The sequence below is a fragment of the Superficieibacter sp. HKU1 genome, assembly GCF_029319185.1.
Lineage (GTDB): Bacteria > Pseudomonadota > Gammaproteobacteria > Enterobacterales > Enterobacteriaceae > Superficieibacter.
The window spans coordinates 4489197-4546867 of the sequence record NZ_CP119754.1; the positions used below are offsets into that span (position 1 = coordinate 4489197).

Sequence of the window (57671 nt, forward strand, 5' to 3'; positions counted from 1 at the left end):
CGCACAACAGGCAACCGGCCAGGTTCAGTCCCTGACGCGCGGTTTAAAGCTGCTGGAGTGGATTGCTGAATCTAACGGCAGCGTCGCGCTGACCGAGCTGGCGCAGCAGGCCGGTTTACCCAACTCCACGACGCACCGCTTATTGACCACCATGCAGCAGCTTGGTTTTGTCCGCCAGGTGGGTGAACTGGGGCACTGGTCAGTGGGCGCACATGCTTTTATGGTCGGCAGCAGCTTTTTGCAGAGTCGTAATCTGCTGGCGATTGTCCACCCTATCCTGCGCTCGCTGATGGAAGAGTCCGGCGAGACGGTGAACCTGGCGGTACTCGACCAAAGCGATCATCAGGCGATTATTATCGATCAGGTACAGTGTACGCAGCTGATGCGTATGTCGGCCCCTATTGGCGGTAAACTGCCGATGCACGCCTCCGGTGCGGGAAAAGCGTTTCTTTCGCAATTAAGCGAAGAGCAGGTGACCGGGCTGCTGCATCGTCAGGGACTGCATGCGTATACGCACGCCACGCTGGTGTCGCCGCTGCATCTGAAGGACGATCTCGCCCAGACGCGTAAGCGCGGCTATTCGTTCGATGATGAGGAGCACGCGCTCGGCCTGCGCTGCGTGGCGTCCTGCATTTATGATGAACATCGCGAGCCGTTTGCGGCCATTTCTATTTCGGGGCCGATATCGCGTATTACCGATGACCGGGTGACCGAGTTTGGCGCGATGGTGATTAAGGCGGCGAAAGAGGTAACGCTGGCGTATGGTGGAGTGCGGTGATTTTTACATCCCTGATAAAACGTTACAGAGAATGATGTGGATCCTGCTTTTCATGCAATATCGCCAGAACGAGAATGCCTGTCGAGACTTCTCGATAATAAATAATATGGCTTTCTACAGGAAAGCTGCGGATACCTGGAAAAAGATCGACGCTGCGGTCACGTCCGGGAAAGGGACGTCTGTCGAGAACGTCTGTCATCGTCGTGCGAATGACGGAGGAATAGACTTCTGCCACTTCCTTCCCCCAACGACGCGTTGAATAAATTCTGATTGCGCGAATATGCTCTTTAGCTTTAGTCGTAAATTTTACGCTCATCCCTTAGCTTTGCCCTCAATGATCGTTTAGTTCATCCTGAGTTAAGGGGCCAAATACATCGTCAATATTGTGTAGCTTCCCTTTATCGGCCTGCGCCAGCGATTCAGCCAGAATGGCTTTCAGACTCTGTAATTTGAGTTCAGTAAAACGATCATATTCTTCAGGGGAAATAACCACGGCCACTCGCTTACCGTGTTTGCTGATCTCTACAGGTTCATGCTGGACTTTCATTAATAAATCTCCAAACTGGTTCTTCGCGTGCTGTGCGGGCATAACATGCATAGCCTCTTCTCCCGTCTAAAATGGCTCGAATGTCCAATACAGACATAATAGAAAGAAGAGGTTGACGACTCCAGTGAAATCGTCGTTAACCCGCCTGCACTACATGTCGTTGTTAGCATATCAAATACCTGCGCCACGATGTGTAAACGACAGTACAGTACCGGAGGGTAGACCGCCAGCCGCCCATTTCATTACTGGAAAGCGGCTCGCAAAAGCGCAGGCTCCGTCGCGCCGTAGCGCACGCTAAACCGCTGCCGACGGCGATAGGCGTACACATCCTCTACATGACCTTCGCGGATACGCGCCTGTAACGACCGCCAGTAGTCGGCGCGAAAAAGGTCGGCGTGCATCTCTTCAAACAGCGGACCGATACGCGGATCGGCACACAGCCAGTGGCGAAATTCTTCCGGGAAGACATCCCCTGGCGCAACGCTATACCAGGGTTCGCTGGACAGTTCATCTTCCGGGTAACGCGGTGGCGGGATATCGCGAAAATTTACTTCCGTCATATAGCAAATTTCATCGTAATCGTAGAACACCACGCGACCGTGACGGGTGACGCCGAAGTTTTTGAACAGCATGTCGCCGGGGAATATGTTGGCGGCGGCAAGCTGCCGAATAGCATTGCCGTACTCTTCAATCACATCGCGCAGCTGCTGGCCCTCCACCCGCTCCAGCCAAATGTTTAGCGGCACCATGCGGCGTTCGATATAAAGATGGCGAATGACGATGCGATCGCCGAGATCGGCAATTTTTTCTGGCACTTCAGCCTGTAAAAGCGCCATCAGTGCCGGAGAGATCTGCCTTTTCTCCAGCACAAAGTTTTCAAATTCCTGGGTATCCGCCATGCGCCCGACGCGATCGTGTTCTTTAACCAGTTGATAGCAGGCGCGTACGTGCGCCGCAGACATCTCCTTTTGCGGAGCAAATTTATCTTTGATGATTTTAAATACCCGGTCGAAGCCCGGCAGGGTAAACACCAGCATCACCATGCCGCGAATTCCTGGCGCTTCGATGAACTGCTCATCGGTGCCGGTGAGGTAAGCCAGATATTCCCGGTAGCTTTCGGTTTTTGCATGCTTCTGGCAACCGATCGCCATGTACAGTTCGGCAGTGGTCTTGCCCGGCAGGATCTCCCGTAGCCATTCGACCAGTGCAGCAGGCAGCGGGGCATAAACCATGAAATAGGAACGGGCAAAACCAAACACGATGCTGGCTTCGTCAATACCCGTCAGACAGGCATCAACAAAGAGTTCGCCGTCATCCGAGCGGTGAATCGGCAATAAAAAGGGCAGCGTGCCCACCGGAGTGACTATTTTACCCACCAGCCACGCGGCTTTATTACGGTAAAAAAGTTCATTGGCAATATGCAGATGCGCCTGGCGTAGCAGCACATCGCCGAACGTTTCTGTCAGTTGCGCAATGATATAACCCACATCGCGCAGCCGATCCTGCCAGGGTAAACGCAGCGGTAAATCGCTTAACATTTTACCCAGCAGCGTTTCCCAGCCGTGTTCAGGGGAAAACGTTTTCGCCAGCGGGCGGGGAATGGTGCGAAAGCGGTGTTCTGGCTGGGAGCTGAAAATAAAAAGCCGCTCGGGTGTTAACGAGCGGTGGTCAAATAACCGGCAATAGACGGAGTTAAAAAAGCTTTCCGCTATCTCAAAGCGAGGGTAATCCGGAAGTAAGGCGGTATAGTGCTGTTTTACGCGCAGCAGGAATTCCGCATCGGTATTTTTGCCATCGGTGATGCAACGCAGCTGCTCGACCACCAGGCCGACATGATGGTCGTAGAGATGAATACGATTTTTCATCGCCTGCTGAACGGCGTGCCAGTCCGCCTGTTCGAATCGCTGTTGCGCGCCGGAGGTGACCTCCAGAAATCGACCGTACTGCGCGTCGAAGCCTTGCAGGATGGTTTGCGCTATGAGTAATTCCAGGCTTCGCGTCATCTTTTGCCCTCATCCGGGATTGGCCGGATGGCGCATTCGCCTATCCGACCTGCGTACTACGGTGAGCCAGTGAACATCGCACTACCGGACATAAGGACAATCAGAACTGTGACTCTTCTGTCGACCCCGTCAGCGCGGTCACAGAAGACGCCCCACCCTGAATAATGGTCGTCACCTTATCAAAGTAGCCGGTGCCCACTTCCTGCTGATGCGAAGCAAAGGTGTAGCCTTCTTTGCTGGCAGCAAACTCCGGCTGCTGTACTTTCTCGACGTAATGTTTCATCCCCTCGCCCTGAGCGTAGGCATGCGCCAGGTCAAACATGTTGAACCACATGCTGTGAATGCCTGCCAGGGTGATGAACTGATACTTGTAGCCCATCTCTGACAGTTGCTGCTGGAAGCTGGCGATGGTTTTATCGTCCAGATTCTTCTGCCAGTTAAACGACGGCGAGCAGTTATAGGCCAGCAGTTTACCGGGGTATTTCGCGTGGATGGCGTCAGCAAAACGTCTGGCAAGCTCAAGGTCCGGCGTGGAGGTTTCACACCACACGAGATCGGCATACGGCGCATAGGCCAGACCGCGGCTGATCGCCTGTTCAATACCCGCACGAGTGCGGTAGAAGCCTTCGCTGGTGCGCTCGCCGGTGATAAATTCACTGTCGTAAGCGTCACAGTCGGAGGTAATTAAATCCGCCGCATCGGCATCGGTACGGGCAATCAGCACCGTCGGAACGCCCATCACGTCAGCCGCCAGACGCGCGGCGACCAGTTTCTGAATCGCTTCCTGCGTCGGGACCAGCACCTTACCGCCCATGTGTCCGCATTTCTTCACGGAGGCGAGCTGATCTTCAAAATGCACCGCCGCTGCACCGGCGGTAATCATCGATTTCATCAGTTCGAAAGCGTTCAGCACGCCGCCAAAACCGGCTTCCGCATCGGCGACGATCGGCAGGAAGTAATCCACGTGACGCGGATCGTTTGGTTCAATACCGGACGACCACTGGATCTGATCCGCGCGGCGGAAGGTATTGTTGATCCGATCCACTACCGCCGGCACCGAGTTTGCCGGATACAGCGATTGATCCGGGTACATGCTGGCGGCAAGGTTCGCGTCTGCCGCCACCTGCCAGCCAGAAAGATAGATCGCTTCGATCCCGGCTTTCGCCTGCTGCAACGCCTGACCGCCAGTCAGCGCGCCGAGGCTGTTGATATACCCTTTTTTCGATTCACCATTCAGCAAGCGCCACATTTTGGCCGCACCAAGCTGCGCCAGCGTGCACTCCGGGTTAACCGATCCGCGTAATTTCACCACTTCCTCCGCACTGTACGGGCGGTTAATGCCCTCCCAGCGCGGATGTGTCCATTCTTTTTGTAATGCTTCGATTTGTTGGGTACGCGTTTTCATATGCAGATGCTCCATTTTGTAGGGTGGATTACGCTAACAGGCGGTAGCCGGGTAAGGTCAGGAAATCGATTAAGTCATCTGAAGTGGTGATCTGCTCCATCAGCCGTGCGGCGTCAGTAAAGCGCCCGCTGCTGAAGCGATGCTCGCCGAGCTCTTCCTGAATCACCTGCATCTCTTCCGCCAGCATCTGACGAAACAGGGATTTGGTGACGGGTTTACCGTTGCTCAGCGTTTTCTCATGGTGGATCCACTGCCAAATGGAGGTACGGGAAATTTCTGCCGTCGCAGCATCTTCCATCAGACCGTAAATCGGCACGCAGCCGTTGCCAGAGATCCACGCTTCGATGTACTGCACCGCCACGCGAATATTGGCGCGCATGCCTTCTTCGGTGCGCTCGCCCTCACACGGGGCCAGCAACTCTTCGGCAGTAATTGGCGCATCGTCGTCACGGGTAACGAACAGCTGGTTTTTGTTCTCACCTAACACATCGTTGAAAATGGTCATCGCCGTATCTGCCAGACCGGGGTGAGCTACCCAGGTGCCATCGTGACCGTTATTCGCCTCCAGCGCTTTGTCCGCTTTCACTTTGTTAAGCACCTGCGCATTACGCGCGGCATCTTTGCTGGGAATAAACGCCGCCATGCCACCCATCGCAAATGCACCACGCTTATGGCAGGTTTTAATCAGCAGACGCGAATAAGCGCTGAGGAACGGCTTGTCCATGGTGACCACCTGGCGGTCAGGCAGCACGCGGTCCGGGTAATTTTTCAACGTTTTGATATAGCTGAAGATATAATCCCAGCGGCCGCAGTTCAGGCCAACGATATGATCGCGCAGGGCATGCAGGATCTCGTCCATCTGGAAGACGGCAGGCAAGGTTTCAATCAATAACGTGGCTTTGATGGTGCCGCGCGGCAGGTTAAAACGATCTTCGGTATAGCTGAAGACTTCGCTCCACCATGCCGCCTCCTGCCAGGCCTGTGTTTTAGGCAGGTAGAAATAGGGACCACTGCCTTTGGCCAGCAACGCGTTGTAGTTGTGGAAAAAGTACAGCGCAAAGTCGAACAGGCTGCCGGGAATCGCGTCGCCACGCCAGGTAACATGTTTTTCCGGCAGATGCAGACCGCGAACGCGACAAACCAGCACGGCCGGATCGGGCTTGAGCTGATAAATTTTTCCGGCTTCGTTGGTATAGCTGATGGTGCCATTAACCGCATCGCGCAGATTAATTTGCCCGTCGATCACTTTGTTCCAGTCGGGAGCCAGCGAATCTTCGAAATCCGCCATAAATACTTTCACGTTAGCATTAAGAGCGTTAATCACCATCTTGCGCTCAACCGGGCCGGTGATCTCAACCCGACGATCCTGCAAATCATCCGGAACACCACGGATAGTCCAGTCACCATTTCTAATGGAATCGGTTTCCGAAATAAAACCAGGCAACGTACCGTTATCAATATTCTGCTGCTGCTGAACGCGTGCGGCGAGAAGTTGATTGCGTTTTGGCGTAAACCTGGACACCAGTTCGCTGAGAAACTCTGTGGCTTCCGGCGTCAGGATTTGCTTTTCCTGCTCGCCGTAAGGCTGGTTGAAGGCCAGTTCATCTGCAGTTGCTGCCTGTTGTGTCATTGCGCTGCTCCTCGTCGTCATTGATCCAGGATCGTCTACAGTGCGAACGAAAGATCGTTGTCGGTTTTTCGTTCAGCACGATCAAGACTACGCAAATAAATCATAAAATCAAAAACTATTTCCATTTTTAATTTAAATAACATTCAAAATATTGATAACAAAGAAGTTAAATTTATTACAAAGAGTGAAGTGGTTTTCGGAAATGAAAAAGGCACCCAAAGGTGCCTTAAATAGCGTGCTGAAACGCTTTAGGATCATAAAAAGTGGAGGATTATTCCAGGGTAGGATTCATATGGCGCAGATCGTATGGTGTGATCTGGTAGACGTAGTAGTTGAGCCAGTTAGTAAATAACAGATTGCCGTGGCTTCGCCATGTGGCGCGCGGTTTGTTCTGCGGATCGTTTTTCGGGAAATAGTTGTACGGAACGTCCGGACTTAGACCGGCTTCTACATCGCGGAAGTATTCACCAGCGAGCGTGTTGGCATCATATTCAGGGTGACCGGTGACAAAGGCAATACGTTTATCCCTGCTGGCAAACAAATAAGCATCTCCGCTGTCCGTTTCAGCAAAGATCTCCAGGTCGGTGTAATCACGAATCAGCGCTGCCGGGAAATCCGCGAAGCGTGAATGCGGCGCAAGAAAGGTGTCGTCAAAACCTCGGGTCAGCAGCGCATGCGGGTGTAAAATATGATGTTCGTAGACGCCGGAGAGTTTGTCGTTGCGGGTTTGCTTCGGGATACCGTAGAGAATGTTGAGCGCGGCCTGTACCGCCCAACAGACAAACAGCGTTGAGGTCACATGATCTTTGGCCCATTCCAGCACCTGTTTGATCTGCGGCCAGTAGGTAACGTCATTAAATTCTACCAGGCCCAGCGGTGCCCCGGTGACGATCAGACCGTCAAAGTTCTCATGACAAATCTCATCAAAGTTACAGTAGAAATTGTTCAGATGCTCAGTCGGCGTATTACGTGATTCACGTGCGTCAATCCGCAGCAGTTTAATATCCACCTGTAACGGCGAGTTCGATAGCAGGCGCAAAAACTGGTTTTCCGTTTCGATTTTTTTCGGCATCAGATTAAGAATGAGTACCTTCAGCGGACGAATTTCCTGACCGGTCGCGCGCGATGCCGTCATCACAAAGACGTTTTCTTCACGCAGAAAATTAACGGCTGGTAGCTCATCCTGCACCCGAATCGGCATAACTTATATCCTCACTGCATACGTTTAAACGTTTAGACATCCAGATAGCTGACAATACCCAGGAATATCCATAATGTCGAGCTTACATGCGGAAGGTGAGAAAGTTTCAAGGCTGTGTTTACGTTAGAATATAAGGAGGTAAAAAAGGAGAGTATATGGTTATTAGCATCCGCCGATCTCGGCATGATGAAGTGGATAAGCTGGCGGATATCTGGTGTCGCTCAGTCGATGCCACGCATGATTTTCTGGCGTCCTCCTACCGGGCGGAGCTGGAGAAACTGGTGCGTGATTTTCTGCCTGAAGCACCGCTATGGGTAGCGACAACAGAGCAGGATAAGCCGCTGGCGTTTATGTTACTTACGGCTCAGCATATGGATGCACTGTTTGTCGATCCTGATTTTCGCGGCGAGGGCGTAGGGAAGCTGCTGATCGAGCATGCGCTAACCCTGGCACCGGAACTTACCACCAACGTGAATGAGCAGAATCATCAGGCCGTGGGATTTTATAAGAAGATGGGGTTTAGCGTGACGGGACGTTCAGAGAAAGATGATCTTGGACAGCCTTATCCATTGCTGCATTTACGGTATAAGGGGTAACGGGCAGAACGTCGTTATTTCTGCTCAAGCATCGCCAGTATAGCGCTATCGGTCAGAGGAGTTGATTGAGCATGCAGTTTAAGCTGGCGATACCTCATCATTGTCGCCTCGGACACCACTTCCTGAAGGATGCGTTCTTCCACCTGGGATAATCCGCCTTCATTCATTTCCAGCGCGCTGATTACAATGTCAAAACGCCGGGTGCGCAGTAATGAATTCATCCATGTACGCGGATAAAGTTGTTGGATGAGATCAGAGAGGACTTTTTCGGCAATGGAAAATTCGGCAATAAGGAGACGCTGATTGCTAAAGGCTCCCCGACCAGAGACGTCCTGGCTGCGCTCAATATCACGCACCATGATATGGTTTTTACGCACCTGGATATATAAAACGGGCATGAGGACTCCTTTCTTCATGATTAAAACGCAAAAAGCCCATCCGTCAGGATGGGCTTCTCACTTGTTTGATGCCTGGCAGTTCCCTACTCTCGCATGGGGAGACCCCACACTACCATCGGCGCTACGGCGTTTCACTTCTGAGTTCGGCATGGGGTCAGGTGGGACCACCGCGCTGGTGCCGCCAGGCAAATTCTGTTTATCAGGGTGCATTCCGCACACTGATTAATCTGTAATCAGGCTGAAAATCTCTCTCAAATCCGCCAAAACAGCTTCGGCGTTGTAAGGTTAAGCCTCACGGTTCATTAGTACCGGTTAGCTCAACGCATCGCTGCGCTTACACACCCGGCCTATCAACGTCGTCGTCTTCAACGTTCCTTCAGGAGACTTAAAGTCTCAGGGAGAACTCATCTCGGGGCAAGTTTCGTGCTTAGATGCTTTCAGCACTTATCTCTTCCGCATTTAGCTACCGGGCAGTGCCATTGGCATGACAACCCGAACACCAGTGATGCGTCCACTCCGGTCCTCTCGTACTAGGAGCAGCCCCCCTCAGTTCTCCAGCGCCCACGGCAGATAGGGACCGAACTGTCTCACGACGTTCTAAACCCAGCTCGCGTACCACTTTAAATGGCGAACAGCCATACCCTTGGGACCTACTTCAGCCCCAGGATGTGATGAGCCGACATCGAGGTGCCAAACACCGCCGTCGATATGAACTCTTGGGCGGTATCAGCCTGTTATCCCCGGAGTACCTTTTATCCGTTGAGCGATGGCCCTTCCATTCAGAACCACCGGATCACTATGACCTGCTTTCGCACCTGCTCGCGCCGTCACGCTCGCAGTCAAGCCAGCTTATGCCATTGCACTAACCTCCTGATGTCCGACCAGGATTAGCTGACCTTCGTGCTCCTCCGTTACGCTTTAGGAGGAGACCGCCCCAGTCAAACTACCCACCAGACACTGTCCGCAACCCGGATTACGGGCCCACGTTAGAACACCAGCCATTAAAGGGTGGTATTTCAAGGACGGCTCCATGCAGACTGGCGTCCACACTTCAAAGCCTCCCACCTATCCTACACATCAAGGACCAGTGTTCAGTGTCAAGCTATAGTAAAGGTTCACGGGGTCTTTCCGTCTTGCCGCGGGTACACTGCATCTTCACAGCGAGTTCAATTTCACTGAGTCCCGGGTGGAGACAGCCTGGCCATCATTACGCCATTCGTGCAGGTCGGAACTTACCCGACAAGGAATTTCGCTACCTTAGGACCGTTATAGTTACGGCCGCCGTTTACCGGGGCTTCGATCAGGAGCTTCTCTTGCGATAACCCCATCAATTAACCTTCCGGCACCGGGCAGGCGTCACACCGTATACGTCCACTTTCGTGTTTGCACAGTGCTGTGTTTTTAATAAACAGTTGCAGCCAGCTGGTATCTTCGACTGGTTTCAGCTCCGTGAGCAAGTCACTTCACCTACGCACCAGCGTGCCTTCTCCCGAAGTTACGGCACCATTTTGCCTAGTTCCTTCACCCGGGTTCTCTCAAGCGCCTTGGTATTCTCTACCTGACCACCTGTGTCGGTTTGGGGTACGATTTCGTGTTACCTGATGCTTAGAGGCTTTTCCTGGAAGCAGGGCATTTGTCACTTCAGCACCGTAGTGCCTCGTCATCACGCCTCAGTGTTAATGCGCAACCGGATTTACCTGGTCGCACCACCTTCACGCTTAAACCGGGACAACCGTCGCCCGGCCGACATAGCCTTCTCCGTCCCCCCTTCGCAGTAACACCAAGTACGGGAATATTAACCCGTTTCCCATCGACTACGCCTTTCGGCCTCGCCTTAGGGGTCGACTCACCCTGCCCCGATTAACGTTGGACAGGAACCCTTGGTCTTCCGGCGTGCGGGTTTTTCACCCGCATTATCGTTACTTATGTCAGCATTCGCACTTCTGATACCTCCAGCAGCCCTCACAGGCCACCTTCAACGGCTTACAGAACGCTCCCCTACCCAACAACGCATAAGCGTCGCTGCCGCAGCTTCGGTGCATGGTTTAGCCCCGTTACATCTTCCGCGCAGGCCGACTCGACCAGTGAGCTATTACGCTTTCTTTAAATGATGGCTGCTTCTAAGCCAACATCCTGGCTGTCTGGGCCTTCCCACATCGTTTCCCACTTAACCATGACTTTGGGACCTTAGCTGGCGGTCTGGGTTGTTTCCCTCTTCACGACGGACGTTAGCACCCGCCGTGTGTCTCCCGTGATAACATTCTTCGGTATTCGCAGTTTGCATCGGATCGGTAAGTCGGGATGACCCCCTGGCCGAAACAGTGCTCTACCCCCGAAGATGAGTTCACGAGGCGCTACCTAAATAGCTTTCGGGGAGAACCAGCTATCTCCCGGTTTGATTGGCCTTTCACCCCCAGCCACAGGTCATCCGCTAATTTTTCAACATTAGTCGGTTCGGTCCTCCAGTTAGTGTTACCCAACCTTCAACCTGCCCATGGCTAGATCACCGGGTTTCGGGTCTATACCCTGCAACTTAACGCCCAATTAAGACTCGGTTTCCCTCCGGCTCCCCTATACGGTTAACCTTGCTACAGAATATAAGTCGCTGACCCATTATACAAAAGGTACGCAGTCACCCCACAAGGAGGCTCCCACTGCTTGTACGTACACGGTTTCAGGTTCTTTTTCACTCCCCTCGCCGGGGTTCTTTTCGCCTTTCCCTCACGGTACTGGTTCACTATCGGTCAGTCAGGAGTATTTAGCCTTGGAGGATGGTCCCCCCATATTCAGACAGGATACCACGTGTCCCGCCCTACTCTTCGAGTTCACAGTGTGTGTGATTTTGTGTACGGGACTATCACCCTGTACCGCCGGACTTTCCAGACCGTTCCACTACCACACACGCTGATTCAGACTCCGGGCTCCTCCCCGTTCGCTCGCCGCTACTGGGGGAATCTCGGTTGATTTCTTTTCCTCGGGGTACTTAGATGTTTCAGTTCCCCCGGTTCGCCTCGTTAAGCTATGTATTCACTTAACGATAGTGCAACGGATTGCACTGGGTTTCCCCATTCGGGTATCGCCGGGTATAACGGTTCATATCACCTTACCGGCGCTTATCGCAGATTAGCACGCCCTTCATCGCCTCTGACTGCCAGGGCATCCACCGTGTACGCTTAGTCGCTTAACCTCACAACCCGAAGCTGTTTCACTTCAGTGTTGCGAAAATTTGAGAGACCCACGAACAACTCGCGTTGTTCAGTGTTTTTCAATTTTCAGCTTGATCCAGATTTTTAAAGAGCAAAACTTCGCAGCATACCTTCTCAGGTACACTCTGAAGTTTTCATGTTCCGGACAGTAAAGGATGGTGGAGCTATGCGGGATCGAACCGCAGACCTCCTGCGTGCAAAGCAGGCGCTCTCCCAGCTGAGCTATAGCCCCATCGTAAATCTCGCTCACCGCAATTTTTCCTGAGGCAAGGCGTGGAACGGCGAAGCATACTCAGGTATGCGAGTCGTTTCACAACGCAGTATCAGGACGAATTTGGTAGGCCTGAGTGGACTTGAACCACCGACCTCACCCTTATCAGGGGTGCGCTCTAACCACCTGAGCTACAAGCCTGCAGAGATTTTTTACTGCCCGTTTTCATCAGACAATCTGTGTGAGCACTACAAAGAACGTTTCTTTAAGGTAAGGAGGTGATCCAACCGCAGGTTCCCCTACGGTTACCTTGTTACGACTTCACCCCAGTCATGAATCACAAAGTGGTAAGCGCCCTCCCGAAGGTTAAGCTACCTACTTCTTTTGCAACCCACTCCCATGGTGTGACGGGCGGTGTGTACAAGGCCCGGGAACGTATTCACCGTGGCATTCTGATCCACGATTACTAGCGATTCCGACTTCACGGAGTCGAGTTGCAGACTCCGATCCGGACTACGACATACTTTATGAGGTCCGCTTGCTCTCGCGAGGTCGCTTCTCTTTGTATATGCCATTGTAGCACGTGTGTAGCCCTGGTCGTAAGGGCCATGATGACTTGACGTCATCCCCACCTTCCTCCAGTTTATCACTGGCAGTCTCCTTTGAGTTCCCGGCCGGACCGCTGGCAACAAAGGATAAGGGTTGCGCTCGTTGCGGGACTTAACCCAACATTTCACAACACGAGCTGACGACAGCCATGCAGCACCTGTCTCACGGTTCCCGAAGGCACAAATCCATCTCTGGATTCTTCCGTGGATGTCAAGACCAGGTAAGGTTCTTCGCGTTGCATCGAATTAAACCACATGCTCCACCGCTTGTGCGGGCCCCCGTCAATTCATTTGAGTTTTAACCTTGCGGCCGTACTCCCCAGGCGGTCGACTTAACGCGTTAGCTCCGGAAGCCACGCCTCAAGGGCACAACCTCCAAGTCGACATCGTTTACGGCGTGGACTACCAGGGTATCTAATCCTGTTTGCTCCCCACGCTTTCGCACCTGAGCGTCAGTCTTTGTCCAGGGGGCCGCCTTCGCCACCGGTATTCCTCCAGATCTCTACGCATTTCACCGCTACACCTGGAATTCTACCCCCCTCTACAAGACTCCAGTCTGACAGTTTCGAATGCAGTTCCCGGGTTGAGCCCGGGGATTTCACATCCGACTTGTCAGACCGCCTGCGTGCGCTTTACGCCCAGTAATTCCGATTAACGCTTGCACCCTCCGTATTACCGCGGCTGCTGGCACGGAGTTAGCCGGTGCTTCTTCTGCGGGTAACGTCAATCAACGTGGTTATTAACCACATCGCCTTCCTCCCCGCTGAAAGTACTTTACAACCCGAAGGCCTTCTTCATACACGCGGCATGGCTGCATCAGGCTTGCGCCCATTGTGCAATATTCCCCACTGCTGCCTCCCGTAGGAGTCTGGACCGTGTCTCAGTTCCAGTGTGGCTGGTCATCCTCTCAGACCAGCTAGGGATCGTCGCCTTGGTGAGCCGTTACCCCACCAACCAGCTAATCCCATCTGGGCACATCCGATGGCAAGAGGCCCGAAGGTCCCCCTCTTTGGTCCGAAGACGTTATGCGGTATTAGCTACCGTTTCCAGTAGTTATCCCCCTCCATCAGGCAGTTTCCCAGACATTACTCACCCGTCCGCCACTCGTCAGCGAAGCAGCAAGCTGCTTCCTGTTACCGTTCGACTTGCATGTGTTAGGCCTGCCGCCAGCGTTCAATCTGAGCCATGATCAAACTCTTCAATTTAAGTTTGATGCTCAAAGAATTAAACTTCGTAATGAATTACGTGTTCACTCTGAGACTTGGTATTTCTTTTTGCCTTTCGGCATTTAAGAATCCGTATCTTCGAGTGCCCACACAGATTGTCTGATAAATTGTTAAAGAGCAGTTGCGACGCGGCTTACAGCTCACCGTCGCGAGGTGGCGTATATTACGCTTTCCTCTTTCAGAGTCAACCCTGAATTTCAGGATTTTTCTCTTCAACCGGCCCGGCTGTTTGTGTGAAGTGATTCACATCCGCCGTGTCGATGGAGGCGCATTATAGGGAGTTCTCGAGCGCCCGCAACTGTTAAATTGCAGAAAAATGACTGACTGCTGCATTCCCCAGCAAAACCCCCACTTATACCCATTTACACACAGAATTATCCACAGATCGTCAAAAGACCGAAAATTCGCGAGCGTTGCGCAAACGTTTTCGTTACAATGCTCGCGCAAAATGAAGGATGCCCCGCCTGGGGCGTTAGCTGAGTTTTTACGAGAAAATTCATCTAACGCTCTCTGTAATTTGCAAATCCAGGGGATTTACCATGCAACAACGTCGTCCAGTCCGCCGCGCTCTGCTCAGTGTTTCTGATAAAGCCGGTATCGTCGAATTCGCCCAGGCACTTTCTGCTCGCGGAGTAGAGCTATTGTCTACAGGGGGCACTGCCCGGCTGTTAGCAGAGAAAGGTCTGCCGGTGACTGAAGTTTCCGATTACACCGGTTTCCCGGAAATGATGGATGGACGCGTGAAGACCCTGCATCCAAAAGTACACGGTGGTATTCTTGGCCGTCGCGGTCAGGATGATGGCATTATGGAAAAACACGGGATCGCGCCTATTGATATGGTGGTTGTTAACCTCTATCCGTTTGCCGAGACCGTTGCTCGTGAGGGTTGTTCACTGGAAGACGCCGTAGAGAATATTGATATCGGCGGCCCGACCATGGTGCGCTCCGCTGCCAAGAACCATAAAGATGTCGCTATTGTGGTGAAGAGCAGCGACTACGACACCATTATTAATGAGATGGACAGTAATGAAGGTTCATTGACCCTCAATACCCGTTTCGACCTCGCTATTAAAGCCTTCGAACACACCGCCGCCTACGACAGCATGATTGCCAATTACTTCGGCAGTATGGTTCCGGCCTATCACGGCGACAATAAAGAAGCTTCAGGCCGTTTCCCGCGCACCCTGAATCTGAACTTCATTAAGAAGCAGGATATGCGCTACGGTGAGAATAGCCACCAGCAGGCCGCTTTCTATATAGAAGAGAATGTCAAAGAAGCTTCCGTAGCCACTGCACAACAAGTACAGGGCAAGGCGCTGTCATATAACAACATCGCTGATACCGATGCGGCGCTGGAGTGCGTGAAAGAATTCAACGAGCCTGCTTGTGTCATCGTTAAGCACGCCAACCCATGCGGCGTGGCCGTCAGCACCTCTCTTCTGGATGCCTACGATCGCGCATACAAAACCGACCCGACCTCTGCATTCGGCGGCATTATCGCGTTCAACCGTGAGCTGGACGCCGAAACGGCGCAGGCCATCATCTCCCGTCAGTTTGTAGAAGTGATCATTGCCCCTTCGGCAAGCGACGAAGCGCTGAAAATCACCGCCGCCAAACAGAACGTGCGCGTCCTGACCTGCGGTCAGTGGGCGGAGCGCGTGGCAGGCCTGGATTTTAAACGCGTGAACGGCGGCCTGCTGGTACAGGATCGGGATCTGGGCATGGTGACGGAAGGCGAACTACGTGTGGTCACCCAACGTCAGCCAACCGAACAAGAATTGCGTGATGCGCTGTTCTGCTGGAAGGTGGCGAAGTTTGTTAAATCTAATGCCATTGTTTACGCTAAAGAGAAGATGACCATCGGCATCGGCGCGGGCCAGATGAGCCGCGTTTACTCTGCGAAAATCGCCGGAATTAAAGCTGCTGATGAAGGCCTGGAAGTGAAAGGTTCCGCGATGGCCTCCGATGCCTTCTTCCCGTTCCGCGATGGTATTGATGCCGCTGCTGCCGTGGGCGTGAGCTGCGTGATCCAGCCTGGCGGCTCTATCCGTGATGAAGAAGTGATTGCCGCCGCCGATGAACACGGCATTGCGATGATCTTTACCGATATGCGCCATTTCCGCCATTAATCCACGGAGTAGAAGATGAAAGTATTAGTCATTGGTAACGGCGGACGCGAGCACGCGCTGGCGTGGAAAGCGGCACAGTCGCCGCTGGTTGAAACCGTATTCGTTGCGCCGGGCAATGCGGGCACGGCGCTTGAGCCGGTACTGCAAAATGTTGCCGTCAGCGCGACAGATATTCCTGAACTGCTGAATTTCGCGCAAAACGAGAAGATCGATCTGACTATCGTTGGCCCGGAAGCGCCGCTGGTGATCGGCGTGGTCGATGCCTTCCGCGCCGCGGGTCTGAAGATCTTTGGCCCAACCGAAGGGGCCGCCCAACTGGAAGGCTCCAAAGCCTTTACTAAGGATTTCCTCGCCCGCCATGCTATCCCGACGGCGGAATATCAAAACTTCACCGACGTTGAGCCTGCGCTGGCGTATCTGCGTGAAAAAGGCGCGCCGATCGTGATTAAAGCTGACGGTCTGGCGGCAGGGAAAGGCGTCATCGTCGCGATGACGCTTGACGACGCGGAGGCCGCCGTACACGACATGCTGGCAGGCAACGCCTTTGGCGACGCCGGTCACCGGATTGTGATCGAAGAATTCCTTGACGGCGAAGAAGCCAGCTTCATCGTGATGGTTGATGGCGAGCACGTGTTGCCGATGGCCACCAGCCAGGATCACAAGCGCGTGGGCGATGGCGATACTGGTCCAAACACCGGCGGCATGGGTGCCTATTCCCCTGCGCCAGTGGTGAACAGCGATGTTCACCAGCGCACCATGGAACGGATCATCTGGCCAACGGTGAAAGGCATGGCGGCGGAAGGCAACACCTACACCGGCTTCCTGTACGCCGGGCTGATGATCGACAAGCAGGGCAACCCAAAAGTTATCGAATTTAACTGTCGCTTTGGCGATCCGGAAACCCAGCCGATCATGCTGCGCATGAAGTCCGATCTGGTGGAACTCTGTCTCGCCGCCTGCGAAGGCAAGCTGGATGAGAAAACGTCAGAGTGGGATGAACGCGCAGCGCTGGGCGTAGTGATCGCGGCGGGTGGCTATCCGGGTGATTATCGAACCGGCGATGTGATCCACGGTCTGCCGCTGGAAGAAGTGGCCGACGGTAAAGTTTTCCATGCAGGAACGAAGCTTGCGGATAACGATCAGGTTCTGACCAGCGGCGGACGCGTACTGTGCGTTACCGCACTGGGCCATACCGTCGCAGAAGCCCAGAAACAAGCGTACAAGCTGATGTCAGATATTCACTGGGACGGCAGTTTCAGCCGTCAGGATATTGGCTATCGGGCGATTGCACGCGAGCAGAAGCTCTAATCCTCCCTCAACATCCCCTTTCCCGTCCGGCGAGGGGATGCTCTTCCGGGAGGTCAGTAGAGTGCTCACCTCTCCCGCCTGTCAGAAATCATCTTCTTTCGGCTGCCACGTACAGAAATCTTCGTTCGCCACCAGCAGTAGCTGAGAGCCTTCCGGCGCTTCCAGCCACGCCACGCTCACCTCGACGGATGAATGGCTCTGGCGGCGCTCAATATGGCTTAGCGCCCGCGCGTCAAAGTCTGGCTTGATCGTCTTGCCTGCGCAGGTGGTAATGGTGTGGTTCTGATGCCAGCGTCCCTGATACAGCACGACCCGTCCCTCACGCAGCGCATCGCTGGTCTGGCGAATTTGCTGAGCGCGATAGCGATACAGCTCAATGCGGTCGCTGGAGAGTTGCTGCTTCTCGCCGTTCACTTCATGCTGCATAAAGCTGAGTTCACCGCGATCGTCAAAACGCACCCGGATATGTTCGGGGGGTTTAGCATAAATATTGAGTTCGATCAGTGCGAGGGTATCGCCCTGCCAGCGGTATTCACTGGTGGAGGTCGTCCCGTTATGCCACGGGCTAAATACGGAGAGGAGGTGAACCTCCCCGTCGGTATCTTTGCGCCATATCCGCACCGCGCCCCGATCGTCAGCATAGCCGCTGGCGGTGAACGGAGGCAGGGACGAATGATGGCCGCAGGCCGACAGCAACAGTACGCCCGCCAGCGTCACTACCCGACGCCAGACAGACAAAAGGGGCGAGAACGCCCCTTCGTTAAAACTGTTCGCTGTCACGCAATATTACTTAACTGCGTCTTTCAGAGCTTTACCAGAGACAAACGCCGGCACGTTAGCTGCGGCAATTTTGATCTCTTTACCGGTCTGCGGGTTGCGGCCAGTACGCTCAGCGCGGTGGTTTACCTTGAAGGTACCGAAACCAACCAGTTGTACAGCATCACCTTCTTTCAGAGACTCAGTAATAGCAGCCAGGGTGGATTCCAGAGCAGATTTTGCCTGTGCCTTAGACAGATCAGCCTTGTCCGCAATTACATCAATCAGTTGAGTCTTGTTCATAAGTTATCCTTACAATGTGTTTATCGCTTGCTAAGCATCGAGTGCGATGGAAATGCCTGAAAAGCACTCTCCTGCATACACGCACCGATAGCCACTTTTTTTCGCCCTCCAAATGTAGACCAGACGGGGGGCTAATGGGAAGCCTCCAGGCATGACAAATCAGGCGTTAAATCACGTTTTATTGTCTCATTGCTGCAAATTTATACCGATATTGCTCTCACCCGCCTCTCGCAGGTCCGCGCGCAGCCCTTTTATCAGCTCAATGTCGCGTTCTTCGCAGTCGGCCAGAAGACGGAAAATCTCCCACTGAATGTCCCATTCCTGTTCAACCGCCGGGTTCACTCTCAGTTCTTCATCGGTCATTTCCCGGCCAGCCTGAGACATTTCCAGCATTGCAACGGTGGTAATTGAAGCCTTGCTGACCTCAATGGCATGTTCCAGCGTTTCGCCGCTCAGACGGGAATGAATAAGTTCGCTCAGGGCAACACAGGCATCAATCGCCGGATAGACGCCGTAAACATCATAGTCGTCTGCTACCGGGATCGCCTCTTCCAGCTTCTCCAGCTGGCTGTCGAAATTCACCTTCGCATCTTTTACCGTCAGCGTTTCCCATATCAGGTCGACAATACGGCGGTAAAGCTGCGGGTCGGCAAACCCGGTCTGCTGGCAGAACATGGCGTAGTTAGGGTACATACGCTCGCACAGACAGGCCATGAACGTGGTGTGCTGCCAGCTTTCCAGCTTCTCCAGCCGCAGATGGATCGGGTTTTGTAGCATGATGAGATCTCAAATTCGGAAATTAGCCGCAGTTTACCTGAATCAGCCGTTAATTTCCTGCCATCGCACAAAAGCAGTACGCCGTGATGCGACCGCATCTGCCCAGCGGGTGGGCTCCGGCAGGCGGTAGCCCTTCATACAGCGCTGTACCCACGCCAGGGCGGTATCCGTGCTGACACGGTGCCCGGTTGCCACAAACAGCGGATTACAACGCGCCTTACTGCGCCACACCCAGGCAAGCTGTTCGCCTTTGTCCATCAGCGGAGCCAGCGCGCCCGGTTCGTCGGCGAGCGGCTCGAATTTGCCGCACAGCCGTTTTTTGGCCACGCCAATCGTCGGCACATCCACCAGCAGGCCAAAGTGGCTGGCGACACCCAGACGGCGCGGATGCGAGATGCCGTGGCCGTCGACAAACAGCAAATCGGGCTTCTGCGACAGCATCTCCCACGCCGCCATGAGCGCGGGATACTCGCGAAACGAGAGAAAACCGGGAATGTACGGCATGGTGGTCGGGATGCGTGCAATCTGATGTTCAACCAGCTCCAGCGAAGGATATTTCAACAGCACCATTGCTGCCCGCGTCACTTCACCGCCCTGCTCAAATCCCACATCCGCCCCGGCGATCAGCTGAGGCGGATCCCTGTCCAGGCGATCCTCGCGGATCACCGACGAGGCCAGTTCAAATTGTTGAGCGCGTAGCGACGCAAGATCCATAACGACTCCTTACAAATGGTAAGGCGCAGAGAGACGATGAACCGCCTCGACAAATACGCCTGCATGTTCCGGTGGCACATCCTGATGGATGCCGTGACCAAGATTGAAGACGTGGCCTTCACCCTGGCCGAAACCTGCAAGTATAGTCGCCACTTCCTCTTCGATGCGTTCAGGCGCGGCATAAAGCATTGACGGGTCCATATTACCCTGTAGCGCGACTTTATCGCCGACCCGTCGACGCGCGTCGGCGATGTCGGTAGTCCAGTCGAGGCCCAGCGCGTCGCAGCCGGTTTCCGCGATAGCTTCCAGCCACTGACCGCCTCCCTTGGTAAAAAGCGTTACCGGCACGCGACGACCGTCGTTTTCACGCAGCAGGCCGTCAACGATTTTATGCATGTAATAAAGCGAAAACTGCTGATAATCGCGTCCGGTCAGCACGCCGCCCCAGGTATCAAAAATCATCACCGACTGCGCGCCCGCGCGAATTTGCGCGTTCAGGTACAGCGTGACGCTTTTCGCCAGCTTATCCAGCAGCGTATGCAGCGTGTGCGGTTCGGCATACATCATCTTTTTGATAACGGTAAAAGCCTTGCTGCTGCCGCCTTCCACCATGTAGGTCGCCAGCGTCCACGGGCTGCCGGAGAAGCCGATTAACGGAACGTCGCCTTTCAGCTCGCGGCGAATCGTACGCACGGCGTTCATCACGTAGCCCAGTTCCAGTTCCGGATCGGGCACCGGCAGTTTATCGACGTCGGCTTTGCAGGTAATCGGGGAAGTAAAACGCGGACCTTCTCCGGCTTCAAAGTAGAGTCCCAGCCCCATCGCATCAGGAATGGTCAGGATGTCCGAGAAGAGGATTGCCGCGTCCAGCGCATAACGACGCAGCGGCTGCAATGTGACTTCACAGGCCAGCTCGGCATTTTTACACAGCGACATAAAATCGCCCGCCTGGGCGCGCGTCGCTTTGTATTCCGGCAAGTAACGCCCGGCCTGTCTCATCATCCAGACGGGGGTGATATCCACAGGCTGACGCTGTAGCGCGCGCAGGTAACGATCGTTCTTCAGTTCGGTCATCATGATTTCCTTTTACGTTATGCCCGACAGTATATAAGAAATTACTCGTCCTCTGCCCGACACAATGCAACAGTGTCTTCGATTAGGCGTCGTGCTACGGTGCCGGCTTCTGGCAGCAGCGGCAGGTTATCGTAGCGATACCAGCCTGCATCCAGCAGCTCTTTCGGGTCGATGACAATCTCGCCGCTGTCGTACTCTGCCATAAACGCGGTCATCAAAGACTGAGGAAACGGCCACGGCTGGGAGGTGACGTAGCGCAGATTCTTCACGGTAATCCCGCTCTCTTCCATCACTTCACGAGCCACCGTTTGCTCAAGCGTCTCGCCGACTTCAGTAAAGCCCGCCAGCACGGTATAAACGCCGTTACGATGGCGCGTATGCTGCGCCAGCAGAATGGAATCACCGCGCCGGATAGCGACGATAATGCACGGCGCAATCTGCGGGTAGTAACGTTCACGGCAGTGGCTGCACAGCATCGCCCATTCGGTCTTACTCGGGTGCATAGCATGACCGCAGTAGCCGCAGAATTTATGCGAACGATAGAACTCGGCTAGCTGTACGCCGCGCCCGGCAAGCTGGAAAAGTCCGGCATCCTGATTGATGACCTGACGTACCGATCCCATCTCCCGCTGACGCTGTTGCTGCACCAGCCAGACCGTTTCGCCTTCCCATTCACCAATGTGGAGTGCGCTCTGGCCCACAAGATCAAAATTTCCTGCCTCGCCATGTGGTAATTCTCCGGCGGGCAGCCATAATTTTTGTTCATGGCTGACTATCCACCAGCCGCGATCGGACTTCTCAATAATACGGACCATAATCACTTGCACAACCTTAGTTTCACTGGCATGTTGATAACATTATTTTTACATTTTTAGTGAACAATTTTTCTAATCTACATTTTACGGGGTCATTTATGCTAAACCACCTGGAAAGACTGACAGAGCGCGTCGGAGGAAGTAATGAACTCGTCGATCGCTGGCTACAGGTGCGCAAGCAGCTGCTTGTGGCTTACTACAATCTTGTTGGCTTCAAACCCGGCAAAGAATCGGTGACCCAGCTTGATGAAAAAGCGCTCGATAATTTCTGCCATAACCTGGTTGAGTATCTTTCCGCCGGTCATTTCAGTATTTATGAACGCATTATCAGCGAAATGGAAGGGGCAAGCCCACTTATCGCCGCGACGAAACTGTATCCGCTGCTGGAAGCTAATACTCAGGAGATCATGGGTTACTACGATTCCAGCCTGGAAAATGCTATTGATCACGACAATTATCTCGAATTCCAGCAGGCGCTTTCCGGTATCGGCGAGTCGCTGGCCGCGCGCTTTACGCTGGAAGATAATTTGATCCAGTTGGCCTATGAGAACAACCTCAAAGAAAGTGCTAACGACGAAACGAATATCGCGCGCCCGGCTTGAGTTCTTGAGTTTTAGCGCGTAAGTTACCTGCATTGCCCCTCTCACGAGGGGTTACATCTTGTCGGAGTGCCTTTAGTAAAAGGCTGAGACCGTTAATTCGGGATCCGCGGAACCTGATCAGGCTAATACCTGCGAAGGGAACAAGAGTAATTCTGCTTTTGACGCTGCCGTTACAGGCAAAGTCCATCCATTACTCCATCCGTCGTCTGACAAGCCACGTCCTTACTTTTGGAATGAGCTATGTCTGAACCTAAAATGACCCGCCGCGAACAACGCGAGCACGCACAACGTTTTATCGACACGCTGGAAGGCACCGCTTTCCCCAACTCAAAACGTATCTACATTACCGGCTCACAGCCTGATATCCGCATTCCGATGCGTGAGATCCAGCTTAGCCCGACGCCTGTCGGCGGGAGCAAAGAAAATCCGCAGTTTGAAGACAACGAAGCCGTGCCGGTGTATGACACGTCGGGTCCGTATGGCGATCCTGACGTGAAAATTAATGTCCAGCAGGGGCTGGCAAAATTGCGCCAGCCGTGGATTGACGCGCGTCATGATAGCGAAGAGCTTCCCGACCGCAGTTCGGCGTATACCAAAGAACGCCTGGCGGACGATGGACTGGACGACCTGCGGTTTACCGGCCTGCTGACGCCGAAGCGGGCGAAAAGCGGGCAGTGTGTCACCCAGTTGCATTACGCTCGCCAGGGTATCGTGACGCCGGAGATGGAGTTTATCGCCATCCGGGAAAACATGGGCCGCGAGCGCATCCGCAGTGAAGTGCTGCGCCAGCAGCATCCGGGCCAGGGTTTCGGCGCGCGTCTGCCGGAAAATATTACGCCGGAATTTGTCCGTGATGAAGTCGCCGCCGGGCGCGCCATTATTCCCGCCAATATTAACCATCCTGAATCCGAACCGATGATCATCGGCCGCAACTTTCTGGTCAAAGTGAACGCCAATATCGGCAACTCGGCGGTCACTTCCTCTATTGAAGAAGAAGTGGAAAAGCTGGTGTGGTCGACCCGCTGGGGCGCGGACACGGTGATGGATCTCTCCACCGGACGCTATATTCACGAAACCCGTGAGTGGATCCTGCGTAACAGCCCGGTACCCATCGGCACGGTGCCGATCTATCAGGCGCTGGAGAAAGTGAATGGCATCGCTGAAGATCTGACCTGGGAAGCCTTCCGCGATACGCTGCTGGAGCAGGCGGAGCAAGGGGTGGATTACTTTACTATCCACGCGGGCGTGCTGCTGCGCTATGTGCCGATGACCGCCAGGCGTCTGACGGGGATTGTTTCGCGCGGCGGCTCGATTATGGCGAAATGGTGCCTGTCACATCATAAAGAAAACTTTCTCTACGAGCGCTTCCGCGAAATCTGCGAAATCTGCGCCGCCTACGACGTCTCACTCTCCCTCGGCGACGGCCTGCGTCCCGGTTCCATTCAGGATGCCAACGATGAAGCTCAGTTTGCCGAACTGCATACGCTGGGTGAATTGACCAAAATCGCCTGGGAGTATGACGTGCAGGTGATGATTGAAGGCCCCGGCCATGTGCCGATGCAAATGATCCGCCGCAACATGACCGAAGAACTGGAACACTGCCACGAAGCGCCGTTCTATACGCTGGGACCGCTGACTACCGATATCGCACCGGGCTATGACCACTTCACTTCAGGCATCGGCGCGGCGATGATCGGCTGGTTTGGCTGTGCGATGCTCTGCTACGTCACGCCGAAAGAGCATCTCGGTCTGCCGAACAAAGAAGACGTCAAACAGGGGCTGATTACCTACAAAATCGCTGCCCACGCCGCCGATCTGGCGAAGGGCCATCCGGGCGCGCAAATTCGCGATAACGCCATGTCGAAAGCGCGCTTCGAATTCCGCTGGGAAGATCAGTTTAACCTGGCCCTCGACCCGTTCACCGCCCGCGCGTATCACGATGAAACCCTGCCGCAGGAATCTGGCAAAGTGGCACACTTCTGTTCCATGTGCGGGCCGAAATTCTGCTCGATGAAAATCAGCCAGGAAGTGCGCGATTTCGCGGCGAAGCAGGAAGTGGAATCCGGCATGGCGGACATGTCCAATAGCTTCCGCGCCCGCGGCGGCGAGATCTACCTGCGACAGGAGGAAGTATGAGTTATCAGCCTGATTTTCCCCCGGTTCCCTTCCGGCTGGGGCTGTATCCGGTCGTCGATAGCGTAGCGTGGATCGCCCGCCTGCTGGAAGCCGGAGTACGCACGCTGCAACTGCGTATTAAAGATAAACAGGATGAAGAGGTAGAAGCTGACGTCGTGGCGGCGATTGAACTGGGACGCCGCTATGATGCGCGATTATTCATCAACGACTACTGGCGGCTGGCGATAAAACATAAGGCCTATGGCGTACATCTGGGTCAGGAGGATTTAGAAACCACCGACCTGAAAGCCATTCAGACTGCCGGGTTACGTCTTGGCGTCTCCACTCACGATAATATGGAAATTGATATCGCGCTGGCGGCAAGGCCCTCCTATATCGCTCTCGGTCACGTTTTCCCCACCCAAACCAAACAGATGCCCTCTGCGCCGCAGGGGCTGGATCAGCTCGCCCGCCATGTCCAGCGGCTTGCGGATTACCCGACCGTCGCCATCGGCGGCATCAGCCTTGAACGCGCTCCGGACGTGCTGGCAACCGGCGTGGGCAGTATTGCCGTCGTGAGCGCCATTACCCAGGCAGCGGACTGGCGGACCGCCACGGCGCACTTACTTCATCTTGCGGGGGTGGGTAATGAACGATCGTGATTTTATGCGCTATAGCCGGCAGATCCTGCTGGAGGATATAGCCATCGGGGGCCAGCAAAAATTACTCGACAGCCGGGTACTGATTGTCGGGCTTGGCGGCCTGGGCGCACCTGCCGCGCTTTATCTGGCGGGTGCAGGCGTCGGCACATTGGTACTGGCGGACGATGACGAGGTTCATCTGAGCAACCTGCAACGCCAGATCGCCTTTACTACCGACGATATTGCCCGTCCGAAAGCGCAGGTGACGCAACAGCGTCTGTCGCGGCTTAATCCGGATATCGAACTGGTCGCCCTCGAACAACGGCTCACCGGCGACGCGCTCAACCACGCTGTAGCGCAGGCCGATGTGGTGCTCGACTGTACGGATAATATGACAACCCGTCAGGCTATCAACGCGGCCTGCGTTAAAACCAATACGCCGCTCATTACCGCCAGCGCCGTCGGCTTTGGGGGTCAGCTGATGGTGCTGACGCCACCGTGGTCCTACGGCTGTTATCGCTGTTTATGGCCGGATGAGAACGAACCTGAGCGTAACTGCCGCACGGCGGGCGTAGTGGGCCCGGTAGTGGGGGTGATGGGCTCACTTCAGGCGCTGGAGGCGATTAAGTTACTCAGCGGCATCCGTAGCCGTCATGGCGAACTGCGGCTCTTTGACGCCAGGGCGAACAGCTGGCGCAGCCTGACCCTGCGCCGCGCCAGCGGCTGCCCGGTATGCGGAGGTCGTCATGCAGATCCTGTTTAACGACCAACCAATGCAGTGCGCGGACGATCTTACCATCGCCGCCCTGCTTGACGGACTTCATCAACTCAAACCGGGCGCGGCGCTGGCGCTCAATCAACAGATCCTGCCGCGCGAGCAGTGGGAACAACAGATCGTGCAGGAAGGCGACCAGATCCTGCTTTTTCAGGTTATCGCTGGAGGCTGACATGCTACGTATTGCTGATAAAACCTTTGATTCACATCTGTTTACCGGAACCGGTAAATTCGCCTCCTCACAGCTGATGGTAGAAGCCATTCGCGCCTCGGGTAGCCAGCTGGTGACGCTGGCGATGAAACGCGTTGATTTACGCCAGCATAATGATGCGATCCTGGCACCCTTGCTGGAAGCGGGTATCACACTGTTGCCCAATACCTCCGGCGCGAAAACGGCGGAAGAAGCGATATTCGCCGCACAGCTGGCCCGCGAGGCGCTGGGTACTCGCTGGCTGAAGCTGGAGATCCATCCTGACGCCCGCTGGCTGCTGCCGGATCCGATTGAAACCCTGAAGGCCGCCGACGCGCTGGTCAAACAGGGCTTTATTGTCCTGCCCTACTGCGGAGCCGATCCGGTGCTATGTAAGCGTCTGGAAGAAGTCGGCTGCGCCGCCGTTATGCCGCTCGGCGCGCCTATCGGTTCAAATCAGGGACTGGAAACCCGCGCTATGCTGGAGATTATTATTGAGCAGGCAACGGTGCCGGTCGTTATTGACGCCGGGATTGGCGCGCCCAGCCATGCAGCGCAGGCGCTGGAAATGGGCGCTGATGCCGTACTGGTTAATACGGCGATTGCGGTGGCCGACGATCCGGTAATGATGGCGAACGCGTTCCGGCTGGCCGTTGAGGCTGGTGTCCTGGCGCGTCAGGCGGTGCCCGGCGCGCGCAGCAGCCTGGCCATTGCCACCAGTCCGCTGACAGGCTTTCTGGAGGCCAGCGCATGAAAACCTTTACCGACCACTGGCGCACGCTAAACTGGGATGACATTCGCCTGCGCATCAATGCCAAAACGCCCGCCGATGTGGAGCGGGCGCTTAACGCGACGCACCCGACGCGCGACGATATGATGGCCCTGCTCTCGCCTGCCGCCAGTAACGCTCTGGAGCCGCTGGCGCAGCGGGCGCAACGCCTGACCCGCCAGCGCTTCGGCAACACGGTCAGCTTTTATGTCCCGCTCTACCTTTCTAACCTGTGCGCCAACGACTGTACCTACTGCGGCTTCTCAATGAGCAACCGTATCAAACGTAAAACCCTGGACGAGGCGGAGATCGCCCGCGAATGCGATGCCATACGGGAAATGGGATTTGAACATTTACTGCTGGTTACCGGTGAGCATCAGGGTAAAGTCGGCATGGATTACTTCCGACGCCATCTGCCTGCGATCCGCCGCCGTTTCGCTTCGCTGCAAATGGAAGTACAGCCGCTGGCGCAGGAAGAGTATGCCGAACTGAAAACGCTTGGCCTGGATGGCGTGATGGTTTATCAGGAAACGTACCATGAAGCCGAATACGCCCGGCACCATCTGAAAGGCAAAAAGCAGGATTTCTTCTGGCGACTGGACACGCCGGATCGTCTCGGGCGGGCGGGGATCGACAAGATCGGCCTTGGCGCGCTGATTGGCCTGTCTGACAGCTGGCGCGTGGATTGCTATATGGTAGCGGAGCATTTGCTGTGGCTACAGAAGCACTACTGGCAAAGCCGCTTTTCCATCTCCTTCCCGCGTCTGCGTCCCTGTGCGGGCGGCATTGAGCCTGCCTCAATTATGGATGAACGGCAGCTGGTGCAAACTATCTGTGCCTTTCGCCTGCTGGCCCCGGAAATTGAGCTGTCGCTATCAACCCGTGAATCGCCCTGGTTTCGCGACCGGGTGGTGCCGCTGGCGATCAACAACGTTAGCGCGTTCTCTAAAACGCAGCCCGGCGGCTATGCCGACGATCACCCTGAACTGGAGCAGTTTTCACCGCATGATGGCCGTCGCCCACAGGAAGTGGCCGATGCTCTCACCGCTCGCGGACTTCAGCCGGTATGGAAGGACTGGGACAACTTTCTGGGACGCGTCTCGCAATAATCGCGCAAGCCAGTGTCGGAAGATGAAAAAGCGTCCGTAACGCCTCGCAAAGCGCGCGTCGGGAAGTGGAAACCCATTTCCCGACGCTTTACGCTCTCTCCGTCAGCAAAGGAAGCTGACCAGGGCGGAATGCTTTCCTCTCACCGCCCTGCCTCACGCTCAGTAGACGGTGACTTTTGCAACTTTCGCTACTTTACCGTCGCGGGAAGGATTATCCGGAGTGACGCCGAGTGCGATGGCCCGGTACAGACCAGCCAGCTGAGCAAACAGAACGTAGAGCATGGCGGAAAATGACTCATGGAACTGGGCCAGTTCCGGACTGGCAAAATGATAATAGCGGTCGCATACCTTCCGCTCATCGGACAACGCTTCGTGACCAATGCCGATTATCTGCGCCGTCGCGCTGCGTTCGCGGGTTAACTCGCTCATCATATCGAGATCGTAGCGGCGGATCTCCGGGCGCGCAGCGATATAGCCCACCACCGTCGCATCGCGATTGACGGTCAGTTTCGGGCCGTGACGAAATTCCAGCATCGAATGCCAGGCGGTCATGATGCGCCCGTTGCCCATCTCCAGCAGTTTGAGGCTGGTTTCGCAGGCGATGGCTTTCAGAGAGAGCGCGCCGACGGCCACCATATTGTCACGCGGTTCTGCGGCCCATTGCTCTATATCCGCGGCATAGTTGTCGAAGAAATAGGTTGCGCCACGCTGTAGCACAGGCAGTACATTCGCCAGCTCCGGCCAGCGATCCGGAGCCAGCAGCAGCATGATGTACCACATGGGCACGGTAAACTCGGACGTCGCTGCAAAACTGCCGTTGGAGGTGCCTTCCGGTACAGGGATAAACAGTCCGTTCGCGCGCTCGCTGGCCAGTTGCGCCAGACGGCTTTGCGCGTTATTGGTAATAGCAATATGCGGCGTGCCCGGATGCGCCGCCAGTTGACGTTCCACCACCTTAACGGTTTCTGGCGTGTTGCCGGAACTGCTGACCGATACCAGGATAAGATTTCCGCTGGCGATTTCCGGTGCCAGTACCAGATCCGTTGCCGGGATCACCTCCACATGACGGGCTAATACGCTGCGTAACCAGTTAATGCAGGCCTGCGCTGCCAGCAGGGACGATCCCGCACCGGTAATGATAATGCGACTTTCGGCATCGCACTGTTTCCAGAAGGCGTTGATGCTCTCGCGCTGCGCGTTTGCCTGGGCAAAACCTTCCTGCCACAGACGTGGCTGATTCTCTATTGCCGCAGCGGTTAACGCTGCGCCTTTTTCCTGCCACCAGCTTTCGTTATGATTCAGCATAATGATTTTCCAGATTTTGTTATCCTTACGTCTGGCGAACGTGGTGCCATCGCATTCCGACGCCAGTCTCTTAATGAATCTTTCCGGGACCGCCATGAAGCCAGTCTATATTCTGATCCGCGACACGCTCAGGCGTGATATTCAAAACCAGAAGTATCCCGTCGGTGCACTCATCCCTTCTGAGCGCGAGCTGGCGGAAACGTATCAGGTAACGCGCGCTACGGTTCAGAAAGCCATTGCCCATATGCAGCAGGAAGGCCTGGTGAAAAAAATCGTTGGCAAAGGCACGTTCGTTTGCCGGACCTTCGCTCCCCCGGTTTACCTGCTTAATCCGGAAGGGAAAAACAGCGCGCTGGGCGTCACGCAGGAACTGAGCGAGAAAGCCGTTATCACCAGCCAGCTGATTTACCATGTTCAGCAGCCGGCGGGTGCACATCTCGCCAGCCAGTTCGGCGTATCACCGGATGAGCCGGTTCACGCCATTCGCCGCGTGCGTCTCTTCGATGGCGTCCCGGCCCTGATCGAAGACAGCTATATTCCGCTGGCCATCGTCGCCACGATTGACGACGACACGTTACAGCACCACTCCCTGTACACGTTTATCGAAAAAGCCTGCCAGCAAAAAATCGGCGGTACGGATTCCGAAGTGGCCGCCAGCCTGTTTGATGCGGAAATGGCGAAACTGCTGAGCGTTCCGGTTAATTCTCCGATGCTGCATATTAAGGAGCGCACGTGGCTGGCCGACGGCACGGTGTTTAACTACTCCTGGAGTTATAACCGTGGCGACCTGTTCCGCATGCGCAGCCATAAAGTACTTACGCCCTGAAAAACTGCGGCAGATAGTCGCGATGGGCTTCCAGTAGCTCATCCAGCACAATCTTCGCGATTTTGCCCGACGGCACCAGCGGATTGAGCGTAAGTGCCTGCAACGCCGCGCCGTAGCTGCCGGTAACGGCTGCTTCAACCGCCATCTCTTCCCAGGATTTCATTACCGACACCAGACCCGAGACGGTAGACGGCAGCGGATCGTTATTTAACGGAATCGCACCGTAGCGACCAATCACGCAGGTCGTCTCAATCGCAACGTTGTCCGGCAATGAGCGGATCGCGCCGTTATTGCGTACATTCACCGTCATCAACAGATTCTTATCGTTGTAGATAGCGCTGATCAGCTCGCAGGCGGCTTCGGAGTAGTAGGCTCCGCCGCGCTGCTCAAGCTGCTTCGGCTTTTCATGCAGGTCGGGATTTTTATACAGCTCAAACAATTCATGTTCGACGGCTTTCACCACTTCGCCACGCGTGCCGTGTTCGGCATACTCGTGCAGCTGTTTTTCCAGCACGTCGCTGGTGGCGTAGTAATACTGGTGATACGGGCAGGGAATGACGCCCAGATGCTGAATTTGCGCCTGTAACCAGGGGATATCGGGGATATTTTTCGGCTTATGGGCGCTGTCATACTTCAGGTTTTTCAGCACTTCCGGCATCACATCTTTACCATCCATATAGACATGCGTGCCATATAAGAAGTGGTTCAACCCCACCAGTTGCAACAGGAAGCGGGATTTATCTACGCCGAGGATCTCCGCCACCATCCGCTGCATGGACTGCGAAAGGTTACACAAGCCGACGCATTTAATCCGGCTATGTTTGATGACGGCTTCCGTCACAATGCCGCTGGGATTGGTAAAGTTGATGAGCCAGGCATCCGGGCAGAGCTCCTCCATATCGCGGCAAATATCCAGGATCACCGGAATGGTTCGCAGCGCCTTCGCCAGCCCGCCCGCGCCGTTGGTCTCCTGGCCAATCAGGCCATGGGAAAGCGGAATACGCTCGTCTTTGATGCGCGCATCCAGCTGCCCTACCCGGAGTTGCGTCGTCACAAAGTCGGCATTCTTCAGCGCTTCACGACGGTCAAGCGTCAGGTGGATCTGGCAGTCGATACCCGCCGCTTCTACCATCCGTTTCGCCAGATTGCCGACGATTTCAAGTTTCTCGCGACCTGCCTCCACGTCTACCAGCCAGATTTCGCCAATCGGTAACTCATGATACCGCTGAATAAAACCTTCTATAATTTCCGGAGTATAAGAGCTACCGCCACCAATAGTGACTATCTTGAGTTTCTTATCCATTATGCGGTCCTTGTAATATTCTGTTCGGGTAATTCATCTGTCATTTCTGTTTTCAGGTTAACTTCATCACGCAAATATTGCCGATCCAGCGTCATGACAAAGGGATAATAAATCGCCATCGCTACGATGAGATTTATCGCCTGGAATAAAATCCCTTTCCAGCCACAGATCAGAAAGCCACTAATGAAGATTGGCGTTGTCCAGGGAATTTCCAGCCCGGAGGTTAACGGCAGAAATCCACTTGCCATCGCACTATAGGTAATCACGCAAAGGACGACTGGCACGAGAATAAATGGAATAAGCAGTAGCGGATTAAGCGCAATAGGCACGCCGAAAATGATTGGTTCGTTAATATTAAAAATGGCAGCCGGCGTTGCTAATTTTGCAATTTCACGTATACGCTTACTTTTAGCGCGGAACAACATCACCAGCAGCATTGCCAGCGTAAAGCCGGTGCCGCCGCAAATCAGAAAAACGTCGCGGAACTGTTGCGTAATGATATTCACAGGCGCGACACCGGTTTTCATCGCCTGCAAATTTTCCAGGGTCAGTGAACGCCAGACCGGCCCCATGATTGCCGTGACAATAGAGTCGCCATGCAGACCAAAGAACCAAAAGAAGCTGATAAAAAATTCGGCGATCATCTGTGAAGGCAGCGTGTTGCCCAGCTTCATCATTGGCGCTTGCAGGACCGTAAAGATCATCTCTTGCACGGTGCCATACGTCGTGTATTCAAACAGCAGACGTATTAACCAGAAAAACAACACGATGAACAATGAAGGGATGAGTGAACTAAAGCTATTCGCTACCGCCGGCGGCACGCTATCTGGCATGGTAATCATCAGGCGGGGATGGCTACACAGACGATAAAGCCTGACTGCAACGAGCGTGACAATAATTGACAGGAACAACCCCTGAGCACCTAAAGCAAAAACCGGGATCACATCACCGATCGCCCCACCCTGTTCCTGCGGCAGTTTAAACGGGGTAATAATCATAAAGCAGACCAGCGAAATAAGCGCACAAGATATTTCATTGAGCTGCCAGCGTTTCGCCATACTGATACTGATGCTGACAACTACCAGCAGCGCCATAATTGAATAGGTGGCATCAAGAATATAATTCAGCTGACCAATAAATTTATCGCCAAACAAATCAACGATAAAATCATTATATCCAGGGAAAGGCAGGTTGGCGATCAATAAAAAGAAGGAGCCAATAATCAGGAAAGGCATAATCCTGATGAAACCATCCTTGATGGCAGAAAGATAATCGTTACTTTCAATTTTCATTGCCAGTGGCAATAAATTCCTTTCCATCACTTCAGTGAACGTGTTCATATCATTCTCACTGACCTTATGTTAGTTAAGTGGTATATACCACCATGAGGCGATAATATTTACACCGCCCTTTTGTGTCAATGGCTGATAAGTTGAACAGAGAGGATTAACCCTGTTTTGTGACTGGCGGCACATTTGAAGATGATCGGATCCTCAAGCTGATTAAGGTCGCCAACCGTCCTGAGACGTGCCGTTTCAATGACAAAATGTAACCGGTTTCAGTTTTTGCGCTTTTCTTTGTGATGCCTTACACACATTCAACGTAAAAGCGTTGTCTGACGCACCTTCAAAGGATAATCATTAAGGACCAAGGAACATTGAGGGCTAGTTATGAAGAACATCGTTTTATGCTGTGCTGCCGGTATGTCCACCAGCATGTTAGTTCAACGTATGAAGGATGCAGCTCAGAAGAAAGGGGTCGAGGTCTCGATCAAGGCTGTGCCTGTCGCTGAATTTAATGACAATATTGCGGATGCCGATATTGTTTTACTGGGACCACAGGTGAAATACGAGCAGGCAAAATTACAGGCACAGGCCGAGCCGCTGGGTAAAAAAGTCGCGGTTATCGATATGATGGATTACGGCATGATGAAAGGTGATGTCGTACTTGAGAAAGCCCTCAAGCTAATGGAGTAATGTTGTGGAAGATTTAGAAACGATCATTATGGAGCTGTTGGTAAACGCTGGTGCAGCACGCAGTCAGGCATTGACGGCGCTACAGCTGGCGCGTAAAGGCGACTTTACCGGCGCTGAGCAGGCCATGGAAGAATCCCGTGAATACGTCAAGCACGCGCATAAAATCCAGACGCAGCTTATCGGTATTGATGAAGGGGCTGGCAAACTGCCGGTCAATCTGATCACCGTCCATTCTCAGGATCACCTGATGAACGCCATGGTGATTCAGGATCTGGCGGGCGATATGATTGAATTGTACCGTCGTATCCCGCTGGTCAGCTAACGATGTAATCAGCAGATGTAAAAAAACCCGCCTCGGCGGGTTTTTTGTTATCAAGTAACGCTATGCTTCCACAATCTGCAATCATCAGGCCCGGCAGGCAAAAACCCGCCGGGCTTTAACGCTTACTCGCTGTCAGAACCGCCCAGACCTGCGTTCAGCAGTTCTGCCAGGCTGGCAGACGCATCTTCCGCAGTCACCTGCGGTGCAGCTGGCAGTTCGCCCGCTGCGCGACGGCGCATACGATCCTGGTGGTACGCATAACCGGTACCGGCCGGGATCAGACGACCCACGATAACGTTCTCTTTCAGGCCACGCAGTTCGTCGCGTTTGCCCGCAACGGCTGCTTCGGTCAGGACACGCGTGGTCTCCTGGAACGATGCGGCAGAGATGAACGATTCGGTTGCCAGAGACGCTTTGGTGATACCCAGCAGATCGCGAGCATAGGTTGCTGCGATTTTGCCGTTCGCTTCCAGATCGCGGTTGGCGATCTTGACGCGAGAGTATTCGACCTGCTCGCCTTCCAGGAAGTCGGAGCTACCGGCATTTTCGATGGTCGCTTTACGCAGCATCTGACGAACGATAACTTCGATGTGCTTATCGTTAATCTTAACGCCCTGCAGACGGTATACGTCCTGTACTTCGTTAACGATATAACGCGTCACAGCATGCACACCACGCAGACGCAGAATGTCGTGCGGCGCTTCCGGACCGTCGGAAACCACGTCACCACGTTCTACACGTTCACCTTCGAACACGTTGAGCTGACGCCATTTCGGGATCATCTCTTCGTACGGATCGCTACCGTCTAACGGCGTGATAACCAGACGGCGTTTGCCTTTGGTTTCTTTACCGAAGGAAATGATACCGCTGATTTCCGCCAGGATTGCCGGCTCTTTCGGACGACGCGCTTCGAACAGGTCAGCAACGCGTGGCAGACCACCGGTGATATCCTTGGTACCGCCAGATTCCTGCGGAACACGCGCCAGGGTGTCACCAGAGCTGATCTGTACGCCATCTTCCAACTGAACAATCGCTTTACCCGGCAGGAAGTACTGCGCAGGCATATCGGTACCCGGGATCAGAACGTCGTTACCCTGAGCATCAACGATTTTCAGCGCAGGACGCAGATCTTTACCGCCGGTAGTACGTTCAGCAGAATCCAGAACCACCAGAGAAGACAGGCCGGTCAGCTCGTCGGTCTGACGAGTAATGGTCTGGCCGTCAATCATGTCAGTGAAGCGGACAAAACCACTCACTTCGGTGATAACCGGCATGGTGTGCGGATCCCAGTTCGCTACGGTTTCGCCGCCAGCAACCTGTTCGCCATCACCTTTCGCCATAACGGAGCCGTAAGGCACTTTATAGCTTTCTTTGGTACGGCCGAATTCGTCGATCAGCTTCAGTTCGGTGTTACGTGAGGTGATAACCAGTTTACCGCTGGAGTTCACAACCGACTTCGCGTTGCTCAGACGGATGCTACCTTTGTTTTTCACCTGGATGCTGGATTCAGCAGCCGCACGAGATGCCGCACCACCGATGTGGAACGTACGCATCGTCAGCTGTGTACCCGGCTCACCGATGGACTGTGCCGCGATAACGCCGATAGCTTCACCTTTGTTGATGATGTGGCCACGCGCCAGGTCACGACCGTAGCAGTGCGCACATACACCAAAGTCGGTATCACAGGATACAACGGAACGCACTTTGACGGAGTCAACGGAGTTCTCTTCCAGCAGGTCACACCACTGTTCGTGCAGCAGCGTGTTGCGTGGAACCAGAATATCTGCGGTACCCGGCTTCAGTACGTCTTCCGCAGTCACACGACCCAGAACGCGATCGCGCAGCGGCTCTTTAACGTCACCACCCTCGATAACCGGGGTCATGGTGATGCCTTCCAGCGTGCCACAATCGTCTTCGGTGACAACCAGGTCCTGTGCAACGTCAACCAGACGACGCGTCAGATAACCGGAGTTTGCGGTTTTCAGTGCGGTATCCGCCAGACCTTTACGCGCACCGTGCGTGGAGATGAAGTACTGGAGTACGTTCAGACCTTCACGGAAGTTCGCGGTGATCGGCGTTTCGATGATGGAGCCATCCGGCTTCGCCATCAGACCACGCATACCTGCAAGCTGACGAATCTGTGCCGCAGAACCACGCGCACCGGAGTCGGCCATCATGTAGATGCTGTTGAAAGACACCTGCTGCTCTTCTTCGCCGTCACGGTTAATCACGGTTTCAGTTTGCAGGTTATCCATCATCGCCTTGGATACACGATCGTTCGCCGCAGCCCAGATATCGATAACTTTGTTATAGCGTTCGCCAGCGGTGACCAGACCAGACTGGAACTGCTCCTGGATCTCAGCAACTTCAGCTTCCGCTTCGGAGATGATCTCGTGTTTTTTCTCCGGGATGACCATGTCATCGATACCAACGGATGCACCTGAACGCGCTGCATAAGCAAAGCCGGTGTACATCGTCTGGTCCGCAAAAATAACGGTCGGTTTCAGGCCCAGAATACGGTAGCAAGTGTTCAGCATTTTGGAGATCGCTTTCTTGCCCAGCGCCTGGTTGACGATGGAGAAAGGCAGACCTTTCGGTACGATCATCCACAGAATCGCACGGCCAACGGTCGTGTCTTTCAGGCTGGTTTTCGCAACGAATTCGCCGTTTTCATCTTTTTCGTATTCAGTGATACGCACTTTTACACGCGCATGCAGAGAGGCCAGGCCAGCGCGATAAATACGCTCAGCTTCTTTCGGACCAGTCAGCACCATGCCTTCGCCTTTGGCGTTAACACAGTCACGGGTCATGTAGTACAGACCCAGTACAACGTCCTGAGACGGAACGATGATAGGTTCGCCGTTCGCCGGAGACAGGATGTTGTTGGTAGACATCATCAGCGCACGCGCTTCGAGCTGGGCTTCCAGCGTCAGCGGTACGTGAACAGCCATCTGGTCACCATCGAAGTCGGCGTTATAGGCCGCACATACCAGCGGGTGCAGCTGGATCGCTTTACCTTCGATCAGTACTGGTTCAAACGCCTGGATACCCAGACGGTGCAGGGTTGGTGCACGGTTCAGCAGTACCGGGTGTTCGCGGATTACTTCGTCGAGAATATCCCAAACGACAGCTTCTTCACGCTCAACCATTTTCTTCGCGGCTTTGATGGTGGTGGCGAGGCCACGCAGTTCCAGCTTGCCGTAGATGAACGGTTTGAACAGCTCCAGCGCCATTTTCTTCGGCAGACCGCACTGATGCAGACGCAGGTATGGACCTACGGTGATTACAGAACGACCGGAGTAGTCAACACGCTTACCGAGCAGGTTCTGACGGAAACGACCCTGCTTACCTTTGATCATGTCGGCCAAAGATTTCAGAGGACGCTTGTTAGAACCGGTGATCGCACGACCGCGACGACCGTTATCCAGCAGGGCGTCAACCGCTTCCTGCAGCATACGTTTTTCGTTACGTACGATGATATCCGGCGCAGCCAGATCCAGCAGACGTTTCAGACGGTTGTTACGGTTGATCACGCGACGATACAGATCGTTCAGATCCGACGTTGCGAAACGACCACCATCCAGCGGCACCAGCGGACGCAGGTCTGGCGGCAGAACCGGCAGAACGGTCAGGATCATCCACTCCGGCTTGTTGCCAGACTGGACGAACGCTTCCAGCAGTTTGATACGCTTGGTCAGCTTCTTACGCTTGGTTTCGGAGTTGGTTTCGTTCAGCTCTTCACGCAGAGTTTCACACTCTTGCTCCAGATCCATACTCTTCAGCAGGGCCTGGATAGCTTCCGCACCCATCTTCGCGTCAAATTCGTCACCGAACTCTTCCAGCGCGTCCAGATACTGCTCTTCAGTCAGGATCTGTTGACGTTCCAGGTTGGTCATACCGCCTTCGATAACCACATAAGATTCGAAGTACAGTACGCGTTCGATATCGCGCAGCGGCATATCGAGCAGCAGACCGATACGGGACGGCAGTGATTTCAGGAACCAGATGTGCGCAGTCGGAGACGCCAGCTCGATGTGGCCCATACGCTCACGGCGTACTTTGGTCTGGGTCACTTCAACGCCGCACTTCTCACAGATCACACCGCGGTGTTTCAGGCGCTTGTACTTACCGCACAGGCACTCGTAATCTTTTACTGGCCCAAAGATACGGGCGCAGAAAAGGCCGTCACGCTCAGGTTTGAACGTACGGTAGTTGATGGTTTCTGGCTTTTTAACTTCACCAAAAGACCATGAACGGATCATGTCTGGCGAAGCCAGAGCAATTTTGATCGCATCAAACTCTTCGGTTTTAGTTTGCGCTTTCAGAAACTTTAATAAGTCTTTCACGGATTTGCTCCCGTCGGAGTTAGCACAATCTGGTGCTGGCGGTTACGCCAGCACCAGTGACCTGTTGAGCGAGAGTTACTCGTCTTCCAGCTCGATGTTGATACCCAGCGAACGGATCTCTTTCAACAGTACGTTGAAGGATTCCGGCATGCCCGGTTCCATCTGATGATTGCCGTCCACGATGTTTTTATACATCTTGGTACGACCGTTCACGTCATCAGACTTAACGGTGAGCATTTCCTGCAGGGTGTATGCTGCGCCATAAGCTTCCAGCGCCCACACTTCCATCTCCCCGAAGCGCTGACCACCGAACTGAGCCTTACCACCCAGCGGCTGCTGAGTAACCAGGCTATAAGAACCGGTAGAACGCGCGTGCATTTTGTCATCAACCAGGTGGTTCAGTTTCAGCATGTACATGTAGCCAACGGTTACCTGGCGCTCGAACTGCTCACCGGTACGACCGTCGAACAGGGTAATCTGACCGGAAGTCGGCAGGCCACCCAGCTGTAACAGTTCCTTGATTTCAGACTCTTTCGCACCGTCGAAGACTGGCGTTGCGATCGGCATCCCTTTCTTCAGGTTTTCTGCCAGGCGCATCACTTCTTCATCGCTGAAGGTGTTCAGGTCAACTTTCTGACGAACGTCAGCGCCCAGATCGTAGGCACGCTGGATGAACTCGCGCAGTTTCGCGACTTCCTGCTGCTGTTTCAGCATGGCGTTGATCTTATCGCCGATACCTTTGGCAGCCATACCCAGGTGGGTTTCCAGGATCTGACCGATGTTCATACGAGACGGTACGCCCAGCGGGTTCAGCACGATGTCTACCGGCGTGCCGTTAGCGTCGTGAGGCATATCTTCGATCGGGTTGATCTTAGAGATAACACCCTTGTTACCGTGACGGCCTGCCATTTTGTCACCAGGCTGGATACGGCGTTTAACGGCCAGGTATACCTTAACGATTTTCAGCACGCCCGGTGCCAGATCGTCGCCCTGAGTGATTTTACGGCGTTTCGCTTCGAGTTTTTTCTCGAACTCGTGTTTCAGTTCGTCGTACTGTTCAGCGAGCTGTTCCAGCTGATTTTGTTTCTCTTCGTCGGTCAGGCCGAGTTCCAGCCAGCGATCGCGCGGCAGTTTGTCGAGCTTGTCAGCTTCAACGCCACCGGCAACCAGCACCGCGTAGATACGACTGAACAGGCCGGCTTCCAGGATCTGCAGTTCTTCAGACAGGTCTTTTTTGGCCTGCTTGAGCTGCATCTCTTCGATTTCCAGCGCACGTTTGTCTTTTTCCACGCCATCGCGGGTAAAGACCTGAACGTCGATGATCGTACCGGAAACACCGTTTGGTACGCGCAGAGAAGAGTCTTTAACGTCAGACGCTTTCTCACCGAAGATCGCACGCAGCAGCTTCTCTTCTGGCGTCAGCTGGGTTTCACCTTTCGGCGTTACCTTACCTACCAGGATGTCGCCACCGGTGACTTCCGCACCAATGTAAACGATACCGGATTCATCCAGTTTGGAGAGCGCAGCTTCACCCACGTTCGGGATGTCAGCGGTGATCTCTTCTGGCCCCAGCTTGGTGTCACGGGACACACATGCCAGTTCCTGAATATGGATGGTGGTGAAACGGTCTTCCTGAACCACACGCTCGGAAACGAGGATGGAGTCTTCGAAGTTGTAACCGTTCCACGGCATGAACGCTACGCGCATGTTCTGACCGAGCGCCAGTTCACCGAGGTCGGTAGACGGGCCATCTGCCAGCACGTCGCCGCGCTCAATTGGCTCACCCAGAGACACACACGGCATCTGGTTAATACAGGTGTTCTGGTTAGAACGGGTGTATTTGGTCAGGTTATAGATGTCGATACCCGCTTCGCCCGGATACATCTCGTCTTCGTTAACTTTGATAACGATACGGGATGCATCGACGTACTGTACGGTACCGCCACGCTTAGCAACTGCCGTAACACCGGAGTCAACGGCAACAGCACGTTCCATACCGGTACCCACCAGCGGCTTATCAGCGCGCAGCGTTGGAACCGCCTGACGTTGCATGTTCGCACCCATCAATGCACGGTTGGCGTCATCGTGTTCCAGGAACGGGATCAGGGACGCACCGACGGAAACCACCTGCTGAGTGGATACGTCCATGTAGTCAACCTGGTCGCGGCTGAACAAGCTGGATTCGCCTTTGCTACGGCAGGTAACCAGATCTTCTACAAAGTGGCCTTCGTCATCCAGGTTGGAGTTCGCCTGAGCGATAACGTAGTTGCCTTCTTCGATAGCAGACAGGTAGTGAATTTCATCGGTTACGACACCGTCGGTCACTTTACGATACGGCGTTTCGAGGAAACCGTATTCGTTAGTCTGTGCGTACACGGACAGGGAGTTGATCAGACCGATGTTCGGACCTTCAGGCGTTTCGATAGGACATACGCGACCGTAGTGCGTCGGGTGTACGTCTCGAACTTCGAAGCCTGCGCGTTCACGGGTCAAACCGCCTGGGCCGAGTGCGGAGATACGACGTTTGTGCGTAATCTCAGACAGCGGGTTGTTCTGGTCCATAAACTGAGACAGCTGGCTGGAACCAAAGAACTCTTTCACTGCCGCAGAAATCGGTTTGGCGTTGATCATATCCTGAGGCATCAGGGTATCCAGATCGCCCAGAGACAGACGCTCTTTCACCGCACGCTCTACGCGAACCAGGCCAACGCGGAACTGGTTTTCCGCCATTTCGCCAACGGAACGGATACGACGGTTGCCGAGGTGGTCGATGTCATCAACTTCGCCGATACCGTTACGGATACCGATGAGCTTTCTCATGACTTCGATGATGTCGTCTTTGCTCAGGATACCAGAGCCTTCGATTTCATCGCGCAGCAGAGAGCGGTTGAACTTCATACGGCCTACCGCAGACAGATCGTAGCGGTCTTCAGAGAAGAACAGGTTCTCAAACAGGCTTTCAGCCGCTTCACGTGTCGGCGGCTCGCCAGGGCGCATCATACGGTAGATTTCTACCAGCGCGCTCAGGCGATCATTAGTCGGGTCGACGCGAACCGTTTCAGAAATATACGCCCCGTGATCCAGATCGTTGGTGAACAGCGTTTCGATACGCTTGTGACCAGCCTGGCTCAGCTTAGCCAGCAGATCGAGGCTCAGCTCCATGTTCGCCGGGCAAATCAGTTCACCAGTGGATTCGTCAACGTAGTCTTTAGCCGCGACTTTACCTGCGATGTACTCAACCGGAACTTCGATATGTTTGATATCGTCTTTTTCCAGCTGACGAATATGGCGTGCGGTAATACGGCGCGCTTTTTCAACGTAAATCTTGCCATTAGCTTCAATGTCAAAGGAGGCCGTTTCACCACGCAGGCGTTCAGGCACCAGTTCCATCTGCAGCTTGTTATCGCGGATTTCAAAAATGACTTTTTCAAAGAACAGATCCAGAATCTGCTCAGTGGTGTAGTTCAGCGCGCGCAGAATGATAGTCGCAGGCAGTTTGCGGCGACGGTCAATACGTACGAACAGGTTGTCCTTCGGATCGAATTCGAAGTCCAGCCAGGAACCACGGTAAGGAATGATACGCGCGTTATACAGCACTTTACCCGAAGAGTGGGTTTTGCCTTTGTCGGAGTCAAAGAAGACGCCAGGGCTACGGTGCAGCTGAGAAACGATAACACGCTCAGTACCGTTGATGACAAAGGTACCGTTGTCGGTCATGAGCGGAATTTCGCCCATGTACACTTCTTGTTCTTTGATGTCTTTAACGGTGCCTTCCGGCGCTTCACGTTCGTAGATCACCAGACGCAATTTTACGCGCAGCGGTGCCGAATAGGTCACGCCACGGATCTGACATTCCTGCACGTCAAATACTGGCTCGCCCAGGCGATAGCTGACGTACTGTAGCTCAGAATTACCGCTATAGCTGGCAATCGGGAATACGGAACGGAATGCGGCTTCCAGACCATACTGCCCTTCAGGATCTTGCTCGATGAACTTCTGAAACGAGTCAAGCTGGATGGAAAGGAGATAAGGAATGTCCAGAACCTGCGGACGCTTTCCAAAATCCTTACGAATACGTTTTTTCTCGGTATAGGAGTAAACCATTAGGGTTCCTCAGCTCGCTGACAAGTCGACCCACGCTGCCCAGCAAAGGGGCAGTTTATGCAACACTATTTTGTTGACCGGAAAATGGAACACTTTCCGCAATGCCTGTTGCTATCACGCTTAAACCATTTCATTGCGATTTACACAGAACAGACGCTCTGTCGCAGTATATTAAGGCGTCGATAGAAACAAGCATTGTCAGGACAACCAGTAGTCAAACAGTGTGAAATGCTACTAGTGCCTTACAGCGCAAAAAGGCTGGTGACTAAAAAGTCACCAGCCATCAGCCTGATTTCTCAGGCTGCAACCGGAAAGGTTGGCTTATTTAACTTCAACTTCAGCGCCAGCTTCTTCCAGAGATTTTTTCAGTGCTTCAGCGTCATCTTTGCTCACGCCTTCTTTCAGAGCGGCCGGAGCAGATTCTACCAGGTCTTTAGCTTCTTTCAGACCCAGACCAGTTGCGCCACGTACTGCTTTGATGACTGCAACTTTGTTCGCGCCAATACCTTTCAGAATTACGTCGAACTCAGTTTTTTCTTCAGCAGCTTCAGCCGGGCCAGCAGCTACAGCTACAGCGGCAGCAGCAGAAACACCGAATTTTTCTTCCATTGCAGAGATCAGTTCTACAACGTCCATTACGGACATAGCGGATACTGCTTCAATGATTTGATCTTTAGTGATAGACATTTAAATTGTTCCTGAAAATCAGAATAAGTTTATACGTAAGCAGATGCTTGATAAAGATAGTGGCGATTAAGCCGCTTCTTTCGCATCGCGTACAGCAGCCAGAGTACGAACCAGTTTGCCAGCCGAAGCTTCTTTCATGGTTGCCATCAGGCGTGCAATTGCTTCTTCGTAGGTCGGCAGGGTTGCCAGGCGATCGATTTGCGATGCCGGGATCAACTCACCTTCAAAGGCTGCGGCTTTGACCTCAAATTTTGCATTCGCTTTCGCGAACTCTTTGAACAGACGAGCAGCAGCGCCCGGGTGTTCCATAGAGTATGCAATCAGGGTCGGACCAACAAACGCATCTTTCAGGCACTCAAACTGAGTACCTTCAACAGCACGACGCAGCAGGGTGTTACGAACAACACGCATGTATACGCCAGCTTCGCGACCTGCTTTACGCAGTTCAGTCATTTTGTCTACAGTGACGCCACGGGAATCCGCAACTACTGCAGACAGCGCGCCTTTGGCTACTTCGCTGACTTCAGCAACAATCGCTTGTTTGTCTTGAAGATTTAAAGCCATTAGCTTTGCTCCTGGATGTTTGCCAGAGCTCATGCTCTGGAACTCACTTCACTCTCCCCAACGAGAAGAGCGTCTAAATACGGTGAGCAGAAACAAGCCAGAGTATCAGAAATAATCTTAGCGTTCTGTCACCGTCTACGCAGGGCATTAAGTCTCATACGAAACACCTGCGGTCTTCGACGGAGGCCTGGATAGGCCAGGCTCCAACGAACAAATCTATTGTCCCCTAACCGAAGTTAGAGGAATCGTGGGCGAAGATTGTAGACAAATCCACCGCCCACGTAAAGCTAATCTTAGCTATTTGCAGAAGCGCTCAGACCAGCTTGATCAACGGCAACGCCAGCACCCATGGTGGTGGACACGCTGATTTTCTTGATGTACACGCCTTTCGCCTGAGTCGGTTTGGCTTTTTTCAGCGCAACCAGCAGGGATTCCAGGTTTTCTTTCAGTTTGTCAGCGTCAAAATCCACTTTACCGATGGTAGTGTGGATGATGCCGTTTTTGTCGTTACGATAACGAACCTGACCTGCTTTAGCGTTCTTAACCGCTTCAGCAACGTTCGGGGTTACAGTACCGACTTTCGGGTTAGGCATCAGGCCACGCGGACCCAGAACCTGGCCCAGCTGGCCAACAACGCGCATTGCATCCGGAGAAGCAATTACGACGTCAAAGTTCATTTCGCCTTTTTTGATCTGGTCAGCCAGATCTTCCATACCTACCAGTTCAGCGCCAGCAGCTTTAGCAGCTTCAGCGTTTGCGCCCTGGGTAAATACGGCTACGCGAACGGAACGGCCAGTACCGTGCGGCAGTACAGTTGCACCACGTACGTTCTGGTCAGATTTACGAGCGTCGATGCCGAGGTTAACAGCAACGTCAACGCTTTCGTTGAATTTAGCGGTGGCCAGCTCTTTCAGCAGAGCAATAGCTTCGTTGATGTCATACTGCTTGGTCGCATCAACTTTCTCACGGATCACACGCATGCGCTTGGTCAGTTTAGCCATTTCTTAATCCTCCACTACCAGGCCCATGGAACGTGCAGTACCTTCGATGGAGCGAGTCATCGCTTCAACATCGGCACCAGTCATGTCGGCAGCTTTGGTCTGCGCGATTTCCTGCAGCTGAGCGCGGGAAATTTTACCTACTTTGTCTTTGTTCGGCTTACCGGAACCAGACTTAATACCAGCCGCTTTCTTCAGCAGAACTGCTGCCGGAGGCGTTTTGGTAATGAAGGTGAAAGAACGGTCAGCGTAAACGGTGATAACAACCGGAATCGGCAGACCTTTTTCCATAGAATCTGTTTTTGCGTTGAACGCTTTGCAGAATTCCATGATGTTCACGCCCTGCTGACCCAGTGCTGGACCAACCGGCGGACTCGGGTTTGCCATACCAGCTGCAACCTGCAGCTTGACGTAGGCTTGTACTTTCTTAGCCATTCTAAATTCCTCAAATTGGGTAATAGCGCCTTTACACTTCATCCTTCAGGCCGCCTCTGCGTTGGCTGCCTTCTCTCAAACCTGTCACTTACTTATGTAAGCTCCTGGTTTTCGCTCAGTTGCCGCCTTGATGCAACCTGAATGATTTTGTGTAAGTAACGGCTCCCCGTGATAAATACGCTCTACGGGCACAAGGCCCATAAAAACAAAAGGCGCGAAATTGTATGTCAATTTCGCGCCCTGTGCAACGATTAGATCGTCGCTTTTTTGATCGCCTGCTTACGCTTTTTCAACCTGCGCGAAGTCCAGCTCTACCGGAGTCGCACGACCAAAGATAGAAACAGAGACCTTCAGACGAGACTTCTCGTAGTCAACTTCTTCAACCACGCCGTTAAAGTCAGCAAACGGACCATCGCTGACGCGAACCATTTCGCCCGGTTCGAACAGCGTTTTCGGCCGTGGTTTATCGCCAACCTGTTGCAGGCGATTCATGATCGCATCAACTTCTTTGTCGCTGATTGGCGCAGGACGGTCAGAGGTGCCACCAATGAAACCCATTACACGCGGTACGCTACGCACCAGGTGCCAGCTCGCGTCGTTCATCACCATCTGAACCAGCACGTAGCCCGGGAAGAATTTGCGCTCGCTTTTGCGACGCTGGCCGCCACGGATTTCGACCACTTCTTCGGTCGGGACCATGACTTCACCAAACAACTCTTCCATATTGTGTAATTTGATATGCTCACGCAGCGATGTAGCTACGCGGCCTTCAAAACCGGAAAACGCCTGAACGACGTACCAGCGCTTTTTAGGAGCTTCAGACATCTCAGAACCTCAGGCCAGTGATAAAGGATACCAGGCGGACCAGAATACCATCCAGCCCCCACAGGATCAGCGACATGACAGCAGTCACTGCAGCCACGATTAACGTAGTGTGTAACGTTTCCTGACGAGTTGGCCAAATCACCTTACGGACTTCGGTTCTCGCTTCGCGGGCAAAAGCGACGGTCGCCTTGCCTTTCGTTGTCAACAGCGCGACACCACCCGCTGCAGCAATAAGAATTACTACTGCCAGCGCGCGTAGCGGCAGCATCATGTCACGATAAAGATAGTTGCCGACGATAGCTACGATGAGCAATACAGCAACAACCACCCACTTCATCGCTTCCAGGCCGCGCCCGCTCCCTTGAGCTTCGGTATTCGCACTCATAAACCAACCTGTCACCAGAATTCAGACAAACATTTTCACCCCGCGTAAGCGAGGCGAGCCAAACCGAAAGGCGCTGCTGCGTTTCGGCGCTATATACATCCTCAAACGCCCTCTACAGAGCCTGTCTCAGCAATGATTATGACCTAAAAAATCACTGATGAGCCAGGTTCTGGTTCGAAAGCGTGCAAAAAGGGCATCAAATGATGCCCTTTTATTGCGCATTGCGTCAAATGTTATCAGCGATTAACCGAGAACTTTAGCAACAACGCCCGCGCCAACGGTACGGCCGCCTTCACGGATTGCGAAACGCAGACCGTCGTCCATCGCGATCGGGTGGATCAGGGTAACAACCATTTTGATGTTGTCGCCCGGCATTACCATCTCTACGCCTTCCGGCAGTTCGATGGTGCCAGTCACGTCAGTTGTACGGAAGTAGAACTGCGGACGGTAGCCTTTGAAGAACGGAGTATGACGGCCGCCTTCATCTTTGGACAGGATGTACACTTCAGATTCAAACTTGGTGTGCGGCTTGATTGAACCCGGCTTAGCCAGAACCTGGCCACGCTGGATTTCTTCACGCTTGATACCACGCAGCAGAACACCACAGTTCTCGCCTGCACGACCTTCGTCCAGCAGTTTGCGGAACATTTCAACGCCGGTACAGGTGGATTTCGCAGTATCTTTGATACCCACGATTTCAACTTCTTCACCCACTTTGATGATACCGCGCTCTACACGACCGGTAACAACGGTACCACGGCCGGAGATGGAGAATACGTCTTCGATCGGCAGCAGGAACGGCTTGTCAATCGCACGCTCTGGTTCCGGGATGTAAGAATCCAGGTAGCCAGCCAGTTCGATGATTTTTTCTTCCCACTCTGCTTCGCCTTCCAGCGCTTTCAGAGCAGAACCACGAACGATCGGCGTGTCGTCGCCCGGGAAGTCGTACTGGGACAGAAGTTCACGAACTTCCATTTCTACCAGTTCCAGCAGCTCTTCGTCATCAACCATGTCGCATTTGTTCAGGAACACGATGATGTACGGAACGCCTACCTGACGACCCAGCAGGATGTGCTCACGGGTCTGCGGCATCGGGCCGTCAGTCGCAGCAACAACCAGGATCGCGCCGTCCATCTGCGCAGCACCGGTGATCATGTTTTTAACATAGTCGGCGTGGCCCGGGCAGTCTACGTGCGCGTAGTGGCGAGTCGGGGTGTCATATTCAACGTGAGAAGTGTTGATGGTGATACCACGAGCTTTTTCTTCCGGTGCGTTATCGATCTGGTCGAATGCGCGAGCAGCACCGCCGTAGGTTTTCGCCAGTACGGTAGTGATTGCAGCGGTCAGCGTTGTTTTACCATGGTCAACGTGGCCGATAGTACCGACGTTGACGTGCGGTTTTGTACGTTCAAACTTTTCTTTAGACATCGATTGTCCCTCTAAGACACGGATAAATCGGTGATATCACCACATCAACCAGGCAACACGCCCGACTTGTTGAATGAAATAACAGAAGAGAAACAGGGGAGGAGAGATAAAGAAGTGGTGCTGATACCCAGAGTCGAACTGGGGACCTCACCCTTACCAAGGGTGCGCTCTACCAACTGAGCCATATCAGCACGTCTGGAGCGGGCAGCGGGAATCGAACCCGCATCATCAGCTTGGAAGGCTGAGGTAATAGCCATTATACGATGCCCGCATCCTGAAACTCGGCTACCCAGTTCTTTCTGTTTGAGCCGGTTCATTTCACTGAACCAACTCAGGCGACGCTAAGCGTTGCCAGAAATGGTGGTGGGGGAAGGATTCGAACCTTCGAAGTCTGTGACGGCAGATTTACAGTCTGCTCCCTTTGGCCGCTCGGGAACCCCACCGGGCTTGATGGTGCCGACTACCGGAATCGAACTGGTGACCTACTGATTACAAGTCAGTTGCTCTACCTACTGAGCTAAGTCGGCATCAAGTAGCGCGCATTCTAGGTAGACCTGCGCCTGCATGCAACTAAAAATTTGCATAAATCGTTCTATCGCTCACATTTTGTGCGCACGTGGGCAAATGTGGTGTAAATTCGCTCATTGCAGCACATTATTTCATCGGTTCATCGTCCTGGTTGCATCATTTCTCAGGCTTGTAGACAACGTACGCGGCTGTTTTTACATCGGAGTTTGGACGGCTTCAGGCGATTTTTTCTTATCTTCCCTTTCATCTGGTGTTAACCTCCTGCCCATTGTGTAAATTAACTGAAATGTGCCGCGCCTTCGTTCCCTGGTCATTTAAGAGGACGGGAGGGCAGCGAGAAACATGTTATGAGCAAAAAAGAACACGCGTTAACGACACCTTATATGGAATTTGACCGCCGCCAGTGGGCCGCGCTTCGTGACTCCGTTCCGATGACGCTGACTGAGGGTGAGATCGCCCGCCTGAAAGGGATTAATGAAGACCTTTCTCTGGAAGAAGTGGCTGAGATCTATCTGCCCCTGTCGCGTTTGCTCAATTTTTACATTAGTTCCAACCTGCGCCGCCAGGCCGTGCTTGAGCAATTTCTTGGAACCGACGGGCAACGAATTCCCTATATCATTAGTATCGCCGGCAGTGTCGCAGTGGGTAAAAGTACTACTGCGCGCGTACTCCAGGCACTGTTGAGCCGCTGGCCGGAACATCGCCGCGTAGAACTCATCACTACGGACGGCTTTCTGCATCCAAACCAGGTGCTTAAAGATCGCGGGATAATGAAGAAGAAAGGCTTTCCTCAGTCCTATGATATGCACCGGCTGGTTAAGTTTGTTTCTGATATCAAATCAGGGGTACCGAATGCCACTGCTCCGGTCTATTCGCATCTTATTTATGATGTGATCCCCGATGGGGATAAAAATGTTTCTCAGCCCGATATATTAATTCTCGAAGGATTAAATGTATTGCAGAGTGGAATGGACTATCCACACGATCCACATCATGTATTTGTTTCTGATTTCGTGGATTTTTCTATTTACGTTGATGCACCGGAAGAATTATTACAGACCTGGTATATTAATCGCTTCCTGAAATTCCGTGAAGGCGCTTTTACCGATCCAGATTCCTATTTTCATAACTATGCGAAGTTATCAGAAGAAGAAGCTGTGAAGGTAGCTACATCTTTATGGAAGGAAATCAATGGATTGAATTTAAAAGAAAATATTCTTCCCACCCGTGAACGAGCGAGCCTGATTATGACCAAAAGCGCTAATCATGCCGTCAGGCAGGTTCGATTACGTAAATAGGAAAAGGGAGCCATTGCTCCCTTTTTTATTCGGCGCTGCGCAGAGAAATTTCTCCTCCCATCCACGGTTTAATTTCCCCATTTTGTTCAAGCATGAGTGCGCCCTGCGCATTTATTCCGCGAGAAATACCGATGATTTCTCTGTCGCCAATAATGAGTTTTACCTGTCGATTGATAAAATTATCTAACTTTTCCCAGCGGGAAAGATAAGGCGTTAGCCCTTCCAGTTCAAAAAGCTTTAAAGAGGTTCTTAGCTCTTTGATTAATCGAATGGCAAGGGCATTACGATCGATTGCGATCCCGGCTTCCTGTAGAGTGATCCAGCCCTGATTGACCACCTCTTCCTCAACCCGGCGCATCGCCATGTTGATACCAGCGCCAATGACAATCTGTGCAGCATCACCCGTTTTACCGGTGAGCTCAACCAGAATACCTGACAATTTGCGATCCTGAAGGTAAAGGTCATTAGGCCATTTTACCCGTACCTGAGTTGCGCCCAGATCGTGTAGCACTTCAGCCATAACAATGCCAATGACCAGGCTCAGACCAATTGCTGCGGCAGGTCCCTGTTCCAGCCGCCAGTACATCGAAAGATAGAGGTTCGCGCCGAAAGGTGAAAACCATTTACGACCGCGGCGTCCACGGCCCGCCTGCTGATATTCAGCAATGCAGGCATCTCCCGAGTGTAATTCACTAATGCGGTCGAGGAGATACTGGTTAGTGGAATCAATAACCGGTAATACCGCCACCGAACCATACTCAATTTGGCTGCGGATCAGTTGTTCATCTAATAACTGGATGGGTTCAGGAAGGCTGTAGCCTTTGCCTGGTACGGTAAAGACATCGACACCCCAGTCGCGCAGCGTTTGAATATGTTTGTTAATGGCTGCACGGCTCATGCCCAGGCGTTCACCCAACTGCTCGCCTGAGTGAAAGTCGCCATCGGATAAGATAGAGATTAACGTTAACGGAATAGTATTATCTTTCACGCGATAGTCTCCACGGCACTGACTTCCCCATGACTGCCAATAAAGCGCACTTCAGGTTCAAGCCATACGTTAAATTTTTCACCTACCCGTTGTCGGACATGGTGTGCCAGATGGACAACGTCTTCGCTAAGCGCATTGCCGGTGTTAATGAGCACTAACGCTTGCTGTTTGTGAACCATCGCCCCACCGATTTGCGTTCCTTTAAGCTGGCACCGATCGATAAGCCATCCTGCGGCAAGTTTGACGGAACCGTCTGCCTGCGGATAATGCGGGGCATCCGGGAAGTGCGCCAGCAATGCCTGGGCTTGCGTACTGCTGATTACCGGGTTTTTAAAGAAGCTACCAGCGTTACCATTAACGTTAGGATCCGGTAATTTGGTGGTGCGCATATGGCAGACGGCTTCGTAGACCTGTTGAGGCGTTACCATTTCGGGATCCAGGCGTGCTAAATCACCGTAGGTTAAAACAGGTTGCCATAACTTTGGCAAACGCAACCCCACCGCGACGATAGCGTAACGATCCTGATATTCATGTTTAAAGATACTATCGCGATAGCCAAATCGGCACTCTGCGGCGTTAAGGCGTGAAGCCTGGCCGGTAGCCAGTTCAATACAGTCGACATACTCGCAGACGCGCTGTAATTCAACGCCATAAGCGCCAATATTCTGGATAGGTGAAGAGCCAACACAGCCTGGGATCATGGCCAGATTTTCCAGGCCGGGCATGCGGTGTTGCAGAGTATATTGCACCAGTTGATGCCAGTTCTCCCCTGCCCCAACATGTATATGCCATGCATCGTGCTGCTCTGTGATGTTAATCCCTTTGATACGATTGACGATGACTGTACCGCGAAAGGAGGCAAGAAACAGCACATTGCTGCCCTCTCCCAATATCAGTACAGGGTGCTGCTGTTGCATTGCTTTATGCCATGCGTTTAAGAGTTGTTGTTCATTTTCGGCGCAGACGATCTCGCTTGCAGGTTGATCGATGCCAAAGGTATTCCAGGGCTTAAGGGAGTGATTCATAGACGCTATCCTGATGCAAAATCACGGCTAGTTTACCGTATATGCAGGAGTATGGCTTGTAGTTATAGAGGAGAGAGAAGTCAATAAACGCAGAACGCAAAAAGCCCATCCGTCAGGATGGGCTTCTGCTGATTTGATGCCTGGCAGTTCCCTACTCTCGCATGGGGAGACCCCACACTACCATCGGCGCTACGGCGTTTCACTTCTGAGTTCGGCATGGGGTCAGGTGGGACCACCGCGCTGTTGCCGCCAGGCAAATTCTGTTTACCAGGGTGCATTCCGCACACTGATTAATCTGGTTCAGGCTGAAAATCTCTCTCAAATCGCCAAAACAGCTTCGGCGTTGTAAGGTTAAGCCTCACGGTTCATTAGTACCGGTTAGCTCAACGCATCGCTGCGCTTACACACCCGGCCTATCAACGTCGTCGTCTTCAACGTTCCTTCAGGAGACTTAAAGTCTCAGGGAGAACTCATCTCGGGGCAAGTTTCGTGCTTAGATGCTTTCAGCACTTATCTCTTCCGCATTTAGCTACCGGGCAGTGCCATTGGCATGACAACCCGAACACCAGTGATGCGTCCACTCCGGTCCTCTCGTACTAGGAGCAGCCCCCCTCAGTTCTCCAGCGCCCACGGCAGATAGGGACCGAACTGTCTCACGACGTTCTAAACCCAGCTCGCGTACCACTTTAAATGGCGAACAGCCATACCCTTGGGACCTACTTCAGCCCCAGGATGTGATGAGCCGACATCGAGGTGCCAAACACCGCCGTCGATATGAACTCTTGGGCGGTATCAGCCTGTTATCCCCGGAGTACCTTTTATCCGTTGAGCGATGGCCCTTCCATTCAGAACCACCGGATCACTATGACCTGCTTTCGCACCTGCTCGCGCCGTCACGCTCGCAGTCAAGCCAGCTTATGCCATTGCACTAACCTCCTGATGTCCGACCAGGATTAGCTGACCTTCGTGCTCCTCCGTTACGCTTTAGGAGGAGACCGCCCCAGTCAAACTACCCACCAGACACTGTCCGCAACCCGGATTACGGGTCCACGTTAGAACACCAGCCATTAAAGGGTGGTATTTCAAGGACGGCTCCATGCAGACTGGCGTCCACACTTCAAAGCCTCCCACCTATCCTACACATCAAGGACCAGTGTTCAGTGTCAAGCTATAGTAAAGGTTCACGGGGTCTTTCCGTCTTGCCGCGGGTACACTGCATCTTCACAGCGAGTTCAATTTCACTGAGTCCCGGGTGGAGACAGCCTGGCCATCATTACGCCATTCGTGCAGGTCGGAACTTACCCGACAAGGAATTTCGCTACCTTAGGACCGTTATAGTTACGGCCGCCGTTTACCGGGGCTTCGATCAGGAGCTTCTCTTGCGATAACCCCATCAATTAACCTTCCGGCACCGGGCAGGCGTCACACCGTATACGTCCACTTTCGTGTTTGCACAGTGCTGTGTTTTTAATAAACAGTTGCAGCCAGCTGGTATCTTCGACTGGTTTCAGCTCCGTGAGCAAGTCACTTCACCTACGCACCAGCGTGCCTTCTCCCGAAGTTACGGCACCATTTTGCCTAGTTCCTTCACCCGGGTTCTCTCAAGCGCCTTGGTATTCTCTACCTGACCACCTGTGTCGGTTTGGGGTACGATTTCGTGTTACCTGATGCTTAGAGGCTTTTCCTGGAAGCAGGGCATTTGTCACTTCAGCACCGTAGTGCCTCGTCATCACGCCTCAGTGTTAATGCGCAACCGGATTTACCTGGTCGCACCACCTTCACGCTTAAACCGGGACAACCGTCGCCCGGCCGACATAGCCTTCTCCGTCCCCCCTTCGCAGTAACACCAAGTACGGGAATATTAACCCGTTTCCCATCGACTACGCCTTTCGGCCTCGCCTTAGGGGTCGACTCACCCTGCCCCGATTAACGTTGGACAGGAACCCTTGGTCTTCCGGCGTGCGGGTTTTTCACCCGCATTATCGTTACTTATGTCAGCATTCGCACTTCTGATACCTCCAGCAGCCCTCACAGGCCACCTTCAACGGCTTACAGAACGCTCCCCTACCCAACAACGCATAAGCGTCGCTGCCGCAGCTTCGGTGCATGGTTTAGCCCCGTTACATCTTCCGCGCAGGCCGACTCGACCAGTGAGCTATTACGCTTTCTTTAAATGATGGCTGCTTCTAAGCCAACATCCTGGCTGTCTGGGCCTTCCCACATCGTTTCCCACTTAACCATGACTTTGGGACCTTAGCTGGCGGTCTGGGTTGTTTCCCTCTTCACGACGGACGTTAGCACCCGCCGTGTGTCTCCCGTGATAACATTCTTCGGTATTCGCAGTTTGCATCGGATCGGTAAGTCGGGATGACCCCCTGGCCGAAACAGTGCTCTACCCCCGAAGATGAGTTCACGAGGCGCTACCTAAATAGCTTTCGGGGAGAACCAGCTATCTCCCGGTTTGATTGGCCTTTCACCCCCAGCCACAGGTCATCCGCTAATTTTTCAACATTAGTCGGTTCGGTCCTCCAGTTAGTGTTACCCAACCTTCAACCTGCCCATGGCTAGATCACCGGGTTTCGGGTCTATACCCTGCAACTTAACGCCCAATTAAGACTCGGTTTCCCTCCGGCTCCCCTATACGGTTAACCTTGCTACAGAATATAAGTCGCTGACCCATTATACAAAAGGTACGCAGTCACCCCACAAGGAGGCTCCCACTGCTTGTACGTACACGGTTTCAGGTTCTTTTTCACTCCCCTCGCCGGGGTTCTTTTCGCCTTTCCCTCACGGTACTGGTTCACTATCGGTCAGTCAGGAGTATTTAGCCTTGGAGGATGGTCCCCCCATATTCAGACAGGATACCACGTGTCCCGCCCTACTCTTCGAGTTCACAGTGTGTGTGATTTTGTGTACGGGACTATCACCCTGTACCGCCGGACTTTCCAGACCGTTCCACTACCACACACGCTGATTCAGACTCCGGGCTCCTCCCCGTTCGCTCGCCGCTACTGGGGGAATCTCGGTTGATTTCTTTTCCTCGGGGTACTTAGATGTTTCAGTTCCCCCGGTTCGCCTCATGCCACTATGTATTCATGACATGATAGTGCAACGGATTGCACTGGGTTTCCCCATTCGGGTATCGCCGGGTATAACGGTTCATATCACCTTACCGGCGCTTATCGCAGATTAGCACGCCCTTCATCGCCTCTGACTGCCAGGGCATCCACCGTGTACGCTTAGTCGCTTAACCTCACAACCCGAAGCTGTTTCACTTCGTGTTGCGAAAATTTGAGAGACCCACGAACAACTCGCGTTGTTCAGTGTTTTTCAATTTTCAGCTTGATCCAGATTTTTAAAGAGCAATATCTTAAACATGACTCGAAAGTCATCTTTAAGATATTCAGGGATAATGTCTTTCACTCATTATCCGGTATGGCGTCCCCAAGGGGATTCGAACCCCTGTTACAGCCGTGAAAGGGCAGTGTCCTGGGCCTCTAGACGATGGGGACTCTGATACTGTTTGCTCGATACTTTTTCATCAGACAATCTGTGTGAGCACTACAAAGAACGTTTCTTTAAGGTAAGGAGGTGATCCAACCGCAGGTTCCCCTACGGTTACCTTGTTACGACTTCACCCCAGTCATGAATCACAAAGTGGTAAGCGCCCTCCCGGAGGTTAAGCTACCTACTTCTTTTGCAACCCACTCCCATGGTGTGACGGGCGGTGTGTACAAGGCCCGGGAACGTATTCACCGTGGCATTCTGATCCACGATTACTAGCGATTCCGACTTCACGGAGTCGAGTTGCAGACTCCGATCCGGACTACGACATACTTTATGAGGTCCGCTTGCTCTCGCGAGGTCGCTTCTCTTTGTATATGCCATTGTAGCACGTGTGTAGCCCTGGTCGTAAGGGCCATGATGACTTGACGTCATCCCCACCTTCCTCCAGTTTATCACTGGCAGTCTCCTTTGAGTTCCCGGCCGGACCGCTGGCAACAAAGGATAAGGGTTGCGCTCGTTGCGGGACTTAACCCAACATTTCACAACACGAGCTGACGACAGCCATGCAGCACCTGTCTCACGGTTCCCGAAGGCACAAATCCATCTCTGGATTCTTCCGTGGATGTCAAGACCAGGTAAGGTTCTTCGCGTTGCATCGAATTAAACCACATGCTCCACCGCTTGTGCGGGCCCCCGTCAATTCATTTGAGTTTTAACCTTGCGGCCGTACTCCCCAGGCGGTCGACTTAACGCGTTAGCTCCGGAAGCCACGCCTCAAGGGCACAACCTCCAAGTCGACATCGTTTACGGCGTGGACTACCAGGGTATCTAATCCTGTTTGCTCCCCACGCTTTCGCACCTGAGCGTCAGTCTTTGTCCAGGGGGCCGCCTTCGCCACCGGTATTCCTCCAGATCTCTACGCATTTCACCGCTACACCTGGAATTCTACCCCCCTCTACAAGACTCCAGTCTGACAGTTTCGAATGCAGTTCCCGGGTTGAGCCCGGGGATTTCACATCCGACTTGTCAGACCGCCTGCGTGCGCTTTACGCCCAGTAATTCCGATTAACGCTTGCACCCTCCGTATTACCGCGGCTGCTGGCACGGAGTTAGCCGGTGCTTCTTCTGCGGGTAACGTCAATCAACGTGGTTATTAACCACATCGCCTTCCTCCCCGCTGAAAGTACTTTACAACCCGAAGGCCTTCTTCATACACGCGGCATGGCTGCATCAGGCTTGCGCCCATTGTGCAATATTCCCCACTGCTGCCTCCCGTAGGAGTCTGGACCGTGTCTCAGTTCCAGTGTGGCTGGTCATCCTCTCAGACCAGCTAGGGATCGTCGCCTTGGTGAGCCGTTACCCCACCAACCAGCTAATCCCATCTGGGCACATCCGATGGCAAGAGGCCCGAAGGTCCCCCTCTTTGGTCCGAAGACGTTATGCGGTATTAGCTACCGTTTCCAGTAGTTATCCCCCTCCATCAGGCAGTTTCCCAGACATTACTCACCCGTCCGCCACTCGTCAGCGAAGCAGCAAGCTGCTTCCTGTTACCGTTCGACTTGCATGTGTTAGGCCTGCCGCCAGCGTTCAATCTGAGCCATGATCAAACTCTTCAATTTAAGTTTGATGCTCAAAGAATTAAACTTCGTAATGAATTACGTGTTCACTCTGAGACTTGGTATTTCTTTTTGCCTTTCGGCATTTAAGAATCCGTATCTTCGAGTGCCCACACAGATTGTCTGATAAATTGTTAAAGAGCAGTGCCGCTTCGTTTTTCGCTGCGGCGCGGGGTGTGCATATTACGCTTTCCCGCTTCAGAGTCAAGCGTTAATTTCGCTTTTCTCCGCTGAAGTTCCCGGAGGAGCCTCGCTAACCGGTCGGCTTGTTTGCCGTTGTTCCGTGTCAGTGGAGGCGCATTATAGGGAGTTATTCCGGGCTGACAAGCATAAATTTAAAAAAACTTATCGATTGCCTGTTTTTCATTCTTATCGCTTATTTCCGCGACGTATCGTCGGATAATTGGGCAATTTCCCGCGCAAAAACTGCCGCCTGGTTCCAGTCGGTATAGACGACTTCTTTGCGTGTATCCGTTTCTCCCCCGGTCATCTTCATAATCAGGCGGATCATCATACGGTCATACCAGCGGTAATGCGGATAACGCAGCGCCCCCGCAAAGACGGCGCACAGTGTTGGCTGCCACGGCGAGCTGAGGAGAAACTTGCGGGTATAGCTGTTGGTTTGCGGCGTACGCTTCTCTGCTTTACGCGCCACCAGATTCACCGAGAAGAAAGCGCCGGGCAGCGCCTTAAGCGCCTGCAGATGTTTTTTAATAAAACTGTCGAGCGCCGGATGGTAATGTCCATAACGAATGGAAGCGCCAATGACTACACGATCATACAACGCCCAGTCGATTTCATCCGTGCGGTTAAGATTGATTAAATCAGACCAGATGCCCTGCTCTTTGAGTTCAGACGCAATAAAAGCAGCGATCTCGCGCGTTTGTCCATCTCTCGTCGAGAACAGAATCAATGTTTTCAATGCATACTCCAGTTAATCACGCCAGAACGTTGGGGTAAAAAGCACCAGTAACGTAAAGACTTCAAGTCGGCCAAATAGCATGTTGGCGATCAATATCCATTTCGCGACCGGGTTCATGCTGGCAAAGTTATCCGCCACCACGCCAAGTCCGGGTCCGAGATTGTTCAGTGTGGCAACTACCGAGGCAAAGGCTGAGAAGTCGTCCACGCCGGTCGCAATGATCGCCAGCATACTGACAATAAAGACCAGCGCGTAAGCGGAGAAAAAACCCCACACCGCTTCGAGGATCCGCTCCGGCAGCGCCCGGTTACCTAATTTTATGCTATAGACTGCATTCGGATGTACCAGGCGTTTCAACTCCCGGTTTCCCTGTTTAAACAGCAGCAGAATACGGATC

Annotated in this window: 44 protein-coding genes, 7 tRNA genes, 6 rRNA genes and 1 riboswitch (2 of these 58 cut by a window edge); of the genes, 15 read left to right on the forward strand and 42 right to left on the reverse strand. The window is 53.4% G+C overall.

What is annotated here, in order from left to right; translation table 11 throughout:
* Window positions 1–778, forward strand: partial view of a glyoxylate bypass operon transcriptional repressor IclR gene (gene iclR, locus P0H77_RS21380; protein WP_276159169.1) — the 3' portion only. Its footprint begins 50 nt before the window's first position; the window shows 778 of its 828 coding nt (coding positions 51–828); its start codon lies beyond the left edge, outside the window; it ends in the stop codon at window positions 776–778.
* A 22-nt stretch (window positions 779–800) separates the two neighbouring features.
* Here iclR and P0H77_RS21385 read toward each other — a convergent pair whose 3' ends face one another.
* From P0H77_RS21385 to metA, 6 genes are all read right to left on the reverse strand, one after another.
* On the reverse strand, window positions 801–1094 hold the full coding sequence (locus tag P0H77_RS21385; RefSeq protein ID WP_276159170.1) for a type II toxin-antitoxin system RelE/ParE family toxin: 294 nt from the start codon (window positions 1092–1094) through the stop codon (window positions 801–803).
* A 15-nt stretch (window positions 1095–1109) separates the two neighbouring features.
* A complete protein-coding gene (locus P0H77_RS21390) occupies window positions 1110–1376 on the reverse strand; it encodes a type II toxin-antitoxin system Phd/YefM family antitoxin (protein WP_276159171.1) in 267 nt (88 codons plus the stop codon).
* Between the two features lie 191 nt (window positions 1377–1567).
* Complete coding sequence (aceK, locus tag P0H77_RS21395) at window positions 1568–3328, reverse strand: bifunctional isocitrate dehydrogenase kinase/phosphatase (protein WP_276159172.1); 1761 nt, start codon at window positions 3326–3328, stop codon at window positions 1568–1570.
* Window positions 3329–3428: 100 nt separating this feature from the next.
* Window positions 3429–4733: an isocitrate lyase gene (gene aceA, locus P0H77_RS21400; RefSeq protein ID WP_276159173.1), complete on the reverse strand. Its 1305-nt coding sequence runs from the start codon at window positions 4731–4733 to the stop codon at window positions 3429–3431.
* A 28-nt stretch (window positions 4734–4761) separates the two neighbouring features.
* On the reverse strand, window positions 4762–6363 hold the full coding sequence (gene aceB / locus P0H77_RS21405; RefSeq protein WP_276159174.1) for a malate synthase A: 1602 nt from the start codon (window positions 6361–6363) through the stop codon (window positions 4762–4764).
* Window positions 6364–6634: 271 nt separating this feature from the next.
* The gene (gene metA / locus P0H77_RS21410) at window positions 6635–7564 is read right to left on the reverse strand and encodes a homoserine O-succinyltransferase (protein WP_276159175.1); all 930 of its coding nucleotides are present in this window, start codon (window positions 7562–7564) and stop codon (window positions 6635–6637) included.
* 155 nt (window positions 7565–7719) lie between these two features.
* On the opposite strand from metA, the gene P0H77_RS21415 reads away from it, so the two are divergent.
* The gene (locus P0H77_RS21415; protein ID WP_276159176.1) at window positions 7720–8160 is read left to right on the forward strand and encodes an acetyltransferase; all 441 of its coding nucleotides are present in this window, start codon (window positions 7720–7722) and stop codon (window positions 8158–8160) included.
* A gap of 14 nt (window positions 8161–8174) precedes the next feature.
* Here P0H77_RS21415 and P0H77_RS21420 read toward each other — a convergent pair whose 3' ends face one another.
* The 6 genes from P0H77_RS21420 to P0H77_RS21445 all read right to left on the reverse strand — a co-directional run bounded on the left by P0H77_RS21420 (window position 8175) and on the right by P0H77_RS21445 (window position 13788).
* Window positions 8175–8558, reverse strand: a complete 384-nt coding sequence (locus P0H77_RS21420; protein WP_276159177.1) for a YjaA family stress response protein — start codon at window positions 8556–8558, stop codon at window positions 8175–8177.
* Between the two features lie 70 nt (window positions 8559–8628).
* A 5S ribosomal RNA gene (gene rrf / locus P0H77_RS21425) occupies window positions 8629–8744 on the reverse strand.
* Between the two features lie 95 nt (window positions 8745–8839).
* Window positions 8840–11745, reverse strand: a 23S ribosomal RNA gene (locus P0H77_RS21430).
* 175 nt (window positions 11746–11920) lie between these two features.
* Window positions 11921–11996: transfer RNA gene (locus P0H77_RS21435), tRNA-Ala, on the reverse strand.
* Window positions 11997–12099: 103 nt separating this feature from the next.
* A tRNA-Ile gene (locus P0H77_RS21440) sits at window positions 12100–12176 on the reverse strand.
* A gap of 70 nt (window positions 12177–12246) precedes the next feature.
* Window positions 12247–13788 (reverse strand): 16S ribosomal RNA (locus tag P0H77_RS21445).
* The 16S, 23S and 5S rRNA genes sit together here with 2 tRNA genes alongside, the layout of an rRNA operon.
* A gap of 560 nt (window positions 13789–14348) precedes the next feature.
* Between P0H77_RS21445 and purH the strand changes: the two genes are divergently transcribed.
* Complete coding sequence (gene purH / locus P0H77_RS21450; protein WP_276159178.1) at window positions 14349–15938, forward strand: bifunctional phosphoribosylaminoimidazolecarboxamide formyltransferase/IMP cyclohydrolase; 1590 nt, start codon at window positions 14349–14351, stop codon at window positions 15936–15938.
* A gap of 15 nt (window positions 15939–15953) precedes the next feature.
* The gene (gene purD / locus P0H77_RS21455; RefSeq protein ID WP_276159179.1) at window positions 15954–17246 is read left to right on the forward strand and encodes a phosphoribosylamine--glycine ligase; all 1293 of its coding nucleotides are present in this window, start codon (window positions 15954–15956) and stop codon (window positions 17244–17246) included.
* 81 nt (window positions 17247–17327) lie between these two features.
* On the opposite strand, the gene P0H77_RS21460 is transcribed toward purD, so the two are convergent.
* The 6 genes from P0H77_RS21460 to nudC form a co-directional block, all read right to left on the reverse strand.
* Window positions 17328–18026 carry a DUF1481 domain-containing protein gene (locus tag P0H77_RS21460; protein ID WP_276159180.1) on the reverse strand — a complete coding sequence of 233 codons (699 nt, stop codon included), beginning with the start codon at window positions 18024–18026 and terminating at the stop codon, window positions 17328–17330.
* Between the two features lie 6 nt (window positions 18027–18032).
* Window positions 18033–18305: a nucleoid-associated protein HU-alpha gene (gene hupA / locus P0H77_RS21465; protein ID WP_006816568.1), complete on the reverse strand. Its 273-nt coding sequence runs from the start codon at window positions 18303–18305 to the stop codon at window positions 18033–18035.
* A gap of 186 nt (window positions 18306–18491) precedes the next feature.
* Complete coding sequence (locus P0H77_RS21470) at window positions 18492–19082, reverse strand: YjaG family protein (protein ID WP_276159181.1); 591 nt, start codon at window positions 19080–19082, stop codon at window positions 18492–18494.
* 42 nt (window positions 19083–19124) lie between these two features.
* The gene (gene nfi / locus P0H77_RS21475) at window positions 19125–19796 is read right to left on the reverse strand and encodes a deoxyribonuclease V (protein WP_276159182.1); all 672 of its coding nucleotides are present in this window, start codon (window positions 19794–19796) and stop codon (window positions 19125–19127) included.
* A 9-nt stretch (window positions 19797–19805) separates the two neighbouring features.
* Window positions 19806–20870, reverse strand: a complete 1065-nt coding sequence (hemE, locus tag P0H77_RS21480) for a uroporphyrinogen decarboxylase (protein ID WP_276165196.1) — start codon at window positions 20868–20870, stop codon at window positions 19806–19808.
* A gap of 41 nt (window positions 20871–20911) precedes the next feature.
* Entirely contained in the window at window positions 20912–21685 is a 774-nt protein-coding gene (gene nudC / locus P0H77_RS21485; RefSeq protein ID WP_276165197.1) for an NAD(+) diphosphatase, read from the reverse strand.
* A gap of 98 nt (window positions 21686–21783) precedes the next feature.
* On the opposite strand from nudC, the gene rsd reads away from it, so the two are divergent.
* From rsd to thiH, 7 genes are all read left to right on the forward strand, one after another.
* The gene (gene rsd / locus P0H77_RS21490; RefSeq protein ID WP_276159183.1) at window positions 21784–22287 is read left to right on the forward strand and encodes a sigma D regulator; all 504 of its coding nucleotides are present in this window, start codon (window positions 21784–21786) and stop codon (window positions 22285–22287) included.
* A gap of 52 nt (window positions 22288–22339) precedes the next feature.
* A riboswitch (TPP riboswitch) is annotated at window positions 22340–22444 on the forward strand.
* Window positions 22445–22527: 83 nt separating this feature from the next.
* On the forward strand, window positions 22528–24423 hold the full coding sequence (gene thiC / locus P0H77_RS21495) for a phosphomethylpyrimidine synthase ThiC (protein ID WP_276159184.1): 1896 nt from the start codon (window positions 22528–22530) through the stop codon (window positions 24421–24423).
* Window positions 24420–25064 carry a thiamine phosphate synthase gene (gene thiE / locus P0H77_RS21500; RefSeq protein ID WP_276159185.1) on the forward strand — a complete coding sequence of 215 codons (645 nt, stop codon included), beginning with the start codon at window positions 24420–24422 and terminating at the stop codon, window positions 25062–25064. Before thiC ends, thiE begins: the two co-directional genes overlap by 4 nt.
* Window positions 25051–25806, forward strand: coding sequence for a HesA/MoeB/ThiF family protein (locus tag P0H77_RS21505; protein WP_276159186.1), 756 nt, complete (start codon window positions 25051–25053; stop codon window positions 25804–25806). The genes thiE and P0H77_RS21505 overlap by 14 nt, the downstream gene beginning before the upstream one ends.
* Complete coding sequence (gene thiS, locus P0H77_RS21510) at window positions 25790–25990, forward strand: sulfur carrier protein ThiS (protein ID WP_276159187.1); 201 nt, start codon at window positions 25790–25792, stop codon at window positions 25988–25990. Before P0H77_RS21505 ends, thiS begins: the two co-directional genes overlap by 17 nt.
* Window position 25991: 1 nt before the next feature.
* Window positions 25992–26762 (forward strand): thiazole synthase, encoded by a 771-nt coding sequence (gene thiG, locus P0H77_RS21515; protein WP_276159188.1) that lies wholly within the window; start codon window positions 25992–25994, stop codon window positions 26760–26762.
* Window positions 26759–27886, forward strand: coding sequence for a 2-iminoacetate synthase ThiH (thiH, locus tag P0H77_RS21520; RefSeq protein WP_276159189.1), 1128 nt, complete (start codon window positions 26759–26761; stop codon window positions 27884–27886). Before thiG ends, thiH begins: the two co-directional genes overlap by 4 nt.
* 159 nt (window positions 27887–28045) lie before the next feature.
* Here thiH and P0H77_RS21525 read toward each other — a convergent pair whose 3' ends face one another.
* Entirely contained in the window at window positions 28046–29191 is a 1146-nt protein-coding gene (locus tag P0H77_RS21525; RefSeq protein ID WP_276159190.1) for an SIS domain-containing protein, read from the reverse strand.
* Between the two features lies 1 nt (window position 29192).
* Here P0H77_RS21525 and P0H77_RS21530 point away from each other — a divergent pair, with 1 nt between their 5' ends.
* Window positions 29193–30017, forward strand: coding sequence for a GntR family transcriptional regulator (locus P0H77_RS21530; RefSeq protein ID WP_276159191.1), 825 nt, complete (start codon window positions 29193–29195; stop codon window positions 30015–30017).
* Here P0H77_RS21530 and P0H77_RS21535 read toward each other — a convergent pair.
* Together P0H77_RS21535 and P0H77_RS21540 are read right to left on the reverse strand one after the other, a co-directional pair.
* Window positions 30007–31320: a 6-phospho-beta-glucosidase gene (locus tag P0H77_RS21535; RefSeq protein WP_276159192.1), complete on the reverse strand. Its 1314-nt coding sequence runs from the start codon at window positions 31318–31320 to the stop codon at window positions 30007–30009. The genes P0H77_RS21530 and P0H77_RS21535 overlap by 11 nt on opposite strands.
* Window positions 31320–32660, reverse strand: a complete 1341-nt coding sequence (locus P0H77_RS21540; protein WP_276159193.1) for a PTS sugar transporter subunit IIC — start codon at window positions 32658–32660, stop codon at window positions 31320–31322. The genes P0H77_RS21535 and P0H77_RS21540 overlap by 1 nt, the downstream gene beginning before the upstream one ends.
* Window positions 32661–32990: 330 nt before the next feature.
* On the opposite strand from P0H77_RS21540, the gene P0H77_RS21545 reads away from it, so the two are divergent.
* Both P0H77_RS21545 and P0H77_RS21550 read left to right on the forward strand, forming a co-directional pair.
* A complete protein-coding gene (locus tag P0H77_RS21545) occupies window positions 32991–33296 on the forward strand; it encodes a PTS sugar transporter subunit IIB (RefSeq protein WP_276159194.1) in 306 nt (101 codons plus the stop codon).
* A 4-nt stretch (window positions 33297–33300) separates the two neighbouring features.
* Window positions 33301–33618 carry a PTS lactose/cellobiose transporter subunit IIA gene (locus P0H77_RS21550; RefSeq protein ID WP_276159195.1) on the forward strand — a complete coding sequence of 106 codons (318 nt, stop codon included), beginning with the start codon at window positions 33301–33303 and terminating at the stop codon, window positions 33616–33618.
* Between the two features lie 122 nt (window positions 33619–33740).
* Here the strand turns inward: P0H77_RS21550 and rpoC are convergent, their stop codons facing one another.
* The 13 genes from rpoC to P0H77_RS21615 form a co-directional block, all read right to left on the reverse strand.
* A complete protein-coding gene (gene rpoC, locus P0H77_RS21555; protein ID WP_276159196.1) occupies window positions 33741–37964 on the reverse strand; it encodes a DNA-directed RNA polymerase subunit beta' in 4224 nt (1407 codons plus the stop codon).
* A gap of 75 nt (window positions 37965–38039) precedes the next feature.
* On the reverse strand, window positions 38040–42068 hold the full coding sequence (rpoB, locus tag P0H77_RS21560; RefSeq protein ID WP_276159197.1) for a DNA-directed RNA polymerase subunit beta: 4029 nt from the start codon (window positions 42066–42068) through the stop codon (window positions 38040–38042).
* A 321-nt stretch (window positions 42069–42389) separates the two neighbouring features.
* Window positions 42390–42755, reverse strand: coding sequence for a 50S ribosomal protein L7/L12 (rplL, locus tag P0H77_RS21565; RefSeq protein ID WP_049842133.1), 366 nt, complete (start codon window positions 42753–42755; stop codon window positions 42390–42392).
* Between the two features lie 66 nt (window positions 42756–42821).
* On the reverse strand, window positions 42822–43319 hold the full coding sequence (rplJ, locus tag P0H77_RS21570) for a 50S ribosomal protein L10 (protein WP_015966390.1): 498 nt from the start codon (window positions 43317–43319) through the stop codon (window positions 42822–42824).
* Between the two features lie 293 nt (window positions 43320–43612).
* Complete coding sequence (gene rplA, locus P0H77_RS21575) at window positions 43613–44320, reverse strand: 50S ribosomal protein L1 (protein WP_176919486.1); 708 nt, start codon at window positions 44318–44320, stop codon at window positions 43613–43615.
* Window positions 44321–44323: 3 nt separating this feature from the next.
* Entirely contained in the window at window positions 44324–44752 is a 429-nt protein-coding gene (gene rplK / locus P0H77_RS21580) for a 50S ribosomal protein L11 (RefSeq protein ID WP_176919487.1), read from the reverse strand.
* A 279-nt stretch (window positions 44753–45031) separates the two neighbouring features.
* Window positions 45032–45577 carry a transcription termination/antitermination protein NusG gene (gene nusG, locus P0H77_RS21585; RefSeq protein ID WP_002438628.1) on the reverse strand — a complete coding sequence of 182 codons (546 nt, stop codon included), beginning with the start codon at window positions 45575–45577 and terminating at the stop codon, window positions 45032–45034.
* Window position 45578: 1 nt separating this feature from the next.
* Window positions 45579–45962 (reverse strand): preprotein translocase subunit SecE, encoded by a 384-nt coding sequence (gene secE / locus P0H77_RS21590; RefSeq protein WP_003862342.1) that lies wholly within the window; start codon window positions 45960–45962, stop codon window positions 45579–45581.
* A 243-nt stretch (window positions 45963–46205) separates the two neighbouring features.
* A complete protein-coding gene (gene tuf / locus P0H77_RS21595) occupies window positions 46206–47390 on the reverse strand; it encodes an elongation factor Tu (RefSeq protein ID WP_276159198.1) in 1185 nt (394 codons plus the stop codon).
* Between the two features lie 115 nt (window positions 47391–47505).
* A tRNA-Thr gene (locus P0H77_RS21600) sits at window positions 47506–47581 on the reverse strand.
* A gap of 5 nt (window positions 47582–47586) precedes the next feature.
* Window positions 47587–47661 (reverse strand) — tRNA-Gly (locus tag P0H77_RS21605).
* A gap of 87 nt (window positions 47662–47748) precedes the next feature.
* Window positions 47749–47833, reverse strand: a tRNA-Tyr gene (locus P0H77_RS21610).
* An 8-nt stretch (window positions 47834–47841) separates the two neighbouring features.
* Window positions 47842–47917 (reverse strand) — tRNA-Thr (locus P0H77_RS21615).
* Between the two features lie 348 nt (window positions 47918–48265).
* Here P0H77_RS21615 and coaA point away from each other — a divergent pair.
* Window positions 48266–49216, forward strand: coding sequence for a type I pantothenate kinase (gene coaA / locus P0H77_RS21620; RefSeq protein WP_176916923.1), 951 nt, complete (start codon window positions 48266–48268; stop codon window positions 49214–49216).
* 25 nt (window positions 49217–49241) lie between these two features.
* Here coaA and birA read toward each other — a convergent pair whose 3' ends face one another.
* From birA to trkH, 8 genes are all read right to left on the reverse strand, one after another.
* Window positions 49242–50204, reverse strand: coding sequence for a bifunctional biotin--[acetyl-CoA-carboxylase] ligase/biotin operon repressor BirA (gene birA, locus P0H77_RS21625; RefSeq protein WP_276159199.1), 963 nt, complete (start codon window positions 50202–50204; stop codon window positions 49242–49244).
* A complete protein-coding gene (gene murB / locus P0H77_RS21630; RefSeq protein WP_276159200.1) occupies window positions 50201–51229 on the reverse strand; it encodes a UDP-N-acetylmuramate dehydrogenase in 1029 nt (342 codons plus the stop codon). The genes birA and murB overlap by 4 nt, the downstream gene beginning before the upstream one ends.
* Window positions 51230–51367: 138 nt before the next feature.
* Window positions 51368–51483 (reverse strand): 5S ribosomal RNA (gene rrf, locus P0H77_RS21635).
* 93 nt (window positions 51484–51576) lie between these two features.
* Window positions 51577–54482: ribosomal RNA gene (locus tag P0H77_RS21640) — 23S ribosomal RNA — on the reverse strand.
* Between the two features lie 183 nt (window positions 54483–54665).
* Window positions 54666–54741: transfer RNA gene (locus P0H77_RS21645), tRNA-Glu, on the reverse strand.
* 72 nt (window positions 54742–54813) lie between these two features.
* Window positions 54814–56355: ribosomal RNA gene (locus P0H77_RS21650) — 16S ribosomal RNA — on the reverse strand.
* Window positions 56356–56728: 373 nt separating this feature from the next.
* A complete protein-coding gene (gene hemG / locus P0H77_RS21655) occupies window positions 56729–57274 on the reverse strand; it encodes a menaquinone-dependent protoporphyrinogen IX dehydrogenase (RefSeq protein ID WP_276159201.1) in 546 nt (181 codons plus the stop codon).
* A gap of 12 nt (window positions 57275–57286) precedes the next feature.
* On the reverse strand, window positions 57287–57671 hold the 3' end of the coding sequence (gene trkH / locus P0H77_RS21660; protein WP_276159202.1) for a Trk system potassium transporter TrkH. 1067 nt of this gene lie beyond the right edge of the window; 385 of the gene's 1452 nt are visible here — the last part of the coding sequence; the start codon falls outside the window, past its right edge; its stop codon occupies window positions 57287–57289.

Excerpts from the sequence above, each read along its gene's own strand:
- P0H77_RS21385 (WP_276159170.1), bottom strand. The coding sequence starts at position 1,094 with ATGAGCGTAAAATTTACGACTAAAGCTAAAGAGCATATTCGCGCAATC.
- P0H77_RS21390 (WP_276159171.1), bottom strand. The coding sequence starts at position 1,376 with ATGCATGTTATGCCCGCACAGCACGCGAAGAACCAGTTTGGAGATTTA.
- aceK (WP_276159172.1), bottom strand. The coding sequence starts at position 3,328 with ATGACGCGAAGCCTGGAATTACTCATAGCGCAAACCATCCTGCAAGGC.
- aceA (WP_276159173.1), bottom strand. The coding sequence starts at position 4,733 with ATGAAAACGCGTACCCAACAAATCGAAGCATTACAAAAAGAATGGACA.
- aceB (WP_276159174.1), bottom strand. The coding sequence starts at position 6,363 with ATGACACAACAGGCAGCAACTGCAGATGAACTGGCCTTCAACCAGCCT.
- metA (WP_276159175.1), bottom strand. The coding sequence starts at position 7,564 with ATGCCGATTCGGGTGCAGGATGAGCTACCAGCCGTTAATTTTCTGCGT.
- P0H77_RS21415 (WP_276159176.1), top strand. The coding sequence starts at position 7,720 with ATGGTTATTAGCATCCGCCGATCTCGGCATGATGAAGTGGATAAGCTG.
- P0H77_RS21420 (WP_276159177.1), bottom strand. The coding sequence starts at position 8,558 with ATGCCCGTTTTATATATCCAGGTGCGTAAAAACCATATCATGGTGCGT.
- purH (WP_276159178.1), top strand. The coding sequence starts at position 14,349 with ATGCAACAACGTCGTCCAGTCCGCCGCGCTCTGCTCAGTGTTTCTGAT.
- purD (WP_276159179.1), top strand. The coding sequence starts at position 15,954 with ATGAAAGTATTAGTCATTGGTAACGGCGGACGCGAGCACGCGCTGGCG.
- hupA (WP_006816568.1), bottom strand. The coding sequence starts at position 18,305 with ATGAACAAGACTCAACTGATTGATGTAATTGCGGACAAGGCTGATCTG.
- P0H77_RS21470 (WP_276159181.1), bottom strand. The coding sequence starts at position 19,082 with ATGCTACAAAACCCGATCCATCTGCGGCTGGAGAAGCTGGAAAGCTGG.
- nfi (WP_276159182.1), bottom strand. The coding sequence starts at position 19,796 with ATGGATCTTGCGTCGCTACGCGCTCAACAATTTGAACTGGCCTCGTCG.
- hemE (WP_276165196.1), bottom strand. The coding sequence starts at position 20,870 with ATGACCGAACTGAAGAACGATCGTTACCTGCGCGCGCTACAGCGTCAG.
- nudC (WP_276165197.1), bottom strand. The coding sequence starts at position 21,685 with ATGGTCCGTATTATTGAGAAGTCCGATCGCGGCTGGTGGATAGTCAGC.
- rsd (WP_276159183.1), top strand. The coding sequence starts at position 21,784 with ATGCTAAACCACCTGGAAAGACTGACAGAGCGCGTCGGAGGAAGTAAT.
- thiC (WP_276159184.1), top strand. The coding sequence starts at position 22,528 with ATGTCTGAACCTAAAATGACCCGCCGCGAACAACGCGAGCACGCACAA.
- thiE (WP_276159185.1), top strand. The coding sequence starts at position 24,420 with ATGAGTTATCAGCCTGATTTTCCCCCGGTTCCCTTCCGGCTGGGGCTG.
- P0H77_RS21505 (WP_276159186.1), top strand. The coding sequence starts at position 25,051 with ATGAACGATCGTGATTTTATGCGCTATAGCCGGCAGATCCTGCTGGAG.
- thiS (WP_276159187.1), top strand. The coding sequence starts at position 25,790 with ATGCAGATCCTGTTTAACGACCAACCAATGCAGTGCGCGGACGATCTT.
- thiG (WP_276159188.1), top strand. The coding sequence starts at position 25,992 with ATGCTACGTATTGCTGATAAAACCTTTGATTCACATCTGTTTACCGGA.
- thiH (WP_276159189.1), top strand. The coding sequence starts at position 26,759 with ATGAAAACCTTTACCGACCACTGGCGCACGCTAAACTGGGATGACATT.
- P0H77_RS21525 (WP_276159190.1), bottom strand. The coding sequence starts at position 29,191 with ATGCTGAATCATAACGAAAGCTGGTGGCAGGAAAAAGGCGCAGCGTTA.
- P0H77_RS21530 (WP_276159191.1), top strand. The coding sequence starts at position 29,193 with ATGATTTTCCAGATTTTGTTATCCTTACGTCTGGCGAACGTGGTGCCA.
- P0H77_RS21535 (WP_276159192.1), bottom strand. The coding sequence starts at position 31,320 with ATGGATAAGAAACTCAAGATAGTCACTATTGGTGGCGGTAGCTCTTAT.
- P0H77_RS21540 (WP_276159193.1), bottom strand. The coding sequence starts at position 32,660 with ATGAACACGTTCACTGAAGTGATGGAAAGGAATTTATTGCCACTGGCA.
- P0H77_RS21545 (WP_276159194.1), top strand. The coding sequence starts at position 32,991 with ATGAAGAACATCGTTTTATGCTGTGCTGCCGGTATGTCCACCAGCATG.
- rpoB (WP_276159197.1), bottom strand. The coding sequence starts at position 42,068 with ATGGTTTACTCCTATACCGAGAAAAAACGTATTCGTAAGGATTTTGGA.
- rplL (WP_049842133.1), bottom strand. The coding sequence starts at position 42,755 with ATGTCTATCACTAAAGATCAAATCATTGAAGCAGTATCCGCTATGTCC.
- rplJ (WP_015966390.1), bottom strand. The coding sequence starts at position 43,319 with ATGGCTTTAAATCTTCAAGACAAACAAGCGATTGTTGCTGAAGTCAGC.
- rplA (WP_176919486.1), bottom strand. The coding sequence starts at position 44,320 with ATGGCTAAACTGACCAAGCGCATGCGTGTGATCCGTGAGAAAGTTGAT.
- rplK (WP_176919487.1), bottom strand. The coding sequence starts at position 44,752 with ATGGCTAAGAAAGTACAAGCCTACGTCAAGCTGCAGGTTGCAGCTGGT.
- nusG (WP_002438628.1), bottom strand. The coding sequence starts at position 45,577 with ATGTCTGAAGCTCCTAAAAAGCGCTGGTACGTCGTTCAGGCGTTTTCC.
- secE (WP_003862342.1), bottom strand. The coding sequence starts at position 45,962 with ATGAGTGCGAATACCGAAGCTCAAGGGAGCGGGCGCGGCCTGGAAGCG.
- tuf (WP_276159198.1), bottom strand. The coding sequence starts at position 47,390 with ATGTCTAAAGAAAAGTTTGAACGTACAAAACCGCACGTCAACGTCGGT.
- coaA (WP_176916923.1), top strand. The coding sequence starts at position 48,266 with ATGAGCAAAAAAGAACACGCGTTAACGACACCTTATATGGAATTTGAC.
- murB (WP_276159200.1), bottom strand. The coding sequence starts at position 51,229 with ATGAATCACTCCCTTAAGCCCTGGAATACCTTTGGCATCGATCAACCT.